The organism is Streptomyces sp. CNS606 (genome assembly GCF_000426325.1).
Window position 1 is genome coordinate 173,014 of record NZ_KE384522.1, and the last position, 54,577, is coordinate 227,590.

Consider the following 54,577-nt stretch of genomic DNA (forward strand, 5'->3'; position numbering starts at 1 on the left):
GACGGAGCTCCCCGCCCGTCCGCGCAGGGCCCGGGGCCCGGACGGGTTGCGCTGAGGGAACCGTCGTGCGACGGAGCCGTGCAGCTTCGGTGCGCCTCCCGGGCTCATGACAAATCACACGGGCGACGTCGGCGGATCTGCCCGTAGGATCGACGCATGATCGAGCTCGAAGGGCTGACCAAACGCTACGGCCGCAAGGTCGCCGTCGACCATCTCACGTTCAGCGTGCGCCCCGGCGTGGTCACCGGCTTCCTCGGCCCGAACGGCGCGGGAAAGTCCACCACCATGCGCATGATGCTGGGACTGGACGCGCCCACCAGCGGCGACGTCCGCATCGACGGCAAGCGGTACGACCGCCTGCAGGAGCCGCTGAACTACATCGGCGCGCTGCTGGAGGCCAAGTCCGTGCACGGCGGGCGCACGGCCTACAACCACCTGTTGTGCATGGCGCAGAGCAACGGCATCCCGCGCCGCCGGGTGTCCGAGGTGCTCGACCTGGTCGGTCTGTCCGCCGTCGCCAAGAAACGGCCGAAGGGCTTCTCCCTCGGCATGGGCCAGCGCCTCGGCATCGCGGCCGCGCTGCTCGGCGACCCGAAGATCCTGATGTTCGACGAGCCGGTCAACGGACTCGACCCCGAGGGCATCCACTGGATCCGCAACCTGATGCAGGAACTGGCCCGGCAGGGCCGCACCGTCTTCGTCTCCAGCCACCTGATGAGCGAGATGGCGCTGACGGCCGAGCACCTGGTCGTCATCGGCCAGGGCCGGCTGCTCGCGGACACCCCGATGTCCGACTTCATCGCCGAGCACTCGAGGACGTACGTGCGGCTGCGCACGCCGGAGCCCGAGAAGCTGCTCGACCTGCTGCACCGGGACGGCGTGACGCCGGTGACCGCCGCCGACGGATCGCTGGAGGCGGAGGGCGTCGAGGCGTCCCGCATCGGCGAACTCGCCGCGTCGGGAGGGATCGTGCTGCACGAGCTCAGCCCGCAGCAGGCGTCGCTGGAAGAAGCGTTCATGCGGCTGACCGCCGGGGCGGTGGAGTACCACGCGCACACGTCCACCGCCGACCCGGCGATGCAGCAGGCCGCCGCCACGGGCGCCGTGCCGGGCACGGTACCGGGCCAGGGCGCACCCGCCGGTGCACCGGGCGGGACGCCCGCCGCACCGCCGCCGCCCGGCGCCGCACAGGGCGAGCCGGTCCCGGCGCCGCAGCCGGGCACACCGCACACCGAGACGCCGCAGGACCGTCCCGCGTGGGGCGAGGGCTGGAAGAAGGGCCGCTGAACCATGGCACACGTATCCCGGGTCCTCCACTCCGAGTGGACCAAGGTCACCACCGTGCGTTCGACCTTCTGGACGCTGACCACCGCCTTCGTCGTCACTGTCGGTCTCGGCGCGCTGATCGCCGCGGTCACGGCCTCCACCTTCAACGACATGCCGCCCCAGCAGAGGGCCACCTTCGACCCCACGTTCGTCAGTTTCTCGGGCACCGCGCTCGGCCAGCTCGCGATGATCGCGTTCGGTGTGCTGGCCGTCTCCAGCGAGTACAGCACCGGCATGATCCGCAGCTCCCTCGGCGCCGTCCCGCAGCGCGGGATCTTCATGGCCTCGAAGATCGCGGTCTCGACGCTGCTGGTCCTCGTGGTCGGCATGGTGACGAGCTTCAGCGCGTTCTTCCTGGGCCAGGCCCTGCTCGGCGAGTACAGCACCTCGATCGGCGAGGAGAACGTGCTCCGCGCCATCATCGGCGGCGGCATCTACATGACGCTGATGGCGCTGTTCTCCATGGGCATCGCGTTCCTGCTGCGCAGCCCGCTGCTGGCGTTCGCGATCCTGATGCCGTTCTTCTTCCTGGTCTCCAACATCCTGGGCGCCGTCGAGGCCACGCGGGACGTGGGCATGTATCTGCCCGACCAGGCCGGATCGATGATCATGTCGGTCGTCGACGGCAGCATGGGCAGCGGCGACCGCCCGTACGGCCCCTGGGGCGGACTGCTGATCATGGCCGGCTGGGTCGTCGTCGCCCTGCTGGCGGGCTTCGTGACGGTCAAGAAGCGCGACGCGTAAGGCGGCACACCCCCCTGCAGCGCCCCCGGACCATACGGTCCGGGGGCGCCGTCATGTCCGCCGCACGGCGCGGAAACCCGATGGAGCCGGCCCCGGCGACGTGCTGGGATGGCGTGATGGGAGAGCGCACGACGACGTCCGTGGACCGCGGGCCGTACCCGGACGCGGTGACGCCCTGGGAGCAGGAGACCTGGCGCGACGCCGCCCTCGACTGGGCGCGGCGCGGGCTCGCGGCGCACGGCCTGCGGGAGACGGGGCGGCGGGCGGTGCGCCTGCGGCCCTGGTCCGTCCTGGTGCGCCTCTCCGTCGAAGGACCCGCCGGCGCCGTGTGGTTCAAGGCGAACCCGCCCGCGAGCGCCTTCGAGGGCGCGCTGACCGCGGCGCTGGCCGCGTGGACGCCGGAGCACGTCCTCGCTCCGCTGGCCGTGGACGCCGAACGCGGCTGGTTGCTGCTGCCGGACGGCGGTGCGCTCTTCCGCGACGTGCTCGACCGCGCCCCCGACGACCCGCGCGCCTGGGAGGAGCCGCTGCGGTCCTACGCGGAACTGCAACGGACCCTTCTGCCGCACCTGCCGGCCCTCGAACGGCTCGGCGTGCCCGGCGCGCGCACCACCGCGCTGCCCGGGGTCTTCGACCGGCTCGTGGACGACGACACGACGTCGGCACCCGGCGCTCGCGCGCGCCTGCTCGCGCTGCGGCCGCGCCTGGCCGACTGGTGCGCGGAACTCGCCGCCGTCGGCGTGCCGGACTCCCTCGATCACGCCGACCTGCACGCCGGCCAGGTCTTCGCCCCGCGGCCGGGCCGGTTCACCTTCTTCGACTGGGGCGACGCCGCCCTCTCGCACCCGTTCTGCTCGCTCCGGGTCCCCGTCCGCGTGGCGTGCGAGCGGTACGGGCCGGAGGTGGCGCCGCGCCTGCGGGACGCCTACCTGGAGCCGTGGACGGGCCGGGGCACGAGCGCGGCCGAGCTGCGGCGGGCGGCCTCCCTCGCGTGGCGGCCGGGTGCGCTCGGCAGGGCGGTGTCCTTCGGTCGGCTGTTCCCCGGAGCGTCCCGTGCCGCCGAACGCGCGTGCGCGGCGGCCTCGGCCGCCGCGCTGCGGGAGACGGCGGACGCGCCGCCGTACTGAGGCGACCCATCCCGCGCGCACGTGACCGACGTTCCGCGCGGACGTGACCGACAGGAGGGAACCGGAACGGCGGCCTGTACCCTCCTAGACCTTGACCGGGGGCGAGATGCGGGGCGGTGAACGCGCGACGCGGGCCCCGCACCACGTACAGGGGCGAGCATGATCGAGGCGTACGGCCTGACGAAGCGCTACGGCGCCAAGACGGCCGTGTACAACCTGTCCTTCCAGGTACGGCCCGGCGCCGTCACCGGCTTCCTGGGGCCCAACGGCTCCGGCAAGTCCACCACGATGCGGATGATCCTGGGCCTGGACCAGCCCACCTCGGGTCATGTCACGATCGGCGGGCAGCCGTACCGGAAGCTGCCGAACGCGCCGCGCCAGGTCGGCGCCCTGCTCGACGCCAAGGCCGTGCACGGCGGGCGCAGCGCGCGCAGCCACCTGCTGTGCCTCGCGCAGCTGTCCGGAATCCCCTCCCGCCGGGTCGACGAGGTGCTGGGCCTCGTCGGCCTCCAGGACGTGGGCGGCAAGCGGTCCAAGGGCTTCTCCCTCGGTATGGGCCAGCGCCTCGGCATCGCGGCGGCACTGCTCGGCGACCCGCAGGTGCTGCTCTTCGACGAACCGGTCAACGGGCTCGACCCGGAGGGCATCCTCTGGGTCCGCAACCTGATGAAGCGGCTCGCGGACGAAGGGCGGACGGTCTTCGTCTCCAGCCACCTGATGAGCGAGATGGCGCTCACCGCCGACCATCTCATCGTCATCGGGCGCGGCCAGTTGATGGCCGACATGCCGGTGAAGGACTTCATCACGCAGAACTCCGTGGGATACGCGCGCGTGCGCACCCCGGACGACGCTCCCGAGCAGCGGGAGAAGCTGAGTTCGGCGCTCGCGGAGGCCGGCGGCCAGGTCGAACCGGAGGCGGACGGCGCCCTGCGGGTGACCGGGGTGCCGCTCCCCCACATCAGCGACCTGGCGCACGAGGCGGACGTGCGGCTGTGGGAACTCTCCCCGCACCAGGCGTCGCTGGAGGAGGCGTACATGCGGCTCACCCAGGGCGCCGTGGACTACCGGTCGACCACGGACCTGGCCGCGGGCCTCGCGCCGACGGGCTTCGGGCCGGGCGCGCCCGGCATGCCGGTGCCGGGGACCGTGCCCGGCATGGCGATGCCGGGCCAGGTGCCGGGCGGGATGCCGGGCCAGGTGCCCGGACAGGTACCGGGCCAGGTGCCGGGCGGGATGCCCGGCGGTCCCGTCCCGGGCGGGTACGGCGCTCCCGGTGGCGCCCCGCCCGTACCGCCGCAGGCCGACCCCCGGGGCGCCTACGCGGCGGGCCCCTACCAGGGGGCCTCCGGCGCCGGTGACGGAGGCCGCGGATGACGCGGCCCACCTCCCCCGGCACCATCCCTCCCGCCACCGAGCCCCCCACCGAGGACGCCCGATGACCACGCCCCAGCCACCCGAGAACCCCGCCTCCGACCCCGCCCCGGGCACGCAGTCGCCCGAGGAGGCGCACGTCCCGCACGTCCCCGGACAGGCCCAGGACCCCGCGAAGTCGGCGCCCGAGGCGACGGAGGCGACGGAGAAAGCCGAGGAGACCGGGGAGGCCGAGGAGGCCGAGAGCACCGCGCCCGAGGCGGAGGCGACCGACCGGCGCCCCGAGCACACCATGATGCTCAACCCCGCCCGGGCCGCGGCCGGCGGCGGTCCGCCGCAGCGGACCCCGGCCCAGGGCACCATGATGCTGACGCCGCCGGCCCAGCCCGTCCAGCCGCCCGCGGCACCCGTCCCCGCGCCCCAGGGCCCGCCGCCCGGCCAGGCGCCGTACGCCACCGCTCCGGCCCCGGTCGCGGCCGCGCCGGTGCACCCCGCCGCACCGGCGGGCGGCCGGCCGCCGCAGGGCACCACCGGGCAGGCGGCGCTCCCCCGCACCCACCTCGGCCACGCCCTCGCCTCCGAGTGGACGAAGATCCGTACCGTGCGCTCGACGATGTGGACGCTCGGCGTGATGTTCGTGATCGTCGTGGGCATCGGCTTCCTGATGGCGCTCGCCTTCAGCGGCAGCAGCAACCGGTTCGTCACCACGCCGCTGCTCGGCGGCGGCCTGTTCGGCCTGATGCTCGGCCAGATCTGCGTCATCACGCTCGGCGTGCTGGTGATCACCTCCGAGTACGGCACCGGGATGATCCGCACGACGATGACGGCCTGCCCGGTCCGCGGGCGCGTACTGCTCGCCAAGGCGCTCGTCTTCTTCCTGGTCGCCTTCGTCATGACGACGCTCGCGGCCGGACTCACCGCGCTGATTCAGGCAGGGATGCTGGGCGGCGCCGAAGTGCCGCCGGACGCGATGGTGTCCGAGGGCCTGCGCGAGTCCGTCGTGAACGGCGAACTGACCGCCACCGGCGGCGAATGGCTCGGCGCCACCGTGGGCGCCGGCCTGTACGTCGCCCTGCTCGGTCTGCTCTCGCTCTCCGTCGGCGCGATGCTCCGCCACTCCGCCGGTGCCATCACCGCCATGCTGGGTGTGGTGCTGCTGCCGATGCTGGTCGCGATCTTCCTCCCGGCGAGCCTGAGCGACCTGCAGGACGGGCTGCTGGAGTACTCGCCGCTGAACGGCCTGGCGTCGATGTTCCAGATGCCGTTCCAGGGCGACGTGGGGACCACCGGCTGGCCGCTGCTGGGCCTGCTCGCGGTCGTCTCCGGCGCGGCCCTGGCCGGCGCCTACGCCGCCCTGGCCAACCGCGACGTCTGACCTGCCGCCTCCGTACGGGCCCGGGACCGCGCACCCGCGCGGTCCCGGGCCCGCGGCATGCGGGCCCCGTCCTCGGTCGCGCGACGCGTCTCCCGCCGCACTGCGCGCATTGGCATAGACCTGACACCCGCTCCTCGGCTACGCTCCCCGCAGCACGACATGAGAGCGCTCTCATACGCCTTCCGTACCACCCCTACCGGCACGACGAAAGGCAACGCCATGAGACGAAGAAAGGTCCTGCGCTCCGCCCTGACCACCGCGCTTCTCGCGGGCACCCTGGCGGGCGGACTCACCCAGGCGTCGGCGGCCGACGCCCCCGGCGGCACGGCGGAGAAGGCCGCCTCCCCCGGCCTGGTCGCCGCCCTGCAGCGCGACCTGGGCCTGAGCGAGAAGGAGGCCCTCGCCCGGCTCGAGGCGGAGACGAAGGCCCGCACCGTGGAGTCGGCCGCACGGCGCGCCGCCGGAGCCGCCTACGGCGGCTCCTGGTTCGACGCCGGACGCGGTCGGCTCACCGTCGCGCTCACCGGCGCCCGCGCCGACGAGGACCGGCGGCGGGCCGTCGAGGCGACCGGCGCCCGGGTCGTACCCGCCGCGCACACCCTGCGCAGACTCGAGACCACCATGCGGAGCGTCGACACGCTCGACGCCCCCGCCGGGGTCGCGAGCTGGCACGTCGACCCGCGCGCCGGCGCGGTCGTCGTCCGGGTCGTCGAGGGGCACCGGCACGACGACGCCGTCCGCGCCTTCGTCGCCGACGCGCGCGAGGCGGGCCCGGTCGCCGTACGGGAGACCCCGCAGGCGCCCCGCACCTTCGCGGCGGGCACCGTCGGCGGCGACCCGTACTACACGGGCAACGTCCGCTGCTCCATAGGCTTCTCCGTGCACGGCGGCTTCGTCACCGCCGGGCACTGCGGCGGCGCGGGTTCCGCCGTGCGCGGCTGGGACGGCAGCCACATCGGCACCTTCCAGGGGTCCTCCTTCCCCGGTGACGACTACGCCTGGGTGAACGTCGGGAGCGGGTGGTGGACGGTGCCGGTCGTCCTCGGCTGGGGCACCGTCCCCGACCGTCTCGTGCGCGGTTCGGCCGAGGCGCCGGTGGGCGCGTCCGTCTGCCGCTCCGGCTCGACGACGCACTGGCACTGCGGCACCGTGCTCGCGAAGAACGAGACGGTCAACTACAGCCAGGGCGCGGTGCACCAGATGACCAAGACCAGCGTGTGCGCCGAACCGGGCGACTCCGGCGGCTCGTTCATCAGCGGCGACCAGGCGCAGGGCGTCACGTCCGGCGGCTGGGGCAACTGCTCCGGCGGCGGCGAGACCTGGCACCAGCCGATCAACGAGATCCTCCAGCGCTACGGCCTCACCCTGCACACCGCCTGACGGCACACCCCCGGCCCACCGCGACGGCCGGCGCCGGAGCCCCCGCTCCGGTGCCGGCCGTCGCCACGTCTGCGAACAGGCTTCAGTACCGGGGGGCGTTGCGGGACCGCTGGAGCCGGGCGGAGCGGCGGTCCCGGGCGTTCCAGCACGCACGGTGCCAGTGGCGGCGGTCGTCCACGGGCCCGTGCTGCGCCCACGCGACGACGTGCGGGACGCCCGGCGGGATCTCCTGGTCGCAGCCCGGGCAGCGGTAGTGCTTCCCCGCGGCACCCCCGCCGACCTGCCGGACCACCCACTCCTCGCCCCGCCAGTCCTCCGTGCGCTCCACCCCGTACCGGTCGGCGCGCTCGGCACCCCCGGACGCGGACCTGCCGCCGCCACGCGGGCGGTTACGACGCGGGGACACGGTGCACCTCGGCGGTTCGGACGACGGCGGACGGCGGTCCGCGGACGAAGCCGCGGACGCGCGGACGGGCCCGGCGGGCTCGCGCCACCAGCGTACTGACCGCAGCCCCCCGCCCCGCCCACTCCGGGGCGCGCAGCGCCCGCTGCGCGCCGGGGACCGTGCCTTTGGCACGTGTCAGGCGTTGATGCCGGATGGGGGCGCAGGGGTGGGCGGCCTCAGGGAGGCGGAGAACATGGGTGAGGCACGGGTCGAGACCCTCGGAGCGTTCGTGCTGGCCGCGCAGTTCCCCGGGCAGGGCCCGGCGGAGGCACTGCACCGGGCGCTGTGCACGGCCGAGGAGGCGGAACGTGCGGGCCTGGCCGACGTGTGGCTGGCCGAGCACCACTTCGTGCCGTACGGCGTCTGCCCGTCGGCGGTGACGCTGGCCGCGCTGCTGCTCGGACGCACCCGGCGGATCGGCGTCGGCACGGCGGTCAGCGTGCTGCCGAACGCACACCCGGTCGCGCTCGGCGAGCAGACGGCGCTGCTGCACGTCACCTCCGGCGGCCGGTTCACTCTCGGCGTCGGACGAGGCGGGCCGTGGATCGACCTCGCGGTCTTCGGAGGCGGCCTGGAGGCGTACGAGCACGGCTTCCCGGAGTCGCTGGAGCTGCTGATGCGCTGGCTGCGCGAGCCGCGCGTCGGCGCGGACGGCGCGCGGTACGCGTTCCCGGAGGTCGACGTGGTGCCCCGACCGGACGACGCGGTGGCCGGCCTCGCCGACGCGCCGCCCGTCGTGGTGGCCTGCACCTCACCCGGGACCGTACGGCTCGCCGCCCGGCACGCGCTGCCGATGCTGCTCGGCATGCACTGCGGCGACGAGGAGAAGGCGGGCATGACCGCGTTGTGGCGGCGCGAGGCGCGCGCGGCGGGACACGGCGCGGAGACGGTCGAACGGGCCGCCGCGCACCACGTGTCCGCGGGTCTGGCGCAGGTCGCCGACACCCGCCGGGAGGCCGTCGGGGCCCTCGCCAAGACCATGCCCGCATGGATGCGCCACGGGCTCGCCGCACACCGCACCGTGGACGGCCGGGAACGGGCCATGCGGGACGCAGCCGCCTACACGGAGAAGCTCTGCGCACTGCACCCGGTGGGCCCGCCCGCGCTGTGCGCGGACCGGCTCGCCGCCACTGCGGAAACGACCGGAATCCGCCGTTTCGCCCTGCTGGTCGAGGGAACGGGTGATCTTGCTGCGACGCGGGACAACGTGGCCCGGCTGGGCGCCGACGTCCTGCCGCTGCTCCGCGACCGCTCGCCGCGACAGGCGGCGTCGGGCGGAGCCACGGCGGCGACGCCGGCACCCGGCACCGGGCCCGCCGGCGTCAGCAGTCGCGCAGCGTCGGCGACTGGTTGAGCAACTGCCCGCGCACGGACGTGAAACGGGCCAGCCGCTCGTCTCCCGACCCGTCGGTCGGGAAGACCGCCACCCGGTGGCAGTTCTGGAAGGCGAGCCGGACACCGAAGTGCCGCTCCAGCGCGCCGCGTATCGCGTCGCTCGCCAGTGCCCGCAGCAGCTGGCCGCGCGCCTGCTCGTCCGGCGGAGGCGTCTGGTTGTCGGCGAACTCACCGCCGTCCACCTTGAGCTGAGCGACCAGAGAGCTGACCATTTCCCACGCGTACGGCAAGGAGGTGCGGACGCAGTCGACGAAAGCCGCTTCGTCGACCTCGCCTCGCTCGGCCTGTGCGAGGAGGGCCGGTGAGACGTCGAGCGACATGAGTTCTCCTCTCGCGACCCCGCGCGCACGCGTGCGAGGTCATACGGACGTGACCGGGGGCCCGCGAACGCGGCGAGCCGAGCCCTCCGCACTGGTTCCGTACGGCGACGCCCCCGATGCGAAGCGTAAGCCTGTGCGTACGGACGCACCAGGCGAATGCGTACACAACAAGCCATGCCAGAACAGGCTCAATCACGGGCGAATCGCGAACGGGTGCCGGTGTCCGCTAGCGTGATCCACCATGCGTCTCGTCATCGCCCGCTGCTCCGTCGACTACGCAGGCCGGCTCACCGCGCACCTTCCCGCCGCACCGCGACTCGTGCTGGTCAAGGCCGACGGATCGGTGTCCGTCCATGCGGACGACCGTGCCTACAAGCCCCTCAACTGGATGTCCCCGCCATGCACCCTGAAGGAGGGTGAGGAGGACGGGGTCGCCGTGTGGACGGTCGTCAACAAGGCGGGCGAGAAGCTCATCCTCACGATGGAGGAGATCCTGCACGACTCCTCGCACGAACTGGGCGTGGACCCGGGTCTCATCAAGGACGGCGTGGAAGCGCACCTGCAGGAGTTGCTGGCCGACCGGATGGAGACCCTGGGTGAGGGCTGGTCCCTCATCCGGCGCGAATACCCCACGGCCATCGGGCCCGTGGACATCCTCTGCCGCGACGCCGACGGCACGACCGTCGCGGTCGAGATCAAGCGGCGCGGCGAGATCGACGGCGTCGAGCAGCTGACGCGCTACCTCGACCTGCTCAACCGCGACCCGCATCTGGCGCCCGTGAAGGGCGTGTTCGCCGCCCAGGAGATCAAGCCGCAGGCCCGCGTGCTCGCCACGGACCGCGCGATCTCCTGCGTCACCCTCGACTACGACGCGCTCCGCGGCATCGACGACGACAAGCTCCGCCTCTTCTGACCGCACGCGCGCCGGCGGGCGCCGTCGCCCGCCGGGACGTGTGCGGCCCGCCCTGCGCGTCCCCGCGTGGGGCCGTGGCGCGACCCCGCGTCGCGGGCCCGCGGCGTGGCACCTCCCACCTCCGGGCGGGCGCAGGCGGGGGGGGCGCCGGCGGTGATGTCAGTCGACCGGCGTCGCGCTGCTGCCCGCCGCCGGGGACGTTCCGCTCACCGTTGCGCTCGGCGGGGGCCCGTCCGCGGTCGGCGACGACGATCCCTCGCCCCCGCCCGACGACGACTCGGTCGGACTGGGTGTGGGATCGGGCGAATCCGAGGGGGTGGGCGATTCGGTCGGCGGCCGGGTCGTCTCGTCGTCGGTCGGGTCCGGGGACGGCGGGTCATCGTCGTCGTCCCCGCCACCGCCGTTGCCGCCGCTGTTCCCGCCGCTGCCGCCGCCGTTCGACGAGGAGTCGTCGTCGGTCGGGGACGGGTCGGCGGGTGGGCCGCCTCCGTCGGAGGGGGAGGGTGAGGGGGTGGCGGAACTGGAGGGGCCGGGGGTGCCGGGGCTGCGCGAGGTGTCGTCCCCACGGTCCGCGCCGCCGTCGCCGGACTCGGGATCGTCCGTCCAGTCGTCGGTGAACGTGTCCGACCGGTCCGGCTGGACCGTACCGCCACGCGGGGTGTCGGAGCTGTCGGACGCCGCGGTGAGGGCCACCGTGCCGAGGACGGCCGCCAGTACGGCGCCCGCGCCCGCCGCAAGAACGTTCTTGCGTGTGCTGCGCACCGCGAGACCTCGGCGGCCGCCCAGGCCGGAGAAGCCGCGCTCCTCGTCCGCGGCGGCGCGCAGGGCCGCGATGCTGTCGTCCATGGCCGCCGCCGTCGACAACGCGGCCGCGGTGATCTCCTCCTGGGACCTGGTCTTCCCGTCGCCGTAGGACGAGCGGGGCGTCGGGGAGGTGGGCGTCTCGTCCGGGCCGTGGGCCGGACGGACCGCTGAAGGGCCCGCCCCCGCGGTCTTGCCGAGCCCCACCCGGGCGCCTGTGGCACCCGCGGCGCCCGCCGCACCCGCAGTCCCCAGGGCGCCCGTCGCGCCACCGGTGCCCGCGACACTCCCGGTCTCCTGGGGCGACGCGGGGGAAGCCGTCGGCCCGCCGGCGAGTGTGGGGCCGTCGGGCGTGCCCGGGGTGACCCCCGCCGCGCCGCCGGCGGCGGCCGCGGCGAGGCGGTCGGTGACCAGCGCCAGTGCGCGGCGGCCGGCCACCGTGCCGTGCTGGTCGGCGAGCGCGGCACGCAGCGCGACGGAGGCGTCGAGTTCCGTGCGGGCCCGCTCCGGGTTGCCCTGGCAGAGCGCGAGTACGCCCAACTCGTGGTGGAAATAGCCCTGTTCGGCGACCTCACCGGCGCGCCGGGCGGCCTCCTGGCCGCTGCGCAGCACGCGTTCCCAGGCGCCCCAGCGCAGGGCGGCGGCAAGTACCGGCGCGGCGGACCGTGCCAGCAGCACGGCCGCGGCGGCCTTGCCGTCGCGCTGTGCCGCCTGGACCGCGGCGACCACGGCGTCCGCCTCGGCGCCGACGCGGGCCGCGCTGACCGACGGATGGGCGACCCACCAGGCGTAGTGCTGGGCCACGGTCTCGGCCCGCACGGCGTCCCCGTCTCCGTCGCCCCGGAACGGCCCTGCGGCGAGCTGACCCGCCACACCTCCGGCCAGGCGGTAGTGACCCCCGGCCTCGGTCACGAGACCGGCGTCGGCGAGCTCGTCCGGCGCATGGTCGGCGTGGTCCTCGCCGAGCAGCGCCGGCAGGTGCGTTCCGCGGGGGAGTTCGCCCCCGAGGACGACCGCGATGCGCAGCGCGTCGCGGGCGGTGCCCGAGAGACCGGAGGCGACGTCGGCCGCCAGGTCGGCTCCGCTGGGCAGGCGGCCGTCGGAGGCGTCCTCGGCGCCGTACAGGGCGACGGCGGCGCCGCCACCGCGCCGTCGCATCAGCGTGCCGGCCTGCACGAAGGAGAGCGGGTTGCCCTCGCTGAGGAACCACAGGTCGCCGGCCCAGTCGGACTCGTCGTCGGTGAGCGGACGGCCGAGACGGTGCTCGAGCAGTTCCAGCGAGGCGGTGCGGCTGAGCCCGGGGAGGAAGACCTCCTCGATGCGGGCCCCTTCGGAGGGTGCGGCGACGTCGGGGGTGGCCGCGACGAGGTAGGCGCACTCGGGGGTGGCGGTGAGCAGTTCGTCGAGCGCGGAGGCGCCGAACTCCAGGTCGTCGAGGACGACGACCGCGCCGACCGAGGAGAGCGCCTCGCGCAGGCGGCGCCGGTCGGGACGCAGGGCGGGAGCGTCGTGGACGGCGGAGAAGAGGTCCTGGAGGACGTCGGTGACCCCGCGGCGGTAGCCGCTGAGCCGGATCACGCCGTCCGGGGCCAGGGTCGCCGCGTCGGCGGCGACGGCTTCCAGGAGGGCGGTGCGGCCGGAGCCGCGGGGCCCGGTGAGGCGGACGGACCGGCCCCGGCCGAGCAGGCGGGTGAGGCGCTCGCGCTCCTCGTCCCGCTCCAGCAGGACGGGGCGCCTCCCGCCGACGCCGGCGGAGCCGCGTCCGGTGCCGGGCCGGCCGGCCTCGGGCCGCTCTCCCGCAGCGCGGCGCCGGGGGCGTCCGGGGCGCTGTCCGGGCGGGCAGGGCTCGATCTCGCTGCCGTCGACCGGGTTGACGGTCAGCAGGTAGTCGCCCGATATGAGTCTGACCGTGCGGGCGAGGGGACCACCACCCCGGTCGTCCGCATGCTCCTCACCGGACTGGTCACTCTCGTGCTGAACCATGGCCTCCGCCCCATCGCCGTGTCCGGCACAGTATCCACGAGGGGCCGTGCTCGTGTGGGGGCCGGGACGTCACGGCTTGGTGAGGATTCCGACCTGCGGGGCGGCGACGGCGTCCTCGATGGCCAGGATCCGGTGCAGCCGGGTCGCGACGAGCAGGCGCTGCATCTGGGGCGGTACGCGCCGCAGAACGAGTCGCCGGCCGCAGCGCCCCGCCCGGCGGTGCGCACCCATGATGACGCCCAGCCCGGTGGCGTCCCACGACTCGAGTTCGGCCAGGTCGAGAACGAGGTCGCCCTCGCCCGCGTCGACGGCGCCGTGAAGAGCCGTACGGGCGTCCGCTGCGCTGCGGACGTCGAGGCGCCCCCCGACGACCAGCTCTGCGTGGTCGCCCCTGATGTGCATAACCGCTCCCGGTATGGATCGTGTGGCTGCGTCCTGTGTCGTACGTGTGGTCCCGTCGTGCTCTCGCGCGATGCTCCGCGCCGCCGGAACCCGGCCGGGGCACGCCGCACGACGAAGGGCCGGAACCCCTCTTCAGGGGAGACGACCTGACGGTCCGTCGAGTTGCCGTTCGTGGTCCAACCGATACGCAATTCACCCTCACGGGTGAGAACGGCAGACCGGGACGCCCCCCTCCCGGGTGCTGCGGAGGACGCGCCCCGGACCGCCGCGCCGGGCCGGGGGAACGGCCGCCGCGCGGTCAGTACGTGTAGAAGCCCTTGCCGCTCTTGCGGCCCAGGTCGCCGGCGTCGACCATCCGCCGCATCTGCTCCGGCGGCGCGAACTTGCCGTCCTGCGACTCGGTGTAGATGTTCTCGCTGGCGTGCAGCAGGATGTCGACGCCGGTCAGGTCGGCGGTGGCGAGCGGGCCCATGGCGTGGCCGAAGCCGAGCTTGCAGGCGGTGTCGATGTCCTCGGCCGAGGCGACGCCGGACTCGTGGAGCTTGGCCGCCTCCACCACCAGGGCGGCGATGAGGCGGGTGGTGACGAAGCCGGCGACGTCGCGGTTGACCACGATGCAGGTCTTGCCGACCGACTCCGCGAACGCGCGGGCGGCGGCGAGCGCCTCGTCGCTGGTCTTGTGACCGCGCACCAGCTCGCACAGCCCCATCATCGGCACCGGCGAGAAGAAGTGGGTGCCGACGACGCGCTCGGGCCGGCGGGTGGCGGCCGCGATCTTGGTGATCGGAATGGCGGAGGTGTTGGAGGCGAGCACCGCCTCGTCCTTCACCAGCCCGTCGAGGGCGCGGAAGATCTCCTGCTTGACCTCGATCTTCTCGAAGACGGCCTCGACGACGACGTCGGCCTCGGCCGCGGCGTCCAGTTCGGTGGTGGTGGTGATCCGGCCGAGCGCCGCCTCGGCCGCGGCGGCCTCCATCTTGCCCTTGCCGACGAACTTGTCGAAGGACGCCTTGATCCCGTCCGTGCCACGGCGCAACGCCTCGTCGGTCACATCGCGGAGGACCACCTCCCAGCCCGCCTGGGCCGAGACCTGCGCGATGCCGGAACCCATCAGACCGGCACCGATGACGGCGAGCTTCTTCGCCACGACACGCTTCCTTCCCTGGAGCATCCGAGCTGTTGGCGGGACCCTAGCGCTTCGGACGGACCCTCAGGCGGCGAAGAGACACGCGTCACGTCTCACATGGCGGACGTCACACCGAGGGCGCCCGTTTCGCCGCGCTATGCCCGATCCCCCGGCGCCCCGGCGACCCGGCTTCGGAGGGCATCCGGCACCGGGTGCACGCCACCGGGGGAACCGGAGGACGCCGCGCGAGGGTGCCACTCGCACCGAGTGCGCGGACTTCACGGACAAGAGCGACATAATCCCCACATGTCGACGTGCCGCAACATGACGCTCAGCTATACCCGCCATTTAAGATTCATTGCCCGAACCGATACTGCAGGCAGGGAAATGCAGGCCGTTTCGCCCTGGACAGGCAAAGGTGAAGGTGCGCACCCTGCTGTGGGTCTGTGTCCGGCACATCGGTTCCTCCGCTGCCACCCGGGCTCCAGCAGGCCCGCACCGACGCACCGACAGCAGGAGGTGGCCGCTCCATGGCCGACGTGACCACGAACCCTTCGGCGGACGCACCGGGTGACGACCGGCGTCTGAAGAAGGACTACGGAACGATCGGGCTGCTGTTCACGGCGGTCGGGTCGATCATCGGTTCCGGCTGGCTCTTCGGGGCACTCTTCGCGTCACAGATGGCGGGGCCCGCGGCGATCCTCTCCTGGATCATCGGCGGCGTCATGTTCATCTTCATCGGGATGAGCTATTCGGAGCTGGGAACGATGTTCCCGCACTCCGGCGGCGTCGCCCGCTACCCGCACTACTCCTACGGCTCCTTCACCAGCTTCACGATGGGCTGGCTCACCTGGGTGGCCGCCGCGGCCGTGGCCCCGATCGAGGTGCTCGCCGTCGTGCAGTACTCGAACAACTGGCTTCCCTGGCTGCAGGACGTGAAGGACGGACAGCCCACGCTGACGGCCTGGGGCACCGTCGTCTCGGTCCTCCTGATGGGCCTCTTCGTCCTGGTCAACTTCTTCGGCGTGCGCTGGTTCCAGCGGCTGAACAACCTGCTGGTGTGGTGGAAGCTGCTGATGATCGTGCTGGTCATCGCGGTGTTCGTCGCCCTCGCGTTCAACACCGACCACTTCGCGGGCGACGAGTTCGGCGGCTTCGCCCCGTACGGCGCCAAGGGCGTCTTCTCCGCCGTCGCCAGCGCCGGCATCGCGTTCTCCTACTTCGGCTTCCGCCAGGGCGTGGAGCTCGCGGGCGAGACCGACAACCCGAAGAAGAACATCCCGCTGACGCTGATCGGCTCGGTCGTCATCTGCGGCATCCTCTACGTCGGTCTGCAGGTCGCCTTCATCGGATCCGTCCCGTCCGAGGCCATCACCGAGGGCGGCTGGGCCGAGGTCGGCGCCAACTTCACCGGCGAGACCGACGTGCTCGCGGTCTTCGGCCCGCTCGCCGCCATCGCGGGCATCCTGGGCGCGGTCTGGCTGGCGGGCCTGCTCTACGCCGACGCGATCATCTCCCCCGGGGACACGGGCATGATCTACGCCGGAGTCACCGCGCGCCTCTCCTACGCCATGGGCCGCAACCGCAACGCACCGGCGAATCTGGCCAAGGTCGACAGGAACGGCGTGCCGTGGGTCAGCCTGCTGCTGGCGTTCGTCGTCGGCTGCCTGTTCTTCCTGCCGTTCCCGGGCTGGGCACAGCTGGTCCCGTTCCTCACCAGCGCCACCGTGCTGTCCTTCGGATCGGGCCCGATCGTGCTGCTGGCCATGCGCAAGCAGCTCCCGGAGCAGCACCGCCCGTACCGGCTGGGCGACAGGACGGTCTGGGTCGTCGGGTTCCTCGCCCTGTGGTCGACGAACCTGATCGTCTACTGGACGGGCTGGGAGCAGAACTGGAAGCTGTTCCTCCTGCTGATCCTCGGCTGGATCCTCATGGCGGCGTTCCTGCGGTTCTCCCAGCAGGACCACCCGAAGCTGGACCTCGCGGCCGGTTCCTGGGTGTTCGTGTGGTTCGTGGGCCTGGCGGTGATCAGCTTCGCCGGCGGCTACCCGGCGGAGTCGGAGGAGGCCGGGAACCTCGGCTGGCTCGGCCTCGGCACCGGCGCGGTCGCCACGTTCGCCCTGGCCCTGCTGACCATCTGGGTGTCCCTGAAGACCGCCCTTCCGCGCCACCGTGTGGAGGAGATCCTCGCCGAGTCGCAGCAGGCGCACGCCGGGGGGCCGCCGGCGCACTGAGCCGGACGGCTCTGCTCGCAGGAACCACCCGGGGCATCCCGGCCGCGTCGTCGCGGACCCGGGGCCACCGAGGGGCCCGTGGCACCGCCACCGGCCCCTCGGCCTGCTCGTACGGCCTGCTCCGGCGCTACGCTGCACGCATGGTCAACCTGACGCGCATCTACACCCGCACCGGTGACGACGGTACGACGGCCCTGGGCGACATGAGCCGTACCGTGAAGACGGACACCCGGATCGACGCCTACGCCGACGCCAACGAGGCGAACGCCGCGATCGGTGTGGCCCTCGCTCTCGGCGGCCTCGCCGAGGAGGTGAAGGAGGTGCTGGTGCGTGTGCAGAACGACCTGTTCGACGTCGGCGCCGACCTGGCCACCCCGGTCGTGGAGAACCCCGAGTTCCCGCCGCTGCGCGTCGAGCAGTCCTACGTCGACAGGCTGGAGGAGGACTGCGACCGCTTCCTGGCCGGCCTGGAGAAGCTGCGCAGCTTCATCCTGCCGGGCGGCACGGCGGGCGCGGCGCTGCTGCACCAGGCGACCACCGTCGCCCGGCGCGCCGAGCGCTCCACCTGGGCCGCGCTGCAGGAGCACGCGGACACGATGAACCCGCTCACCGCGACCTACCTCAACCGGCTCTCCGACCTGCTGTTCATCCTCGCGCGCACCGCCAACAAGGACGTCGGCGACGTCCTCTGGGTGCCCGGCGAGAACCGCTGACGGCTCGGCTCGGGCGGGCCGGGGGCCCGGGCCGGGCGGTCAGGCGAGGACGTCGTCCAGCCAGTCGAAGACGCGCTGGTCGAAGCGGGAACGGTTCCAGCACTCGACGTGGTCGGCGGCGCCCTCCGCCTCGCTGAAGCGGACCAGGGTGCGCGGGCAGGTGAGCGCGTCGTACAGGGTCTCCGCGGCGGCGCCGACCGGGTCGTCCTCGGCCACGGCCACGAGCGTCGGGCAGGCGATCCGCGCTGCGACGTCGGAGAGGCGGTAGCGGCCGGTGTCGACGACGTACTCGCCCAGGTTCTTCACGCCGTGCACCCACATCGCGCGCTGCACCATCTTCCAGCAGTGCACCGGGTTCTCCACCAACGGCGTGAGGTGGGGTTCGAGTTCGCCGGGATCGACGTCCGGCAGGCGGTCGCGGAGTCCGCGCGGCAGCGGCAGCTGCGTACGGAACGCGTCGATCATGTCCCACTGACCCGGGTCGGCGACCAGCGCGGCGACGCGTGGTTCGCCGGCGGCGCCGCGCGGCGCCAGGTAGCCGCCCAGGCTCCAGCCCATCAGCACCAGCCGGTCGCCGTCGACACCGGGCAGGGTCAGGGCGTGATCGACCACCGGGCCGATCACGTGCTCCCAGTCCGGACGCAGGTGGAGGCCCTGCTCGATCAGGGCCCGGCCCTGGCCGGGCCCGTCCACCAGCAGGCAGTGGTAGCCGCGGCGCAGCGCGGGGACGGCGTGCGACCAGTACATCTCGGGCAGGGCGGAGTCGTAGCCGTTGACCGCGATCAGCAGCGGTCGCGGGGTGCCGCTCGCGTCGGCCGGGCAGAAGCAGCCGGGCAACGTGGTGCCCTCGTACGGGATCTCCTGCGGAAGCAGCCGCGGTTCGGCGAGCGCCGCGAACCGCTCGAAGCAGGCGGCGGAGCGGCCGAACGACATGACGAGCCGCGGGTCCACGGGCTCGCCGAAGAGCGGGTAGTACGCGATGCGATGGTAGGTGCAGGCACGCAGGAACGCCTCCCGCGCGCTGACCCGGTGGCCGCCACGCGCGGAGTCCTCGGCCCACCCCTCGACGATCCGGGCGGTGCGGGTCCACTCCTCGTGCCAGCTGTCGCGGTCGCCCTCACTGACGCGTTCCGCGGTGAGCCGCACCTCGCCCCACTCGGCACCGCCCCGGGTGGCGGTCATCGCGACGCGCTCGGCGAAGGTCTGGAAGAGCGGGTCCTCGAAGAGTTCCATGGCGTGTCCGTGGGTCCGGGGAGGCCGGGAGGGCCTGCGCCTGCCTCCATGCTGCGGTCGACGGGAGAGGGCCGCACCTCGGTGGCGGCCGCCGCGCGGTCGCGGCGCCCGCACGGGGGCCGCGACGGCAGGGACCCGCGCCCGCTGAGCCGCGCGTGCGGGGCTCACGTGGTCATGTCAGCCTTGAGTGGTGGCTTCGCGGACGGCCGGGTCCGGCCGGGCTCCGGCCCGCTACTCGTCCCGGGAGCGTGCGGTCATCGCCGCCGCAGCGCTGTCCATGTTCATCGTGCAGATGGACTGGTTCGCGCTGAATCTGACGCTCCCGGTCATCGCCCGTGACTTCGACACGTCGGTCACCGACCTCCAGTGGCTGGTCAGCGGCTACATGCTGGCGCTCGGTGCACTGATGATCGCCGGCGGCCGCCTCGCCGACCTGTGGGGGCGGCGCAAGGTCATCCTCGTCGGCCTGGCCGGGTTCGCCGGCATCTCGGTGGTCTGCGCCGCCGCGCAGAGCCCCGGGTGGCTGATCACCGCGCGCGTCGTGCAGGGTGCCGCGGCGGCCGTGGTCTTCCCGGTCGCCGTGCCGGTGGTGGCCTCCCGCTTCGACCAGGCGCGCCTCGCCCGGGCGGTCTCGACGGTGCTGGCGTTCAGCGCGGTGGGCACCGCCGTCGGCCCGTTCGTGGGTGGCGTGCTCGCGGAGCACGTGAGCTGGCGGGCGGTGTTCCTGGTCAACGTCCCGCTGTGCGCGGCGGCCATGGTCCTGGTGCTGCGGTTCGTCCGGGAGAGCCGGGACGCCACGGCGGTGCGCCAGGTGGACGTTCCCGGCGTGCTGACCGTGGCGGGCGGGCTGGTCTGCGTGATGCTGGCCTTCGACCGCGGCGAGGCGTGGGGCTGGGCATCGGCGCGGACCGTGCTGCTGATGGCCGCGGGGGCGGTGCTGCTGGCGCTGTTCGTGCTGCTGGAGGCGCGGGTGCGGAACCCGCTGATCGACCTGGCGCTGTTCCGCAACGGGCCGTTCGACGTGGTCACCCTGGCCGGTTCGCTGTCCAACGCCGTCTACGCACTGATCGCGGTACTCGTCGCCCTCTATCTCCAGCAGGTGCGGGGGCTGTCGCCGCTGGAGGCCGGGCTGGTCTTCCTCGCTCTGTCCGGCGGCTCCGGAGGGGCGAGCTACTGGGCCGGGCGGCTGGCCGAACGGTGGCGCGCCGAGGGCCCGATGGCGGCGGGGATGCTGACCAGCGGGGTGGCGCTGCTGGTGCTGACGTGGGTGCAGCCGCTGGGCTGGTACACCGTCGTCTTCGCGGTGTGCGGGGTGGGCGTCGGCCTGGGGTGGTCGCTGACCAACGTGGCGACGCAGTCGTACGTCCGGGAACGGGACCGCGCCGCGGCCTCGGGCATCGTGCTCACCTCCCTGGTGCTGCTCGGCGCCGTCGCGGTGGCGGTGGCGGCGTCGGTGCTGGAGGTCGTCAGCGGGGCGGCGTCCACGGCCGGGGCGGACGGGCCGGCCATCGAGGCGGTGCTGCGCGGGGCGTCCGTGCTGGCGTTCGCGGGCGCCGCCGGACTGCTGGTGCTGCTGCGCCGCGGCATCCACCACGGGCCTACCGGCCGGTAGCCCCTCCCACATTCCCGGTCACGGCCGACGACGCGAGCTGGTGCGACGCAGGGGGATTCCGGGCAATAACGGGCCCTGGGTTTGGGGGCGTTCTCCGCGAGCAGGATCGGGAGCGCTCTCACCCCACAGGAGAAGGGAAGCACGACGTGCCCGCACGCAGATCGATACCGACAGGAAAAGCGCGAGCGGCGGTGGCTTCGCTCGCCGCACTGGCCGCACTCGGCGGCACGACGAGCGCGGCGGCCGCTCCGGCGGCCGGGCCGGGGACCGACGCGCCGGGCGAACGGCACTGCGTCGTCGGGCCCGACGGCGGCGGCGAGCGCTGCTTCGCCACCTTCGGCGCCGCCGTGGAGGCGGCCACGAGCGGACGCGTCGACGACGTACCCGCCTCCGCACGCGCGGCGGCACGGGACGACGGCTTCCGCGCGTCCCTCGCCGGAGAGGTCATCCAGGGCACGTTCTTCGAACACGCCAACTACGGCGGATCGTCGCTGACCATCTACGGCCCGCAGCCCTGCGAGAAGGACGGCTGGGTCAACTGGCAGTACGACCTGGGCGACGGGTGGAAGGACAGCATCACGTCCGTCCAGCCCTGGGCGAACTGCTGGCTCTGGCTGTACCCGGAGCCCAACCTCGGCGGCGACCGGGACGGCCCGTTCAAGGAGAACACCCCCGACATCGGGTCCTTCATGAACGACCGGACGGAGTCGATCGGCTTCAGCTGACGCCGGTCCCCGACGCATCCGCAGGCACCACCCGACCACCACCCCCCACAGTTCGAGAGGTACCCCCATGCCCACCACACGCAGAAGGACCCGGATCGGCATCCTCGCCGCCGCGATGACCGCCGCGGCGGGCGCCGTCGTGGCCCCGACCGCCGCCCAGGCGGCCCCCGCCGAGGAGACCCCGACGGCCCGCCAGCTGCTGGAGAAGTGCAACAACGGCACCGACGTGTGCATCTTCCACCCCGGCGGCCCGCCGCAGCTGTCCATGGGCCCGTCCCACCAGGTCGGCCACTCCGCCTTCAACTGCACCCAGGACCCGCAGCGTTCGGGCGTCGGCTGGTCCGACACCACGGGCGAGAGCAACAGCGTCGGTGTCTCGATGAGCGCCGAGTACGGCTTCGGCGAGGTCTTCAAGGTGACGGTCGAGGCCAGCTACGAGCACACCTGGTCCAACTCGCACACCGAGTCCGCCACGACCTACATCGACGTCCGCCCGAACGAGGTCGGCTGGGTGACCCGCGAGACGCAGCTGCAGACCGTCAGCGGCCAGTACGAACTCCACTTCCCCGACCGCTACTACGGCCACTACTACTGGTACGTGCCGTTCACCGCCACCGGTCCGGTGCCGGACGCGCCGGACACCACGACGCAGCACACCCGGGCGATGACCGGCCAGGAGCACGCCGACCACTGCGGCTGACGGCCCCACGTCGCCCTCGCCCCCGGGCGGTGGGCGGTGCAGTGCGGCGTCAGCGGCGTACGGTCTCCCCCTCCGGCTGCCGCGCCTCGCCGGACGGCGCCCCGGCGGGCGCCTGCTTCGGCCAGAGGGTGTAGCTCAGCGCGATGACCAGGTTGATGCCGGCGAGGAGGCCCATCTTGGCCTGCCAGTCCCGGAGCGAGGCCGCCTGACCGGTGTCGCCGACGTACCAGATCGCCGCCTGGAGCAGCGCCGCCGCGATCGCCGCGGCGCCGATCCAGCGGGCGGCCGTCTTCCACTCGTGCACGAGGCGCGCGGTGCCGTACTTCGGCGCCCGGCGCGGGGGCGGGCCGCCGGAGAAGCGGTGGGCGAAGCGGGCGTCGGCCCACTTCACCAGGTGGTGGCCGTGGGTGACGGTGAAGCCGATGTAGACGGCGGCGAGGCCGTGCTTCCAGTCCGGCTCGGCACCGTTCCGCAGGTCGATCGCGGTGACGACCAGCAGCACCAGCTCCAGCAGCGGCTCGCACAGCAGCACCGCGGCGCCGGCGCGCGGCATCCGGGCGAGGTAGCGCAGCGAGAGGCCCAGGGCGAGCAGCACCCAGAACCCGATCTCGCAGGCGATGATCAAGGCGACCAGCACGGTGGGATCTCCTCTCGGCGACTCCCTCCAGCCTCCCGCCGCGCGCGGTCGTCCACGTCGTCACCGGCGACGATTCCGCGCTGCATCCTTCGATGTACCGGCCGGCTCCGCCCCTGCGCCGACGCCGACGGGGCGGCCGGCGTGCTGTGATGGGCGCATGCCCAGCCTGCCGCTCCCCCGCCGCCCGGCCCGGCCGCACCGCGACGACGTGCTGATCGGCGCGGCGGGCCTGGCCGGAGGGCTCGCGCTGTGGGGCGCAGGCATCCAGGGCGGCCCGGAGCTGCTCGGCGTGCCCTCCTGGGCGGCGCTGGTCGCCCTGGCCGTCATGGCGGGCACCGAGCTGCTGCGCCGCAGCGCCCCCGGCGTCGCGCTCTGCCTGGGCACCGCCGCGCTGGTCCTGGACACCCTGGCGGGCACGCTGGTCGCGCCCGTGGTGATGTTCACCGACCTGGTGTACGCCGCGGTGGTGTACGGCGGGCCGAAGCTGGCCCGCCGGCTGCCGCGGGCCACCGTGCCGCTCACCGTGCTGGCGACGGTGGTGCCGGTGTCCGTCTGGCGGAATCCCGAGCTGCTGCTGATCGGCATGGCCACCGGCCTGATCACGCTGGCCCCGTCGTTCACCGGCGTCGTGGTGCGCGGCCACCGGGAGGCCGCCGAGGCGGAACGGCTGCGCGCCGAGCAGACCCTGCTGCTGGCCGAGGCGGACCGGGTACAGGCCGTCAACGCCGAACGGGCCCGGATGGCACGCGAGCTGCACGACATCGTGGCCAACCACCTGTCGGCCATCGCCATCCACGCCACCGCTGCCCAGGCGCTCCAGCACGACCGGGACGCCACCCGGGACGCGCTCGGCGTCATCCGCGAGAACAGCGTGCAGGGCCTCACCGAGATGCGCCGTCTGATCGGCATCCTGCGGGACGCGGAGGGGCGTCCGGTGCCGGACGCGACACCCCGGCTGGACGGGCTGGACGCGCTGCTGGCGCGCGCCCGCGCCGCCGGCGGCGCAGACCTGGTGTTCTCGCTGCACGACACACGGCGGGCCGGGGACGGTCCGCCCGTGCCGGTGGAGATGGCCGCATACCGCGTCGTGCAGGAGGCGGTGACCAACGCGCTCAAGCACGCCTCCCCCGGGGAGGTCGCGGTGCGCCTGGCGGACGTCGGGGACGGCGGCGGGAGCGGAGCGGACGGGGACGGCGGCGGACTCGCCGTCACCGTGACCAGCCCGCTGGGCGGCGCGCGTCCGTCCGGTCCGCGCGCTCCCGGCTCGGGCGCCGGGCTCGTCGGCATGCGTGAACGGGTCGAGTTGCTGGGCGGCACACTGACGGCCGGGCCCGCGTACCCCGAGGGGGACGGGCGACGGGTGTGGCGGGTGCGGGCCGAACTGCCCGCCGAGGGGAGGAAGAAGAGGTGACCGGAGGTTCCGCGGTCCGGGTGCTCGTGGCCGAGGACCAGCAGGCCGTACGGGCGGGACTGGTGCTCATCCTGCGCAGCGCGGGGGACGTCGAGGTGGTCGGGGAGGCCGCCGACGGCGAGGAGGCCGTACGCCTGGCGCGGGAACTGCGCCCGGACGTGGTGCTGATGGACGTGCAGATGCCGCGGCTCGACGGCGTCTCGGCGACCCGGCAGGTGACGGACGAAGGACTCGCGGACGTGCTGGTGCTCACCACCTTCGACCTGGACGCGTACGTGTTCGGCGCGCTGCGGGCCGGGGCGGCGGGCTTCCTGCTGAAGGACAGCGAGGCGAGCGCGGTGATCGACGCGGTCCGCACGGTGGCGCGCGGGGAAGGGCTGATCGCTCCCGCGGTCACCCGGCGGCTGATCGCCGAGTTCGCGCGCCCGTCCGCCCCGGCGGGACGGGGCGGCGGCGAGGCGCATCCCGGGCTGGCCGCACTCACGCCACGCGAGCGCGAGGTGCTGGGCTGCCTCGGGCGCGGGCTCTCCAACGCGGAGATCGCGGACCGGCTGACGATGGCGGAGGCCACCGTGAAGACCCATGTCAGCCGGCTGCTGGGGAAGTTGGAGCTGCGCAGCCGCACCCAGGCTGCGGTGTTCGCCCGGGAGTGGGGCGTCACGACGGACTGACGACCCTTCTGGTCCAGACCTATTGACCAGTGGTCCAGACCTCTCTACGCTCCCCGTGACCGCGGCGAGCGCACCCACAGGCGCCCGCAGGCGGCGCGGTCCCCACCCGTACCCCCTCCGGACTCTCCACCGCACCGGACCGGACTCGAGGAGCACCCTTGAGATCAGGAACCGTACGACGCATCCGCGGCAGAGCCACGGCGTTCGCCGTGGCGCTGCTGCTCCCCATAGGCCTGCTGGTCGGACTGGCCACCCCCGCGCAGGCGGCCGAGTCGGCCACCGCGACGTTCATCAGGACCTCCCAGTGGGACACCGGCTTCGGCGGTCAGTGGACCGTCGAGAACACCGGCGACACCACCCTCACGGACTGGGAGCTGGAGTGGGACTTCCCCTCCGGCACCACCGTCGGCTCACACTGGAACGGCACCGTCACCCGTGACGGCGACCACTACACCGCCACCCCGGCGAGCTGGAACGCCGACCTCGCCCCCGGCCAGTCCGCGACCATCGGCTTCAACGGCACCGGCACCGGCGAGCCCACCGGCTGCACCGTCAACGGCGAGCCCTGCGACGGCTCCGGCGGCGGCGACCCCTCCGACGAGGCGCCCTCCGCACCGGGCGGCCTGACGGTCGGCTCCGCCACCGACACCTCGCTCACCCTGAACTGGTCCGCGGCCACCGACGACGACGGCGTCGCCCGCTACCACGTCTTCCGCAACGGCACCGAGGTCGCGGCCGTCACCGGCACCTCCTACCGCGACACCGGCCTCACCCCCGGCACCGAGTACGCCTACGCGGTCACCGCCGAGGACACCGCCGGCCAGGTCGGCCCGGCCGGCGCCACCGTCACCGCGTCCACCACCTCGGACGGCGGCGGCGACCCCGAGCCGCCCGCCGACGGGCACGTCAAGCTCGGCTACTTCACCGAGTGGGGCGTCTACGGCCGCGACTACGACGTCAAGGACATCGACACCAGCGGCTCCGCCGAGAAGATCACGCACATCAACTACTCCTTCGGCAACGTCACCGGCGGCAAGTGCACCATGGGCGACTCCTACGCCGCCATCGAGAAGGCCCACACCGCGGCCGAGAGCGTCGACGGCGTCGCCGACACCTGGGACCAGCCGCTGCGCGGCAACTTCAACCAGCTGCTGGAGCTGAAGGCGAAGCACCCGCACATCAAGGTGCTCTGGTCCTTCGGCGGCTGGACCTGGTCCGGCGGCTTCGGTGAGGCCATGCAGAACCCGGCCGCGTTCGCCGAGTCCTGCTACCAGCTCGTCAACGACCCGCGCTGGGAAGGTGTCTTCGACGGCGTCGACCTCGACTGGGAGTACCCCAACGCCTGCGGCCTCAGCTGCGACAGCAGCGGCTACTCCTCCATGCGCGACATGATGCAGGCGTTCCGCGCGAAGTTCGGCGACCAGCTCGTCACCGCGGCCATCACCGCGGACGCCTCCGACGGCGGCAAGATCGAGAAGGCCGACTACGCGGGCGCCGCCCAGTACACCGACTGGTACAACGTCATGACGTACGACTTCTTCGGCGCCTTCGACAAGGACGGTCCCACCGCCCCGCACTCGCCGCTGCGCGGCTACGACGGCATCCCGCAGGAGGGCTTCAACTCCGACGCGGCCATCCAGAAGCTCAAGGCCATCGGCGTGCCCGCCGACAAGCTGCTCCTCGGCATCGGCTTCTACGGCCGCGGCTGGACCGGCGTGACCCAGAGCGAGCCCGGCGGCTCGGCGACGGGCGCGGCCCCGGGCACCTACGAGGCGGGCATCGAGGACTACAAGGTCCTCAAGAACAGCTGCCCGACGACCGGGACCGTGGCCGGGACCGCCTACGCCCACTGCGGCAACAACTGGTGGAGCTACGACACGCCCGAGACCATCCACGGCAAGATGTCCTACGCCAAGGACCAGGGCCTCGGCGGCGCCTTCTTCTGGGAGTTCAGCGGCGACACGACGAACGGCGAACTCGTCACGGCCATCGACACCGGCCTGAGCTGACGTCTGCGGCCCGGTCGGGCCGTCACCCCGGAGCAGGGCCCGCGGCAACCGTGCTGCGGGCCCTGCTCGCGTCTTTCCGGGTACGACCCCCACCCCGCGCCGTCCCTGCGGCTCCGCGAGGGGCGCCGGTCAGAAGCCCGGCTCCCCCGCACCGCGCCAGACCGTCACATCCAGCGTCACGTACTGGCTCGGGTCGTCGACGTCCGACGCGCCCCGGAAGGTCACCAGCGCGATGTGACCGGCCTCCGTCGTCAGACAGAGCTCCGCCCCCTGGCCGAGCTTGTCCAGGTCGAGGCGTCCCTCGGTGTATCGGGTGACCTCGCGGCAGGTCTCGAGCGACCCCTTCTCCGCCGCGCGGAGCAGAACCAGCCGCTCGCCGTACGGGATGAGGTACCGGCCCGTGAAGTCCGCGATGTAGGACAGGTCGTCCACATTGCTCTCACGCGGCCTGAGCGGATCGTCCCCGAGGTCCAGGTGGTAGTTGCTCGGGAGATCGATCCCCTCATAGGTCACCGGCTCGGGGTCGCGGCTCTCGGCCCCGCCGCCCGGCGCCCCGCCCGCCCCCTGAGAGGCGCCGCCCCCCGACGCGTTCCCGTCGTCCGTACCGAAGAGACCGAAGAACGAGGCGCGAAGGCTGAGGGCCAACAGCGCCGCGAGACAGACGCCGCCCCACAGCAGGACGCGACGGGTGCCTCGGCGCCCCGCGTTCCCCGCCTGCGGCATGCGGTCCGCGGGCGCCCCTCGCCCATACGGTGACGGGTTCGGGTGCGGGTACGCATGCGGGTACGGCGCGTTCCGGTGTCCGGGCGCAAACGCCGGCGGCGGGGGCTGCGGACCAGTGGACCGGGCGGCCCGGGTGTGCTCCTGGTGGACGTCCGCGGGCCCCGCCCCCGAAGGACCGGGGTCGAGGACCGTCGCGGGGGCCTCGGCGGGGCGGTGCGCGAGATGCGCCTCGTGCCGGGTGATCTCCGTGGCCACGGCGCGGGGAAGCCAGTCACCCGAACGACGCAGTCGCCCGTCCGGCGCAGCGCTCCGGCACAGGCCGACCACCTCCTCGAGCGAGGGCCGCTCGCCGGCCTCCTTGGCCAGACAACGCCGCAGCAGGGGCAGCAGCTCCTCCGGGACGCCCGTCAGATCCGGCTCCTCGTGGACGATGCGGTAGAGCACCGAAGGGGACGGCCCCTCCCCGAACGCCGGAGACCCCTGTGCCGCATACGCGACCACCTGACCGAGCGCGAACACGTCCGTTGCCGCGCCCAGCTCGCGGCCGAGAGCCTGCTCGGGCGACATGAAGGCCGGAGTGCCGACGGCGACACCGGTGTCGGTGAGCCCGGTGACGTCGGTGGCCCGGGCGATCCCGAAATCGATGACGCGCGGCCCGTCCGCGGCCAGCAGCACGTTGGAGGGCTTCAGGTCACGATGCACCAGGCCGGCTGCGTGCACCGCCTGCAGTGCCTCGGCCACCCCTGCGCCCAGCAGCACCGTGCTGCTCACGGGCAGCGCTCCGTGCCCGGACACGGCCGCGGTCAGAGTCGGGCCCTCCACGAAGGCGGTGGCCAGCCAGGGCGCCGGGGCCTCGGTGTCGCTGTCGATCACCGGCGCCGTGTACAGCCCTTGCACACGCTGCGCGGCGGCCACCTCCAGATGGAAGCGCCGTCGGAACTCCGGATCGTCGGCGAGCTCCGGCCGGATCACCTTGATCGCCACGGGGCGGCCGGCAGGGGTGTAGGACAGGTACACCTTGCCCATGCCGCCCGCTCCCAGGCGGGCGACCACTTCGTAGTCCCCCGCGGACCTCGGATCGTCCGGCCCCAACGGCTGGAAGACCTCCGGCACGTTTCCGGCGCTGCCCATGATGCTCCGTCCCCCGTCGCGTCGTGGCGATCATCAACTGCCGGGGACTATAACGGCCGGGTACGTCAACCACGACGCCGCCCGGAGAAGGACCGGCGACCGGGACGCCCCCTCAGGCGACGTTGACGCGCTGGCCCGGGGGTGCGGCCTCCAGCCAGGCGAGGAAGCCGGTGAGGGCGTCGTCGGACATCGCGAGCTCGACGCGGGTGCCGTAGAGGGTGCAGCCCAGGACGACCTGGTCGGAGAGGAGCGCCAGCTCCTCCTCGCCGCTGGGCAGGCGGCGGGCGCGGACGTCGATGCCGGAACGCTCCAGCGTGCGCCGCGGCCGGGGCGCGTAGGAGAAGACGCGGAACCAGTCGACCTGGTCACCGTTGTAGCGGGCGACGCCGTAGACCCAGCCCTTGCCGCCGGACTCGCCGGTCTCCTCGGCCGGCACGTCCCAGCGCAGCGAGCAGTCGAACGTGCCGCCGGAGCGCTGGATCAGCCGCCGTCGCAGGCCGAAGACGAACAGCGCCAGCACCACCAGGAGCAGGGCCGTTCCGCACAGCACGAGTGCGAGGACCATCTTCACCGACCTCCTCGCATCGTCTCGACGTCCGGCTGCACGTCGACGGTTCCGGTATGGCTTCAGCCGCGGACCGCCCCGGAGATGCTCCGGTGCGGTCCGCGGCTGAGTGTCTGCTCCGCGGCGTCGGGCCTCAGTGGGCGCCCGTCACCGCGCGGAGGCGTACGTCGGCGCGCCGCTCGGCGGCGGCGTCGGCGTCCGCCTTGGCCCGCTCCAGCGCACGCTCGGCGCGCTGGACGTCGATCTCGTCGGACAGCTCGGCGATCTCCGCGAGCAGAGACAGCTTGTTGTCGGCGAACGAGATGAATCCGCCGTGCACGGCGGCGACGACGGTGCCCTCGCCGCTCTCACCGGTCGTGCGGATGTTGACCGGGCCGGACTCCAGGACACCGAGCAGCGGCTGGTGGCCGGGCATGACACCGATATCACCCGACGTGGTGCGCGCGACGACCAGGCCGGCCTCGCCCGACCAGACCTTGCGGTCCGCGGCGACCAGCTCGACGTGCAACTCAGCCACAGTGGCTCCTCGCTTACGTGGATGGTGAAAAGGATAAGGGGTGCCGGGGCGGGGCCGGGCCGGGGCCCGGACCCGCCGTCCGACTACCGCGTCAGGAGACGCCGAGCTCCTTGGCGTTCGCCTTCAGGTCCTCCAGGCCACCGCACATGAAGAACGCCTGCTCCGGGAAGTGGTCGAAGTCGCCGTCCGCGATCGCGTTGAACGCGGTGATCGACTCGTCCAGCGGAACGTCCGATCCGTCCAGGCCGGTGAACTGCTTCGCCGCGTGGGTGTTCTGCGACAGGAAGCGCTCGATACGGCGGGCACGGTGGACGACCAGCTTGTCCTCCTCGCCGAGCTCGTCGATACCGAGAATGGCGATGATGTCCTGGAGGTCCTTGTACTTCTGCAGGATGCCCTTGACGCGGGAGGCCGTGTCGTAGTGCTCCTGCGAGATGTAGCGCGGGTCCAGGATCCGGGAGGTGGAGTCCAGCGGGTCCACCGCCGGGTAGATGCCCTTCTCGGAGATCGGACGCGACAGAACGGTCGTGGCGTCCAGGTGCGCGAAGGTCGTCGCCGGGGCCGGGTCGGTGAGGTCGTCCGCGGGCACGTAGATCGCCTGCATCGAGGTGATCGAGTGGCCGCGGGTCGAGGTGATGCGCTCCTGGAGCACACCCATCTCGTCCGCCAGGTTCGGCTGGTAGCCCACCGCGGAGGGCATGCGGCCGAGCAGCGTGGAGACCTCGGAACCGGCCTGGGTGAAGCGGAAGATGTTGTCGATGAAGAACAGCACGTCCTGCTTCTGGACGTCGCGGAAGTACTCCGCCATCGTCAGACCGGCCAGCGCGACCCGGAGACGGGTGCCCGGCGGCTCGTCCATCTGGCCGAAGACCAGCGCGGTCTGCGGGAGAACGCCGGACTCGGCCATCTCGTCGATGAGGTCGTTGCCCTCACGGGTGCGCTCGCCGACGCCGGCGAACACGGAAACGCCCTCGTGCAGCTTCGCCACACGCATGATCATTTCCTGGATGAGGACGGTCTTGCCGACGCCCGCGCCGCCGAACAGGCCGATCTTGCCGCCCTTGACGTACGGGGTCAGCAGGTCGACGACCTTCAGGCCGGTCTCGAACATCTCGGTCTTGGACTCGAGCTGGTCGAAGGCCGGGGCCTTGCGGTGGATCGGCCAGCGCTCGGTGACCTCGGACTCGGCCTCCGGCTCGTTCAGGATCTTGCCCAGGGTGTTGAACACCCGGCCCTTGGTGACGTCGCCGACCGGCACGGTGATGCCGTTGCCGGTGTCGGTCACCGGGGCCTGACGGACGATGCCGTCGGTGGGCTCCATCGAGATGGCCTTGACCAGGCCCTCACCGAGGTGCTGGGCGACCTCGAGGGTCAGGGTCTTCTTCTTGCCGTTCTCGGCCGGGTCGGCGACCTCGACGGTCAGCGCGTTGTAGATCTCCGGCATCGCGTCGACGGGGAACTCCACGTCGACGACCGGGCCGATGACCCGCGCGACGCGACCGGTCGCGGTCGCGGTCTCAACAGTGGTGGTCATGATTAGCGGTCACTCCCCGCAGAAGCGTCGGCCAGGGCGCTCGCGCCACCGACGATCTCGCTGATTTCCTGGGTGATGTCGGCCTGGCGGGCCGCGTTGGCAAGCCGCGTGAGCGACTTGATGAGTTCCTCGGCGTTGTCGGTCGCCGACTTCATCGCACGGCGGCGGGCGGCGTGCTCGGAGGCGGCCGCCTGCAGCAGGGCGTTGTAGATCCGGCTCTCGACGTACCGCGGCAGCAGGGCGTCGAGCACGTCCTCGGAGGAGGGCTCGAAGTCGTACAGCGGAAGGATCTTGCCGTCCTTCGCCGCCGGCTTCGGCTCGTCACCCTTGGCAGCGTCTGCCTTCGAGACGGACACCGGTTCCGCGGCCGCGCCGGACTCGTCGGCGCCGTCGAGGGTGAGCGGCAGCATGCGCCGGTCGACCGGCGTCTGCGTCATCATCGACACGAACTCGGTGTAGACGATGTGCAGCTCGTCGACGGACCCTGAGGTGCCCTGCTCCGCGGTGATCGCCTCGATCAGCGGCTCGGCCGCCATCTTGGCGTGCGCGTAGGTCGGGCTGTCGGAGAAGCCTGTCCAGGACCCGGCGACCGCGCGCTTGCGGAAGCCGTAGTAGGACACGCCCTTGCGGCCGACGAGATAGGTGTCGACCTCCTTGCCCTCGCCCTCGAGCCGACGGGTCAGCTGCTCCGCGGCCTTGATGGCGTTGGAGGAGTAGCCGCCCGCCAGACCGCGGTCGCTGGTGATCAGCAGGACCGCGGCCCGGGTCGGGTTGTCCGCCTCGGTGGTCAGGGCGTGCTTGCTGCCGGAGCCCTGCGCCACCGCGGTCACCGCGCGGGTGAGCTCGGTCGCGTACGGCGTGGAGGCCGCGACCTGTCGCTGCGCCTTGATGATGCGCGAGGCGGCGATCATCTCCATCGCCTTGGTGATCTTCTTGGTCGCAGTGACGGACTTGATCCGCCGCTTGTAGACCCGGATCTGGGCACCCATGCTCAGCCCTCGCCCAGCAGCTTGCCGTCCGCGGTCTCGAACGTCTTCTTGAAGGAGTCCACGGCGTCGGAGACCGACTGAACGGTGTCGTCCGACATCTTGCCGCCCTCGACGATCGAGGTCATCAGGCCCTTGTGCTCGCGGTGCAGGTAGTCGAGCAGCTCGCGCTCGAACCGCCGGATGTCCGCGACCGGCACGTCGTCCATCTTGCCGTTGGAGCCGGCCCAGATGGAGACGACCTGGTCCTCGGTGGCGTACGGGGCGTACTGCGCCTGCTTCAGCAGCTCCACCATGCGCGAACCGCGCTCCAGCGACTGCTTCGAGGCGTCGTCCAGGTCGGAACCGAAGGCGGCGAACGCCTCCAGCTCACGGAACTGGGCGAGGTCCACGCGGAGACGACCGGAGACCTGCTTCATCGCCTTGTGCTGGGCGGAACCACCCACACGGGAGACCGAGATACCGACGTTCAGCGCCGGGCGCTGGCCCGCGTTGAACAGGTCGGACTCCAGGAAGCACTGGCCGTCGGTGATGGAGATGACGTTGGTCGGGATGAACGCCGACACGTCGTTCGCCTTCGTCTCGACGATCGGCAGACCGGTCATCGAGCCCTTGCCCATGTCGTCCGAGAGCTTCGCGCAGCGCTCGAGCAGCCGGGAGTGCAGGTAGAACACGTCGCCCGGGTAGGCCTCACGGCCCGGCGGGCGGCGCAGCAGCAGGGACACGGCGCGGTAGGCGTCGGCCTGCTTGGAGAGGTCGTCGAAGACGATCAGGACGTGCTTGCCCTGGTACATCCAGTGCTGGCCGATGGCCGAGCCGGTGTAGGGCGCCAGGTACTTGAAGCCCGCCGGGTCGGACGCCGGGGCGGCGACGATGGTGGTGTACTCCAGGGCGCCGGCCTCCTCCAGCGCGCCACGCACGGACGCGATGGTGGAGCCCTTCTGGCCGATGGCGACGTAGATGCAGCGGACCTGCTTGTCCGGGTCGCCCGAGCGCCAGTTGTCGCGCTGGTTGATGATCGTGTCGATGCCGAGCGCGGTCTTGCCCGTCTGGCGGTCGCCGATGATCAGCTGACGCTGGCCGCGGCCGATCGGGGTCATCGCGTCGACGGCCTTGTAGCCGGTCTCCATCGGCTCGTGCACCGACTTGCGGTCCATGACCGTGGGGGCCTGCAGCTCGAGGGCACGCACGCCGTCGGTCTCGATCTCGCCGAGACCGTCGATCGCCTTGCCCAGCGGGTCCACGACGCGGCCGAGGTAGCCCTCGCCGACAGGGACCGAGAGGACCTCTCCGGTGCGCTGCACCGGCTGGCCCTCCTCGATGCCGCTGAACTCGCCGAGGACAACGGCACCGATCTCGCGCTCCTCGAGGTTGAGGGCGAGGCCGAGGGTGCCGTCCTCGAACTTCAGCAGCTCGTTCGCCATGGCCGAGGGAAGACCCTCGACCTTCGCGATGCCGTCACCGGCAACGCTGACCGTCCCGACCTCTTCGCGCGAGGCCGCGTCCGGCGTGTACGACTGGACAAAGTTCTCCAGCGCGTCCCGGATCTCATCCGGCCGGATCGTGAGCTCCGCCATCTGGGTTCCCTGCTCTCCTTGTTGGGCCCGTAAGTCTTGTCTGTTACGGCCCAACTCGGGCCGCTAGTGATGCTTGTTGAGTTGGTGTGGCCAGGCCGTCCCGGTGGGAGCGGCCTCAGCCGGCCATCCGACGCTGCGCCTCTCCGAGGCGGTCCGCGATCGAACCGTTGATCTCCTCGTCACCGATGCGCACCGTGATCCCGCCGAGGACTTCGGGGTCCACGTCGAGGTTGAGGTGCACCTGGCGGCCGTAGAGGGACGCCAGCACGGCGGCGAGACGGTCCCGCTGCCCGTCGGACAGCGGCACCGCGGACGTGACGACCGCGACCGAACGGTCCCGGCGCTCCGCCGCGAGCTTGGAGAGGTGCTCCAGCCCGTTCTCCAGGCTACGTCCCCGCGGGTGCGTGACGAGACGCGTCACCAGACGCTCGGTCGCGGGCTTGGCCCGGCCGCCGAGCAGCGTGTGCAGCAGCTCGGTCTTGGCCGACACCCGCGCGGTGCGGCTGGTCAGCGCGGCGCGCAGCTCGGGCGAGGAGGCGACCGTCCGGCCGAACCGGAAGATCTCGTCCTCGACGTCCTCCAGGTCGCCGACCCGCTCGGCCGCGACGAGGTCGGCGCTGTCCGTCAGCTCCTCCGTCGCGTCGACCAGGTCGCGCGAGGAGGACCAGCGGGAGCGGACCATGCCGGACACCAGGTCGACGGTCTCCCCGCCGACCTGTCCGCCCAGCAGGCGTCCGACCAGCTCGGCCTTGGCCTCGCCGGACTGCGCCGGGTCGGTGAGGACCCGACGCAGCGACACCTCGCGGTCGAGCAGCGCGGTGACGGCGGCCAGCTCGTCGGCGAGCTTCGTCGCGTCGACCGACGTGCTGTCGGTCAGCGAGTTCAGGCTCTCGCGTGCGGCAGCCAGTGCCTCGCGGCTCGCTCCGTTCATCGTGCAGCCTCGGCCTTCTCCTCGAGCTGGTCGAGGAAGCGGTCGATGACGCGGCTCTGGCGGGCGTGGTCCTCGAGGGACTCGCCGACCAGCTTGCCGGCCAGGGTCGTGGCGAGCGTGCCCACGTCCTGACGCAGCGCCTGGGCCGCCTGCTTGCGGTCGGCCTCGATCTGCGCGTGACCGGCGGCGACGATCTCCTCGCGCTGACGCTGGCCCTCGGCCCGCATCTCCGCGATGAGCTCGGCGCCCCGCTGCTCGGCCTCGGACCGCATCCGCGCGGCCTCGTGCCGGGCCTCGGCGAGCTGGGCCTTGTACTGGTCGAGGGTCTGCTGCGCCTCGAGCTTGGCCGCGTCGGCCTTCTCGATGCCGCCCTCGATGGCCTCGCGCCGCTCGTCCAGAACCTTGTTGATGTTCGGGAGGAGCTTCTTGGCGAGGAAACCGAAGACGATGGCGAAGGCGATCAGGCCGATGACCAGCTCTGGCAGCGGCGGGACGAGGGGGTTCAGCTTCTCCCCCTCCTGCGCCAGGTGTTCCAGGGCGTTCACATCAGTGCCTTTCGTCGAAAGGGTCGGTCGCGCGCCGTCGTCAGGACGGGTAGACGAACGGCATGACCAGACCGATCAGGGCGAGCGCCTCACAGAAGGCGAAGCCGAGGATCTGGTTCTGGCGGATCAGGCCGGCGGCCTCGGGCTGGCGGGCCAGGGCCTGGGTGCCGTTACCGAAGACGATGCCGACGCCGACGCCGGGGCCGATCGCGGCGAGGCCGTAGCCGATCGAACCGATGTTGCCAGTGACAGCGGCGAGGTTCTCGAGAGCGGACATGCCGGTTCTTCCTTCTCTTTCACGATCCGATGGGGGTTGGCCATCGGAAGGACGGGTGGTCGGTGAGGGGGCTCAGTGGTGCTCGGCGAGCGCGCCCTGGATGTAGGCGCAGGCCAGGAGGACGAAGACGTACGCCTGGATGGCCTGGATGAAGAGTTCGAAGGCCGTCATGACGATGGTCATGACGAAGGAGACGCCCGCGTAGGCGATGCCCCAACCATTCAGCAGGTACCAGCTGGCGATGGTGAACAGGAGGAGCAGAACGTGTCCGGCAAACATGTTGGCGAAGAGCCGGACCGCGTGGGTGAAGGGCCGGACCAGCAGGTTCGAGAAAAACTCGATCAGCATGGCCAGGGGAAGCACCGGGCCGAGGGACTTGTCGTAGCCGGTGAAGTTCTTGAACGCGCCCGCGAAACCGTGCCGCTTGAAGGTCAGCGTGACCCAGGTCACGTAGACGATGAGCGCGAGACCGGCCGGGATCGAGATGATCGAGGTCACCGGGAACTGGGCGAGCGGAACGATCGACCAGAGGTTCATGATCCAGACGAAAAAGAAGAGCGCGACGATCAGCGGAACGTACTTCTCGCCCTCCTTCTTGCCGATCGTCTCGTAGACGACGCCGCGGCGGATGAAGTCGTAGCCCGCCTCGGCGACCATCTGCAGCTTGCCGGGCACCACCTTCGGCTTGCTGAACGCGGCCCAGAAGAAGCCGACGATGATCAGCGACCCCAGGAAGGCCAGCAGCATCACCTTGTTGAACTCGAAGCCGCCGACGGTGAAGATCGGCTCGAAGACAAAGCTGTGCAGGCCCGGCGAAACAGTGCTGAAGCCGCATCCATCGAAGATGTGGCAATCGGTCTCGAAGGCGAGCATCTGGTCAGCACTCACCGCGAGCTCCTTCTGCGTTGCGCATGGATACGGCTACCTCGGTGTGTCGGCGCGACGCGGGGTCGCGGAACGGCACTGGACTGGTCATACGAAATTGGGGGCGGCTCACAGACGCAGAGCCGGTCGTCCGACACAGCTGCATCGCCGCAGATGGCATCGGACCATAGCAGTTGCTCGAACGCGTGCTTATCCCGGCCCTACGCCTCACGTCCGGGCTCCGGTCTCCGGTCTCTTCGAAGGGGACGCGGCAGCCGAGGAGTCGGGCTCCACGTAGAGGATCTTCGCCTTCTTGTGGGCGACGGCCTGCGAGGTGACCCACACCAGGGTGGACCCGAGAAGAGTGAAGGCGAACGCCCTGCCGTCGAACAACGTCGTGCCCCTGAAGGCGATCAGGACGACGGCGAGCAGGAGGATCTGCGTGGTGTAGAGCAGCAGGCCCATGGCCTGGAAGAGGTGCGGATACGACTTCGCGGTCTTCTGCAGGCCCGCGAGGCCACCCCCCATGAAGAGGATCACGACCACCGCTCCGGCCACCGCGCCGATCGCACCCTTGCCGCCGGCCAGCAGGCCACTCACGACCGCGCCCACGGCACCGCCTGCGGCGGTCGGGACGGCGCAGTGCAGGAGCATGCGGGCGTCGTTGGGCATGGGGGTACTCCGGGGAGTCGGGGGCGTCTGTCGTCGTTGACGAGCGTATCCCCGGCTGAGTGGGCACAACGCCCACCGGAGGGCCGTCTCAGTGCGGCCCTTCGGTGTGTCACCGGGTTCTCGTGAACGGTATCACAAACTATTTGATGAGGTCTTTACCTACTTCGTGTGCTGCCGGTCACACAAGGGAGTTGACCAGTGTGCTCTCGTTGACGCCCCCATGGCACCGGTCAGCCGCGATCGTTGAGGACCTGGCGGCGGCCGCCGATGGCCGTGGCGCCGTGGAGGCCGGCGAGGGCGGGTTCGCGGCTCTCCTCTTCGGCGGCCCCCCGGGACGGCCCGGACTCCGGTTCCGGGCCGGAGGCCGAACCGGCGTCGGCGGGCCCCTCGTCGGCGTGCTCGGCGCCGGGGCGCCGGTACCGCGGCGGGACCAGCACCTGCGCCCAGGCGGGCACATGGGGCGTGAAGCGCGGCATGAGCAGGATCACCAGACCGACCGCGCAGAGTGCGACGACGACGAGCACGATCACCAGGGACGAGGCCTGCACGGAGAAGGCCACGGCGCCGAAGGCGATCAGCGCCGACCAGAAGTACATGATCAGCACGGCGCGGCTGTGCGAGTGGCCGATCTCCAGCAGCCGGTGGTGCAGGTGCCCCCGGTCGGCCGCGAACGGCGACTGGCCCTTCCAGGTGCGGCGGACGACCGCCAGCAGCAGGTCGGCCACCGGCACCGCGATGATGGTCAACGGCAGCAGCAGCGGCATGTACAGCGGCACCATGCCGCGGACGGCGGACTGCTCGGAACCCCCCTCGTTGTACACGATGAGGTCCGGGTCGATCTGGCCGGTGATGGAGACCGCGCCCGCGGCGAGCACCAGGCCGATCAGCATGGAGCCGGAGTCGCCCATGAAGATCCGCGCCGGATGCATGTTGTGCGGCAGGAAGCCCAGGCACATCCCCATCAGGATGGCGGCGAACAGCGTCGCCGGGGCCGCGCCCTCGATGCCGTAGCCGAACCAGACGCGGTAGGCGTGCATGAAGAACGCCGCAGCGGCGATGCAGACCATGCCCGCCGCGAGGCCGTCCAGGCCGTCGACGAAGTTGACCGCGTTGATGGTGATGACCACCAGCGCCACGGTGAGCAGCGTGCCCTGCATGGGGGTGACGGCGACGTTGCCGACGCCGGGGATCGGCAGCCAGAGGATCGTGAGGCCCTGGTAGACCATGACGCCGGCGGCGATCATCTGGCCGCCGAGCTTGATCAGGGCGTCGACGCCCCACTTGTCGTCCAGGACGCCGAGGAGCCAGATGATCGCGGCGCCGGACAGCAGCGCGCGTGGTTCGTCGGACATGGTGAAGACCTCACCGATGTTGGTGAGGGTCCCGGCGACCAGCAGGCCCGCGCAGAGGCCGCCGAACATCGCGATGCCGCCGAGGCGCGGGGTGGGCTCGCGGTGCACGTCGCGGGCGCGGATCTGCGGCATCGCGCCGGCCACGATGGCGAACTTCCGCACCGGTCCGGTCAGCAGGTAGGTGACCGCGGCCGTGACGCAGAGCGTCAGCAGATATTCACGCAACGTATCCCCAGGGTCTCGCGGTCTTGCGGTGGTTCCTCGCGGTACGGCTCACTCCGGCCTCCACACCTTACGACGGCTCGCGCCCGCCGGCGGTTTCGCGTGTCCGGGCGTGACGCTCCGCGTCCAGGCGGTGGCGCGCCCGGTCGCGCGTCCGGGTCATGTGGGTGCGGGTACCCCGGTGAGCGCCGTCACAACGGGGTCCAGGGCGTGGCTGATGTCGTCGCCGACGCTCCGGAAGTACGGGATGGGCGCGCCGTACGGGTCGTAGATCTCGTCCGCGTCGGCGCTGGGCGCCAGCAGCCAGCCGCGCAGCGCGGCGGCGGCCTGCACCAGGGCGCGGGCCCGTTCGGCGACTCCCGCGGCGCTGCCGGGGGGCGGCAGCGTCGCCGGGTCGATGGCCCGCACCAGGCGGGTGAACTCCTTGAGCGTGAACGTGCGCAGCCCCGCCGAATGCCCCATGGAGATCACCTGCGCCCGGTGGTCCCGGGTGGCGGTGAGCACCAGGTCGGCGCGGATGACGTGCTCGTCGAGCAGTTCACGCCCCAGGAAGCCGGTCGGGTCGGCTCCGTGCTCGGCCAGCACGGCCGCCGCGTGCTCCTCCATGGGCGCGCCCTCGTGTCCCCACGTTCCGGCGCTCTCCACGACGATGCCGTCGCTGAGACGGCCGCCGAGCCGGTCCGCGAGGGCATGCCGGGTCAGCCGCTCGGTGATCGGCGAGCGGCAGACGTTGCCGGTGGAGACGTGGAGGATGCGGAAGACCCCGGCCTCGCCGGGGCCCGCCTGGACCGGTATGCCACGCCCTTCGGGAGGAGGCGTCAACTGCCCACCTCGAGGTCCGGTGCCACCTTGCGCAGCTCCTCGGCGCTGAGTGCGCCGGCGCGGAGCAGCACCGGGACCTTGCCGGTGACGTCGACGATGGAGGACGGTTCGGGGTCGGGCGTGCGGCCGCCGTCGAGGTAGACGGAGACGGAGTCGCCCAGCATGTCCTGCGCGGCGTCGCAGTCCTGCGGGGCGGGTGCGCCGGTGAGGTTGGCGGAGGAGACGGCCATCGGCCCGAACTCGTTCAGCAGCTCCAGCGCGACCGGGTGGAGCGGCATGCGGACGGCGACGGTGCCGCGGGTCTCCCCCAGGTCCCAGGTCAGGGACGGCTGGTGGCGGGCGACGAGGGTGAGGGCGCCGGGCCAGAAGGCGTCGACGAGTTCCCAGGCGGTCTCGGAGAAGTCGGTGACCAGGCCGTGCAGGGTGTCGGGCGAGCCGATGAGGACGGGGGTGGGCATGTTGCGCCCGCGGCCCTTGGCCTCCAGGAGGTCGCCGACGGCCTCCGAGCTGAAGGCGTCGGCGCCGATGCCGTACACGGTGTCGGTGGGGAGCACGACGAGTTCGCGGCGGCGTACGGCGGCGGCCGCCTCACGCAGGCCGGTCTTGCGCTCGGTGGCGTCGGTGCAGTCGTAACGGCGTGCCATGTCTCAGGGCACCTCCCGGCGGGCAGTGGCGAATCGCGGACGGTTGTTGAGGTCGGGGTGGTCGGCGGCGTCCGCCCAGCCGCGGTCCTCCGCGAAGATCCACGGGACCTGGCCGCCCTGGGTGTCGGCGTGCTCGACCACCACGACGCCGCCGGGCCTGAGCAGGCGGTGCGCCGTGCGTTCCAGGCCGCGGATGACGTCGAGTCCGTCCTCCCCGGAGAACAACGCGAGAGAGGGGTCGTGGTCGCGGGCTTCCGGGGCCACATACTCCCACTCGGTGAGCGGGATGTAGGGCGGGTTGGAGATGACGAGGTCGACCTGCCCGTCGAGTTCGGGGAGCGCGCGGAGCGCGTCGCCGCGGTGCAGGGTGACGCGGCTGCCCTCGACGTTCTTCGCGGCCCAGCCGTGCGCGCCCTCGTCCAGCTCCACGGCGTGCACACGGGACCGCGGCACCTCCTGGGCGAGGGCGAGGGCGATGGCGCCGGAACCGGTGCACAGGTCGACGATCAGCGGCTCGGCGACGTCCATGGCGCGTACGGCGTCTATCGCCCAGCCGACGACGGACTCGGTCTCCGGGCGCGGCACGAACACCCCGGGGCCGACCTGGAGTTCGAGGTAGCGGAAGAAGGCGCGGCCGGTGATGTGCTGCAGCGGTTCGCGGGCCTCGCGGCGGGCGACCGCCTCCCAGTAGCGGGCGTCGAAGTCGGCGTCGGCGACGCGGTGCAGCTCGCCGCGCTTCACGCCGTGCACGTAGGCGGCGAGCTCCTCGGCGTCGAAGCGGGGGGAGGGCACGCCGGCGTCGGCGAGGCGCTGGGTGGCCTGCGCGACCTCGGCGAGCAGCACCGGACGGGAGCGGGGGCCGGCGCCCCCGGATGATGGCTGCACTTCCTTCGGTCCTCCACGCGGGGGCTGCTGGGTCGGCTCTCTGGGCTCGGTCAACTCTGCGAGGCTGCCAGCTTGGCAGCGGAGTCCGCGTCGGCGCAGGCCTGGATCACCGGGTCGAGTTCGCCGTCGAGTACCTGGTCGAGGTTGTAGGCCTTGAAACCGACACGGTGGTCGGAGATGCGGTTCTCCGGGAAGTTGTACGTGCGGATGCGTTCCGAGCGGTCCACGGTGCGGACCTGGCTGCGGCGTGCGTCCGACGCCTCCTTCTCGGCCTCCTCCTGCGCGGCGGCCAGCAGCCGGGCGCGCAGGATGCGCAGCGCCTGCTCCTTGTTCTGGAGCTGGCTCTTCTCGTTCTGGCAGGAGACGACGATGCCGGTCGGCTCGTGGGTGATGCGGACCGCGGAGTCGGTGGTGTTGACGGACTGGCCGCCTGGTCCGGAGGAGCGGTAGACGTCGATGCGCAGGTCGTTCGCGTTGATCTCGACGTCGACGTCCTCTGCCTCGGGGAGCACCAGCACGCCCGCGGCGGAGGTGTGGATGCGGCCCTGCGACTCGGTGGCCGGCACCCGCTGCACGCGGTGCACGCCGCCCTCGAACTTCAGCCGGGCCCACACGCCCTGTCCGGGTTCGGCGTTGCTCTTCGCCTTCACGGCGATCTGGACGTCCTTGTATCCGCCGAGGTCGGACTCGTTGGACTGGATCAGCTCGGTCTTCCAGCCGGTGCGCTCGGCGTAGCGCAGGTACATGCGCAGCAGGTCGCCGGCGAAGAGCGCGGACTCGTCGCCGCCCTCCCCGGCCTTGATCTCGAGGATGACGTCCTTGTCGTCGCTGGGGTCGCGCGGGACGAGCAGCAGGCGCAGCTTCTCGGTGAGGGCCTCGCGGCCGGCCTCCAGTTCCTTCACCTCGGCGGCGAAGTCGGGGTCGTCGGCGGCGAGTTCGCGCGCGGTGTCGATGTCCTCGGCGTTCTGCCGCCAGGCGCGGTAGACGTTGATGATCGGCGTGAGCTCTGCGTAGCGCTTGTTGAGCCTGCGGGCGCGTGCCTGGTCGGCGTGCACCGCCGGGTCGGCGAGCTGCTTCTCGAGGTCGGCGTGTTCGCCGATCAGTTCCTCGACCGCCTCGAACATCGGCTGTCGTCCTTGTCTGGAGTGGGCGCGGGTGGCGCCGCGGCGTCGCGGTCCCGTCGCTGCCGGACGGAGCCGGGGGCCGGGACGCGCCGCGTACGGCGGTGAAACGACGAAGCGCCGGTCCGGCCGCCTGCGCTGAGGCGGCCGGGGACCGGCGCTGTCGGGTCGCTACTTCTTCTTGCCGGACCCGGCGTTCTTGCCGAAGCGGGCCTCGAAGCGGGCCACGCGGCCACCGGTGTCGAGGATCTTCTGCTTGCCCGTGTAGAACGGGTGGCACTCGGAGCAGATGTCGGCGCGGATGCTGCCGCCGGACATGGTGCTACGGGTGGTGAACGAGGCCCCGCAGGTGCAGCTGACCTGGGTCTCGGTGTACTCCGGGTGGATGTCGCGCTTCAAGGTGTCTCCTAGGTTCGGGAGGGCGCCGGGTCGCGTCGCGGATTGCGCCGCGTGAACCGGGGCCGACGTACCAGTCTGCCACTACCGGCCGCACACGAACAAAACGGGGTGGAGGCGTCCGGTATTCCGGCCCGGACCGGGGCAGCCGGGTTCCGTGGCGCGGCGCGGGGGCGCGGTCAGCCGCGTTCCCGGCGTACGACGTCGGCGTCGCTGCGGGCGCCCGCGCTGCCCTCGGTGGCCGACTCGGGGACCGTCCGGTCCGCGCGCAGCGCGTCCCACACCTGGTCGGCCTTCCCCTTCAGGGGCAGGACGCGGTTGGGGTCGTCCGGGTCGTAGCGCACGGGCATGGTGAGCATGTCGATCTCGCCCGGCCCGACGTCCTTGAGCAGCTTGGCCATGCCGAGCAGGTCGGCGGCCGAGTCCAGCTCCGTGTCGGTGGTGACGGCCGAGGTCGCCGTGTCGGCGAGGTCGTAGAGCTGCGCCGGGTCGCTGAAGAGGCCGACGTCGTCGACCTTCCCGAGCAGGGCGCGCAGGAAGGCGTGCTGGAGCTGTATCCGGCCCAGGTCGCTGCCGTTCCCGACCGCGTGCCGGGTGCGCACCAGGGCGAGGGCCTGCTCGCCGTCCAGGGTGTGGCTGCCCGCCGCCAGGTCGAGGTGGCTGTCGGCGTCCTGCAGCGGTTCGCGCAGGGTGACCTCCACGCCACCGAGGGTGTCGACGAGCTCCTTGAAGCCGGTGAAGTCGACCTCCAGGTAGTGGTCCATGCGGATGTCGGTCATCGCCTCGACGGTCTTCACGGCGCAGGCGGGCCCGCCGACCCGGTAGGCCTCGTTGAACATCGACGGTGCGGCGCCGGGCGCCACGCTGCCGTCGGCCTTCCGGCACGGGGGCCGGGCTACCAGGGTGTCGCGGGGAATCGACACGATCGTGGCACGGTCGTGCGCCTCGTTGACGTGCACGATCATGGCGGTGTCGGAGCGGGCGGACCCGTCGTCGTCGCCGTACCGGGCGTTCTCGCCGGACCGCGAGTCGGAGCCGAGGACGAGGATGTCGACGGAGCCGTGCGGCATGTCCTCGGGGCGGTCGCCGCCGAGGCGGCCGTTGATGTCGACGCCGGCGATGTTGCCGTCCAGCCGGTAGTAGACGAATCCGAGGCCCGCGGCACCGAGGAGGAGGACCGCGGCGACCGTCCAGGCGGTGACGACGAGGGCGCGCCTCCGCCTGCGCCGGTGCCGCCCGCCCCGGGGCCACTCGTCCGGCTCGCCGTGCCCTGTCCTGCTGTCCTGCTCCGCCATCGCGCGAGGCGCTCCTCCCGTCCGGCGTCATGCGAACGGGGCGAGTACCCCACGCGTCCGGCGGCACGCCGACGAGTTTCCGCGCCCCGCCGTCCGGCCCGGTACGCCCGAAGTGCCCGTCCTGCCCGGTCGTGCCCCGGTGCACGCGGCCTGCGACCGGGGGCGACGCGGCGGGCCCGCCCCCACGCGGTGGGGGCGGGCCCGGTGCCGGTCCGAGGGTGCGGGCGGCGTCAGTCGCCGCCGTTCGGCGAGGGAGTCGTCTTCTGGATCTGGAGCAGGAACTCGGCGTTCGACTTCGTCTGCTTCATCTTGTCCAGGAGGAGTTCCACCGCCTGCTGCTGGTCCAGGGCGTGCAGCACCCGGCGCAGCTTCCAGACGACGGCGAGCTCGTCGCTGCCCATGAGGATCTCCTCCTTGCGGGTGCCGGACGCGTCGACGTCCACCGCGGGGAAGATCCGCTTGTCGGAGAGCTTGCGGTCGAGCTTGAGCTCCATGTTGCCGGTGCCCTTGAACTCCTCGAAGATCACCTCGTCCATGCGGGAGCCGGTCTCCACCATGGCCGTGGCGACGATCGTCAGGGAGCCGCCGTCCTCGATGTTGCGCGCGGCGCCGAAGAACTTCTTCGGCGGGTAGAGCGCGGTCGAGTCGACACCACCGGACAGGATGCGGCCCGACGCCGGCGCGGCGAGGTTGTACGCGCGCCCCAGGCGGGTGATCGAGTCCAGCAGCACGACGACGTCGTGGCCCAGCTCGACGAGCCGCTTGGCCCGCTCGATGGCCAGCTCGGCGACCGTGGTGTGGTCCTCGGCCGGGCGGTCGAAGGTCGAGGAGATGACCTCGCCCTTCACCGACCGCGTCATGTCGGTGACCTCCTCGGGCCGCTCGTCGACGAGGACGACCATGAGGTGGCACTCGGGGTTGTTGGTGGTGATCGCGTTGGCGATCGCCTGCATGATCATGGTCTTACCGGTCTTCGGCGGGGCCACGATCAGGCCGCGCTGGCCCTTGCCGATCGGGGAGACCATGTCGATGATCCGCGTGGTCAGTGCACCCGGGTCGGTCTCCAGGCGCAGCCGCTCCTGCGGGTAGAGCGGGGTGAGCTTGGTGAACTCGGGCCGGCCCTTGCCGCCGCCCCCGTCCGGCGCGACGCCGTTGACGGAGTCGAGACGGACCAGCGCGTTGAACTTCTCGCGCCGCTCGCCCTCGCGGGGCTGGCGCACCGCGCCGGTGACGTGGTCGCCCTTGCGCAGGCCGTTCTTGCGGACCTGGGCCAGCGAGACGTACACGTCGTTCGGGCCCGGCAGGTAGCCGGAGGTGCGGACGAACGCGTAGTTGTCGAGGATGTCGAGGATGCCGGCGACCGGGATCAGGACGTCGTCCTCGGAGATCTGCGGCTCGCCGCCCCCGAAGTCGTCGCGGCCCCGGCGTCCCCGGCGGTCGCGGTAACGGCCCCGGCGGCCTCTGCGGCCGCCACCGTCGTCGTCGAAACCGTCGTCACGGCGGTCGCGGTTGCCACCGCCGCCGCCCTGGCTCTGCTGGCCGCCCCCGTCGTTGCCCTTGTTGCCGCGCTGACGGTCACGCTGCCGCTCGCGCTTGGACGGACGGTCCTGCTGCTGGCGGTCCTGCTGCTGGCGGCCGCCCTTGCCGCCGCCCTGGTTCTGGCCGCCGTCGTTGCCCTGACCGGAGCCCTGGCCGGACTGGGCGTCCCGGCCCTGGTTGTCCCTGGCGTCCTGCTTCGGCGCGTCCTTCCGCGCGTCGGCGGTCTCCGCAGCGGTCTCCGCGGCGGCCTCGGCCCGGGTGCGGCGGCCCGGGCGCTCGTCCGCGCCCTGGACGGGGATGCCGACCTGCTGGTCGGCGGCCTTGTCGCCGTCGCCGCCCGTGTCACCGGTGCGTGCGCGGGAGGTGGCCCGGCGCTTCGGCTTCGTCTCACCGGCTTCGGCGGACGCGTCCGCCTTCCCGGCGTTCGCGCCGCCGGAGCCGCCCGCGGCCTGCTTCTCCTTGATGACGTCGATCAGCTGGCTCTTGCGCATGCGCGCGGTGCCCCTGATGCCGAGGCCGGAGGCAACCTGCTGGAGCTCGGCCAGGACCATGCCCTCGAGCCCGGTGCCCGAGCGCCGGCGCCTGGGGGCGGCAGGAGCGTCCGTGGCGGGCGCAGCGCCGTTGTCCGCGCTCGTCGCGCTGTCGGCGTTGGCGCCCATCAGATCGGTGGTGTCGCTCACGAAGGGTCCTTCCCTGGAGCGGGCGTCGGCCTGTCTGGCTCGGCGACCGGTCGTGCTGTCCGGCTGCGGTCCCTCGTCCTTCGGACCGGCCGGGGCGGTGGTCCCGCCTCTACCTGTACGTACGGCGGAAAGATCATTCAATGGTTCGGCGTGAAACGGTGACACATGTCCATCACGCCGGTTCCGGAGCGTGCACGGCACTGCTCGGCAGGATGCTCAAGCGGTGAGGAGGGCTCCCGGAAGAAGAGGTGGTCCCTGACAGGGACACCGTGCACCGCACTCTACGGGTCGTCGGCGCGACCCACGAGACTGCGAGTGCTGACTTGAGGTTAACACTACCGGCTCCAACAAACATTCCCCCTCTCCCGCACCGGCAATCCGATCTCACGAGGACGTGCCGCCCGTCTCCAGGGGCAGCACACCGGCCCCGGCGGCGTCGAGGCCCAGCCGGTTGGCCGTCCAGTGCTCTCCCGCCGAACGGGCGACCCGGTCCGCCGCGTCGCCCTCGGTGAGGGCCAGCACGGTCGGGCCCGCGCCGGAGATCACCGCGGGCACGCCGTCGGCACGCAGCCGCGCGACCAGCGCGGTGCTCTCCTCCATGGCCGGCGCGCGGTACTCCTGGTGCAGCCGGTCCTCGGTGGCGGGCAGCAGCAGGTCGGGGCGCCGCGTCAACGCCTCGACGAGGAGCGCGGACCGGCCGGCGTTCAGCGCGGCGTCGACGTGCGGGACGCTGCGCGGCAGCAGGCCGCGGGCGGTCTCCGTCAACAGCGGCTTCTCCGGCACGAAGACGACCGGAACGACCGTCTCCGCAGGGTCGAGGCGGACCGCGCGGGCGGCGCCACCCTCCGTCCAGGCGATGGTGAATCCGCCGAGCAGGCAGGCAGCGACGTTGTCGGGGTGGCCCTCGATCTCCGTGGCCAGTTCCAGCATCGCGGTGTCGTCCAGCCGGACCTCGCCGCCCGTGGTGACCGCGCGGGCGGCCATGATGCCGGCGCAGATGGCGGCGGAGGAGGAGCCGAGGCCGCGGCCGTGCGGGATGCGGTTGGCGCACACCACCTCCAGGCCGCGCGGCTGCCCGCCGAGCAGGTCGAAGGCCGTGCGGAGGGAGCGCACCAGCAGGTGGTCCTCGTCGCGCGGCAGGGTCGCGGCGCCCTCGCCCGCGATGTCGACGTGCAGGCCGGAGTCGGCGACCCGGACCACCACGTCGTCGTAGAGGCCGAGCGCCAGGCCCATCGAGTCGTAACCGGGGCCGAGGTTGGCGCTGGTGGCGGGGACGCGCACCCGTACGGCGGCTGCGCGGAACGCGGGACCGGCCATCTTCCGATGACTCTCCTCGTGTGGTTCTTCTTTCACGTGCGGGTCGTGCCGACGTGCGGTCGTGGTCGACGTGCGGGGGCGGCGGGGTGCGGCCGCGACGGATGTGCCGCACCGCACCCGTCACCTGCCACGGAGCCGCACATCGTTGCTTCCGTCGCACGTGCGTGGGAGGGGGTTGGCACCCAGCCTATCGAAGGAAGGTTCCCCGGCGACACAGGGCGCACGGGAGGCGCACGATGCGTGTCGGATCACCGTACGTGCTCCGCACCGCCGGTGAGCTGCGGCGCTCCGGACCGGGCGTGCTCCCGTGGGCCCCGCCGATGGCTGAAACCCGCCCCGCGGTCTTGACCGGCCGGCGGGCGGCGGGGCGCCGTCAGGCGCGCGGGACCGTCCCCGTCACGCCAGCCCGAGGCGTTCGGCGGCGGCGTCCGCGTCGACGGGCACCACGATCGGCTGCGGCGCTCCGGCCACAGCCCAGTCGGGGTCCTTCAGCCCGTTCCCGGTGACCGTGCAGACGATGCGCTGCCCCGGATCGACACGGTTCTGCTCCGCCGCCTGGAGCAGACCGGCCACCGAGGCGGCCGACGCGGGCTCCACGAAGACGCCCTCCTCGGCCGCCAACAGCCGGTAGGCGCGCAGGATCTGACGGTCGGTCACCGACTCGATGAACCCACCGGACTCGTCCCGTGCCTGCTCGGCGAGCGTCCAGGAGGCGGGGTTGCCGATCCGGATCGCGGTGGCGATGGTGCTGGGGTCCGTCACCGGCGCACCGTGCACGAGGGGCGCGGCGCCGGACGCCTGGAAGCCCCACATGCGGGGCGTACGGGTGGCGGGGCCGCCGGTCGCCGGGTCCGCGTACTCCCGGTAGCCCTTCCAGTAGGCGGTGATGTTGCCCGCGTTGCCCACCGGCAGCACGTGGATGTCGGGCGCGTCGCCGAGGGCGTCGACGACCTCGAACGCGGCCGTCTTCTGCCCCTCGATGCGGGACGGGTTGACCGAGTTGACCAGCGCGACCGGGTACTTCTCGGACAGTCCGCGCGCCAGGTTGAGGCAGTCGTCGAAGTTGCCGTCCACCTGGAGGATCTTGGAGCCGTGGACCAGCGCCTGCCCCATCTTCCCCAGGGCGATCTTGCCCTGGGGCACCAGCACGGCGCACACCATCCCGGCACGCACCGCGTACGCCGCGGCCGAGGCACTGGTGTTGCCCGTGGAGGCGCAGATGACGGCCTGCGCGCCCCGCGCCTTGGCGTGCGTGATGGCCATCGTCATGCCGCGGTCCTTGAAGGACCCGGTCGGATTCGCGCCCTCCACCTTCAGGTGCACGTCGCACCCGGTGGCGGCGGACAGCACACGGGCGGGGACGAGCGGCGTGCCGCCCTCCCGCAGGGTGACGACCTCGGTCTCCGCGTCGACGGGCAGCCGGTCGCGGTACTCCTCGATGACGCCGCGCCACTGGTGGGTGGTGGCGCCGGCGGGCATGCGTTCCATGATGGTCATTGTCCTCGTTGCTCCCCTTGAACCCCTTGTTCCCCTGGAACCCCTCTGCGGCCGCGTCGTCCCCGCGCCTCCTCGCGCGGGTGCGTCACGGCCGGCCGGCCGGGCGTAGCTCGCTACGCGCTACTCGCCCTCGACCCGCATGATGCTGGCCACGCCGCGCACGGTGTCGAGGCCGCGCAGCGCCTCCACCGTCGCGGTGAGGGCCGCGTCCGACGCCCGGTGCGTGACCACGACCAGCCACGCCTCGCCGTCCTTGCCCTGCTGGCGCACCGTGTCGATGGACACGCCGTGCTCCGCGAAGACGGTGGCGACCTGGGCCAGCACACCCGGCTTGTCGGCCACGTCCAGGCTGATGTGGTAGCGGGTGACGACCTCGCCCATGGGCGAGACCGGCAGCTGCGCGTACGCCGACTCGCCCGGCCCGCGCGCGCCGTTGACCTTGTTGCGGCAGGCCGCGACCAGGTCGCCCAGCACCGCCGAGGCGGTGGGCGCGCCGCCCGCGCCGGGACCGTAGAACATCAGCTGCCCGGCGGCGTCCGCCTCCACGAAGACCGCGTTGTACGCCTCGCGCACGGACGCCAGGGGATGGCTCAGCGGGATCATCGCCGGGTGCACCCGGGCGGAGACGCTGCGGCCGTCCGCCGCCCGCTCGCAGATGGCCAGCAGCTTGACCGTGCAGCCCATGCGCTGCGCCGAGGCGATGTCCGCGGAGGTGACGTCGGTGAGGCCCTCCCGGTGCACGTCGTCCAGCCGCACCCGCGTGTGGAAGGCGATACCGGCGAGGATGGCGGCCTTGGCCGCGGCGTCGAAGCCCTCGACGTCGGCCGTGGGGTCGGCCTCGGCGTAGCCGAGCGCGGTGGCCTCGTCCAGCGCCTCGCCGTAGCCGGTGCCGGCGGTGTCCATCCGGTCGAGGATGAAGTTGGTGGTGCCGTTGACGATGCCGAGGACGCGGTTGACCTTGTCGCCCGCCAGCGACTCGCGCAGCGGCCGCACCAGCGGGATCGCGGCGGCCGCGGCGGCCTCGTAGTAGAGGTCGGCGCCGTACTTCTCGGCCGTCTCGTGCAGGCTGGCGCCGTCCTCGGCGATCAGCGCCTTGTTGGCGGTGACGACGCTGGCGCCGTGCTCGAAGGCGGTGGTGATCAGGCCGCGTGCGGGTTCGATCCCGCCGATGACCTCGATCACCACGTCGATGTCCGCCCGCTGCACCAGACCGCTCGCGTCCGTGGTCACCAGCTCCGGGGCGATGCCCTCCCGCACCCGCCCCGGCCGGCGTACGGCGACCCCGGCCAGTTCGACCGGGGCGCCGATGCGCGCGGCGAGGTCGTGCGCGTGCGTCGTCATGATGCGTGCCACCTCGGAGCCGACGACCCCACAGCCCAGCAGCGCCACTTTCAGCGGACGCGTACGCATCATTCGACCTCGCTCACATCTGTTGTGGTTGTCCAAGTCTCACGCACGGGTCCGGTTCGTCCACGCCCCATCCAGCATGTGGAACGTACGTCTCACGCCGCGCGCTTCGGTGGTCGGGTGTGTCCCGTTGTTCCGGGAGCCCGACGTCCCGGCGGGCCCGCCGGGACGGGAGTCCGGCGGGTCCTCCGTCCCGTCAGCCGACGTCCAGCCGCGCCAGGTCCTCCTCCGTCTCCCGGCGCACGATGACCCGCGCCTCGCCGTTGCGCACCGCGACCACCGGAGGCCGCAGCGCGTGGTTGTAGTTGCTGGCCATCGAGCGGCAGTACGCCCCGGTCGCCGGCACGGCGAGCAGGTCGCCGGGCGCCAGATCGGCCGGCAGGAACGCGTCCTTGACGACGATGTCGCCGCTCTCGCAGTGCTTGCCCACCACGCGGGACAGCATCGGCTCCGCCTCGGAGGTGCGGGAGACCAGCGACACGCTGTACTCGGCGTCGTAGAGCGCGGTGCGGATGTTGTCCGACATGCCGCCGTCCACACTCACGTAGGTGCGCAGCCCCTCCAGCTCCTTCACGGTGCCGACCTCGTACAGCGTGAACGCCGTCGGCCCGACGATCGCGCGGCCCGGCTCCACCGACAGGCGCGGCACGGACAGCCCCGCCGCCCGGCACTCGCCGGTGACGATGTCGCCGAGCGCCTTGGCGATCTCGTGCGGCTCCCGCGGGTCGTCCTCGGAGGTGTAGGCGATGCCGAGGCCGCCACCCAGGTCGATCTCCGGCAGCTCGACGCCGTGCTCGTCCCGCACCTGCCGCAGCAGGCCGACGACGCGGTGCGCGGCGACCTCGAAGCCGGAGGTGTCGAAGATCTGCGAGCCGATGTGCGAGTGGATGCCGAGCAGTTCCAGGCTGTCCAGCTGGAGGACCCTGCGCACCGCCTCGGCGGCCTGCCCGTCGGCCAGCGCCAGGCCGAACTTCTGGTCCTCGTGCGCGGTGGCGATGAACTCGTGGGTGTGCGCCTCGACGCCGACGGTGACGCGAATCTGCACCTTCTGCACCGTGCCCAGCTCCCGTGCGAGGTGCGCGACGCGGGCGATCTCCTGGAAGGAGTCCAGCACGATCCGGCCGACTCCGGCCTCGACGGCCTCCCGGATCTCGGACGTCGACTTGTTGTTGCCGTGCAGGGCGATGCGGTCGGCGGGCATGCCGGCCGCCAGCGCGGTGTGCAGCTCGCCCGCGGAACAGACGTCCAGGTTGAGGCCCTCCTCGTGCAGCCAGCGCACCACGGCGCGGGAGAGGAACGCCTTGCCGGCGTAGAACACGTCGGCCTCCGAGCCGAACGCGTCCCGCCAGGCGCGGCAGCGCTCGCGGAAGTCGGACTCGTCCAGGAAGTACGCCGGGGTGCCGAACTCCTCGGCCAGGTCCCGGACGTCCAGCCCGCCGACCGTGACCGCGCCGGTGTCGGCGCGGACGACCGTACGGGCCCAGATCTGCGGATCGAGTGCGTTGAGGTCGGCGGGCGGCCCGGAGTAGTGCCCCTCGGGCAGTACGTCGGCGTGGCGGGGCCCGGCGGGGTGTGCGGATCTGCTCATGAGCGTGGCTGGTTTCCCTCTACAGGTGTGCGGGTGCGGTGACACCGAGCTGGGACAGGCCGCCGGCCAGCACCGTTCCGCAGGCTTCGGTGAGAGCCAGGCGGGCGCGATGGGCGGCCCCGGGTTTCTCGTCCCCCCGGGGCAGGGGCGGGCAGGCCTCGTGGAAGGCGTGGCAGGCGTCGGCGACGGCGGTGAGGTGGCGGGCGAGACGCCCGGCGTCCCCGGCCTCGACTATCCGGCGCTGGTCGGCGAGCAGCGCCAGCAGCCCCCGCTCGGCGGGAGCGCCGTACCCGTGCCCGCCGGCTCCGGCCTCGGGCCGCAGGCCCAGGTCGGTGGCGTTGCGCAGCAGCGCCCGCGTGCGGGCGTGGGCGTACTGCACGCGGAACAGGGAACTGCCGTCCGTGCGCGGGAGCGACGCCTCCGGCGCCTCCCCCGTCGCCGCTGCCCAGCGGCTGACGTCCTGCGCGGGCGCGTCGGGCGTGCTGTGGTCCGGCCCGGTCAGCGCGCGGACGAGGGCGGCCCTGCCGTCCGCGTCCAGCGTGACGTCGAGGAACCCCGGCCCCTGCACCTCGACCCCGGCGACGCCGCTCTCCCCGGCCAGGGTGTCGGCGACCGTGCCGGCGAGGCGCCGAGCGTCGTTCCCGCTCGCCCTGGCGGCCTGGAGCACCGCGCCCGTGGCATAGTCGCCGCTCCCCCGGCGCGGCGGTGACTCCACCACCACCCGCCCCGGCGCGGCATCGCCCACCGCACCGCGCAGAACGTGCTGCACGGTGCTCGAGAGCTGGGCCGGTGTCACGTGGCACAGCCTAGGAGAGAAGGGGTGGTATCGCGCCAACGGGTTCCGTCTGCTGGGACGGCGCGCCGCGCTTCCTCCCCCTGCTTCCGCACCGGGCCCGCGTGGGACCCGCGTCGGAACGGCAACTCCGCTGCCGCCCCCGCGCACCCGTCGACCGTCTCAGCCGTGCGGCACCGACGGGGCACCTTTCCCGCCCCGGCCACGCGCCGAGCGCGCCTGGCAGGCCAGCCGCCGCACCATCCCGACCAGCACCGAGGGCTCGAACGGCTTCGCCAGCACCGCGTCCACCCGTGCCGCCTCACGGTCCCCCAGGCCCCCCGCGCCACAGGCCGACACCAGCGCCAACGGGATCTCCCGCGTCCTCGGATCCGCACGCAGGCACGCCGCCGCCCGCAGCCCGTCCAGCCGCGGCATCACCACGTCCAGCGTGATCACATCGGGGCGCACCCCGTGCACGACCTCCAGGCAATCGGCACCGTCGTCCGCGGTCACGACCTCGAAGCCCTCCAGCTCCAGGTTGACCCTGATCAGCTGCCGGATCACCTCGTCGTCGTCCACGACGAGCACCCGGCCGGACGCGCCCTGCACACCCCGAGCGTATGCGTCCGATACGCCCCGCGTCCGCGTTTTGCCTGATTCCAACCGCCCCGGCCCACGCCCCAGCGCCCACGGGAAACCCGTTCCGACCCATCCCCTCCGGGCTGGTAGTGTTCTACCCGTCGGCACGCACAGCGCGCCACGCCCCCGTAGCTCAGGGGATAGAGCAACGGCCTCCGGAGCCGTGTGCGCAGGTTCGAATCCTGCCGGGGGTACTCCTTCTGAAGTGCCCAAAGACCCCGTGACCAGCGGAGACGCTGAGCGCGGGGTCTTCTTGCGTGCGCGGCCAGCACGTCGACGGCTTCGCGGAGGTAGCGGTAGGCGGTACTCAGGGTCGAACTCATGCCGACGCCACCGGATATGGGCGAGGCGGCGCAGTCGACGGGCCGCCGCAGATGGCCGCCCTCTCCTCACACGGTCGGACTTCACCCCACGACCTCACGCCCTGCCAGAACCACAGGTCGCACGGGGACCTGGATGTCCGGGGCCCGGTCGCATGGGACCGGACGCCGTTCACCGGGGCCCGGTGAGCCCGGGACTCCTCCCAAGGACTCAACTGATGAAGGACTTCCCACCCACCCGCCCTTCCCGGTGGAGCCACCCGTCAGGGTGAACCATGCACACAGGGTGGCGAAACGGGGTTACTGTCGGCGGAGACATCCAGACAAGTCGGCCCCCGGCCAGGATTGCCGTCCCGGACGCGAGGGCCTCACCAACAAGGAAGCTGAACCCTTCCCCATGGCTACTGCGCAGCTTAACGCGCCGGTATCCGGCGCCATCCATGTCCGGACACGCCTGTCCGGGAACTTCACCATCCTGGCCAACCGCCTCGCCCGGCGGCCCGGCAGCGCCGTCACCGTAGGCGTCGCCCTCTACATCAACTCCATGCCCGACGGCACCCCCGTCACCATCGAAGCCCTCCAGAAGCACTTCACCGAAGGCGAGACCGTCATCAGCCGCGCCCTGCGCGAACTGGAGGCCGACGGCTGGCTCGAACGCCGCGTCCTGCGCGGCCCCGGCGGACGCTTCGTCACCCGCACCTACGTCTACACCCTCCCCGAACTCGCCCACCCCGACGACACCCAAGCGCCCCCGACCCGCGCAGCCTCGGCGGAGCCGGCACCACCCTGCGTGGATGCGGCAACCTCGTTGCCACATCCACGCATGAAGCCCCCGGAACCCGAACGGGCGCGCACCCCGGCCGCATCCCCGGCCGAACCCACCCCACCGCACCCGCACCCCGAACCCGCCGGCGGCCCGGCCGACGGCCCCACCACCCGCCCGGCCAGCCCCGAAGCAGTCGCGCTCCTCACCGCACTCGGCACACGCGACCCCCGACTCACCCTCTCCCGCCGCGAGATCGACCGCCTCGCCCCCGGCGTCCACGCCTGGCTCGCCGCCGGAGTCCGCCCCGCCCGCATCACCAGCACCCTCACCAGCGACC

Annotated in this window: 49 protein-coding genes and 1 tRNA gene; 18 read left to right on the plus strand and 32 right to left on the minus strand. The window is 72.5% G+C overall.

Features of this window, described 5'->3' with window-relative positions:
* The first annotated feature begins 156 nt into the window (after positions 1-156).
* The 6 genes from K304_RS31305 (at position 157) to K304_RS0125420 (ending at position 7,323) form a co-directional block, all read left to right on the plus strand.
* Positions 157-1,287, plus strand: coding sequence for an ATP-binding cassette domain-containing protein (locus K304_RS31305; RefSeq protein ID WP_078529721.1), 1,131 nt, complete (start codon positions 157-159; stop codon positions 1,285-1,287).
* Positions 1,288-1,290: 3 nt separating this feature from the next.
* Complete coding sequence (locus K304_RS0125400) at positions 1,291-2,070, plus strand: ABC transporter permease subunit (protein WP_027766000.1); 780 nt, start codon at positions 1,291-1,293, stop codon at positions 2,068-2,070.
* Between the two features lie 116 nt (positions 2,071-2,186).
* Positions 2,187-3,197 carry a phosphotransferase gene (locus K304_RS0125405; protein ID WP_027766001.1) on the plus strand — a complete coding sequence of 337 codons (1,011 nt, stop codon included), beginning with the start codon at positions 2,187-2,189 and terminating at the stop codon, positions 3,195-3,197.
* Positions 3,198-3,356: 159 nt separating this feature from the next.
* Positions 3,357-4,571 (plus strand): ABC transporter ATP-binding protein, encoded by a 1,215-nt coding sequence (locus K304_RS31310; protein WP_078529723.1) that lies wholly within the window; start codon positions 3,357-3,359, stop codon positions 4,569-4,571.
* 61 nt (positions 4,572-4,632) lie between these two features.
* Positions 4,633-5,943, plus strand: a complete 1,311-nt coding sequence (locus K304_RS0125415) for an ABC transporter permease subunit (RefSeq protein WP_078529725.1) — start codon at positions 4,633-4,635, stop codon at positions 5,941-5,943.
* 219 nt (positions 5,944-6,162) lie between these two features.
* Positions 6,163-7,323: a trypsin-like serine protease gene (locus K304_RS0125420; RefSeq protein WP_027766003.1), complete on the plus strand. Its 1,161-nt coding sequence runs from the start codon at positions 6,163-6,165 to the stop codon at positions 7,321-7,323.
* 82 nt (positions 7,324-7,405) lie between these two features.
* On the opposite strand, the gene K304_RS0125425 is transcribed toward K304_RS0125420, so the two are convergent.
* Positions 7,406-7,729 carry a hypothetical protein gene (locus tag K304_RS0125425; protein WP_027766004.1) on the minus strand — a complete coding sequence of 108 codons (324 nt, stop codon included), beginning with the start codon at positions 7,727-7,729 and terminating at the stop codon, positions 7,406-7,408.
* A gap of 232 nt (positions 7,730-7,961) precedes the next feature.
* Here K304_RS0125425 and K304_RS31315 point away from each other — a divergent pair, with 232 nt between their 5' ends.
* Positions 7,962-9,122, plus strand: a complete 1,161-nt coding sequence (locus K304_RS31315; protein WP_106965677.1) for an LLM class flavin-dependent oxidoreductase — start codon at positions 7,962-7,964, stop codon at positions 9,120-9,122.
* On the opposite strand, the gene K304_RS0125435 is transcribed toward K304_RS31315, so the two are convergent.
* Positions 9,091-9,483, minus strand: a complete 393-nt coding sequence (locus K304_RS0125435; protein ID WP_027766005.1) for an SCO5389 family protein — start codon at positions 9,481-9,483, stop codon at positions 9,091-9,093. The genes K304_RS31315 and K304_RS0125435 overlap by 32 nt on opposite strands.
* Before the next feature lie 241 nt (positions 9,484-9,724).
* Between K304_RS0125435 and nucS the strand changes: the two genes are divergently transcribed.
* The gene (gene nucS, locus K304_RS0125440; RefSeq protein WP_027766006.1) at positions 9,725-10,396 is read left to right on the plus strand and encodes an endonuclease NucS; all 672 of its coding nucleotides are present in this window, start codon (positions 9,725-9,727) and stop codon (positions 10,394-10,396) included.
* Between the two features lie 159 nt (positions 10,397-10,555).
* Here the strand turns inward: nucS and K304_RS31320 are convergent, their stop codons facing one another.
* The 3 genes from K304_RS31320 to K304_RS0125455 form a co-directional block, all read right to left on the minus strand.
* Entirely contained in the window at positions 10,556-13,180 is a 2,625-nt protein-coding gene (locus tag K304_RS31320) for an ATP-binding protein (protein WP_037791999.1), read from the minus strand.
* A 69-nt stretch (positions 13,181-13,249) separates the two neighbouring features.
* Positions 13,250-13,582: an STAS domain-containing protein gene (locus K304_RS0125450; protein ID WP_027766007.1), complete on the minus strand. Its 333-nt coding sequence runs from the start codon at positions 13,580-13,582 to the stop codon at positions 13,250-13,252.
* A gap of 298 nt (positions 13,583-13,880) precedes the next feature.
* Positions 13,881-14,729: a 3-hydroxyacyl-CoA dehydrogenase family protein gene (locus K304_RS0125455; RefSeq protein ID WP_027766008.1), complete on the minus strand. Its 849-nt coding sequence runs from the start codon at positions 14,727-14,729 to the stop codon at positions 13,881-13,883.
* Positions 14,730-15,238: 509 nt separating this feature from the next.
* Between K304_RS0125455 and K304_RS0125460 the strand changes: the two genes are divergently transcribed.
* Both K304_RS0125460 and K304_RS0125465 read left to right on the plus strand, forming a co-directional pair.
* Positions 15,239-16,942: an APC family permease gene (locus K304_RS0125460; protein ID WP_027766009.1), complete on the plus strand. Its 1,704-nt coding sequence runs from the start codon at positions 15,239-15,241 to the stop codon at positions 16,940-16,942.
* Positions 16,943-17,082: 140 nt separating this feature from the next.
* Positions 17,083-17,655: a cob(I)yrinic acid a,c-diamide adenosyltransferase gene (locus tag K304_RS0125465; protein WP_027766010.1), complete on the plus strand. Its 573-nt coding sequence runs from the start codon at positions 17,083-17,085 to the stop codon at positions 17,653-17,655.
* 39 nt (positions 17,656-17,694) lie between these two features.
* Here K304_RS0125465 and K304_RS0125470 read toward each other — a convergent pair whose 3' ends face one another.
* Complete coding sequence (locus K304_RS0125470; protein WP_027766011.1) at positions 17,695-18,888, minus strand: alpha/beta fold hydrolase; 1,194 nt, start codon at positions 18,886-18,888, stop codon at positions 17,695-17,697.
* Positions 18,889-19,078: 190 nt separating this feature from the next.
* On the opposite strand from K304_RS0125470, the gene K304_RS31325 reads away from it, so the two are divergent.
* From K304_RS31325 to K304_RS0125485, 3 genes are all read left to right on the plus strand, one after another.
* Positions 19,079-20,500: an MFS transporter gene (locus K304_RS31325; protein WP_051308842.1), complete on the plus strand. Its 1,422-nt coding sequence runs from the start codon at positions 19,079-19,081 to the stop codon at positions 20,498-20,500.
* Positions 20,501-20,691: 191 nt separating this feature from the next.
* Complete coding sequence (locus tag K304_RS0125480; RefSeq protein WP_486591805.1) at positions 20,692-21,225, plus strand: hypothetical protein; 534 nt, start codon at positions 20,692-20,694, stop codon at positions 21,223-21,225.
* 67 nt (positions 21,226-21,292) lie between these two features.
* Complete coding sequence (locus tag K304_RS0125485; RefSeq protein ID WP_106965669.1) at positions 21,293-21,925, plus strand: hypothetical protein; 633 nt, start codon at positions 21,293-21,295, stop codon at positions 21,923-21,925.
* Positions 21,926-21,974: 49 nt separating this feature from the next.
* On the opposite strand, the gene K304_RS0125490 is transcribed toward K304_RS0125485, so the two are convergent.
* Positions 21,975-22,562, minus strand: coding sequence for a hypothetical protein (locus K304_RS0125490; RefSeq protein ID WP_027766014.1), 588 nt, complete (start codon positions 22,560-22,562; stop codon positions 21,975-21,977).
* A 157-nt stretch (positions 22,563-22,719) separates the two neighbouring features.
* On the opposite strand from K304_RS0125490, the gene K304_RS0125495 reads away from it, so the two are divergent.
* The 3 genes from K304_RS0125495 (at position 22,720) to K304_RS0125505 (ending at position 26,653) form a co-directional block, all read left to right on the plus strand.
* Positions 22,720-23,973, plus strand: coding sequence for a histidine kinase (locus K304_RS0125495; protein WP_027766015.1), 1,254 nt, complete (start codon positions 22,720-22,722; stop codon positions 23,971-23,973).
* Positions 23,970-24,644, plus strand: a complete 675-nt coding sequence (locus tag K304_RS0125500; RefSeq protein WP_027766016.1) for a response regulator transcription factor — start codon at positions 23,970-23,972, stop codon at positions 24,642-24,644. Before K304_RS0125495 ends, K304_RS0125500 begins: the two co-directional genes overlap by 4 nt.
* Positions 24,645-24,802: 158 nt before the next feature.
* Positions 24,803-26,653, plus strand: a complete 1,851-nt coding sequence (locus tag K304_RS0125505; RefSeq protein ID WP_037792002.1) for a glycoside hydrolase family 18 chitinase — start codon at positions 24,803-24,805, stop codon at positions 26,651-26,653.
* A gap of 129 nt (positions 26,654-26,782) precedes the next feature.
* Here K304_RS0125505 and K304_RS0125510 read toward each other — a convergent pair whose 3' ends face one another.
* From K304_RS0125510 to K304_RS0125630, 25 genes are all read right to left on the minus strand, one after another.
* Positions 26,783-28,507 carry a serine/threonine-protein kinase gene (locus tag K304_RS0125510; RefSeq protein WP_027766018.1) on the minus strand — a complete coding sequence of 575 codons (1,725 nt, stop codon included), beginning with the start codon at positions 28,505-28,507 and terminating at the stop codon, positions 26,783-26,785.
* A gap of 112 nt (positions 28,508-28,619) precedes the next feature.
* Entirely contained in the window at positions 28,620-29,072 is a 453-nt protein-coding gene (locus K304_RS0125515) for a DUF2550 domain-containing protein (protein WP_037792003.1), read from the minus strand.
* Between the two features lie 133 nt (positions 29,073-29,205).
* Positions 29,206-29,589 (minus strand): F0F1 ATP synthase subunit epsilon, encoded by a 384-nt coding sequence (locus K304_RS0125520; protein ID WP_027766020.1) that lies wholly within the window; start codon positions 29,587-29,589, stop codon positions 29,206-29,208.
* Positions 29,590-29,680: 91 nt separating this feature from the next.
* A complete protein-coding gene (atpD, locus tag K304_RS0125525; RefSeq protein ID WP_027766021.1) occupies positions 29,681-31,123 on the minus strand; it encodes a F0F1 ATP synthase subunit beta in 1,443 nt (480 codons plus the stop codon).
* Positions 31,124-31,125: 2 nt separating this feature from the next.
* Positions 31,126-32,112, minus strand: a complete 987-nt coding sequence (locus K304_RS0125530) for a F0F1 ATP synthase subunit gamma (protein WP_027766022.1) — start codon at positions 32,110-32,112, stop codon at positions 31,126-31,128.
* A gap of 2 nt (positions 32,113-32,114) precedes the next feature.
* Positions 32,115-33,686, minus strand: a complete 1,572-nt coding sequence (gene atpA, locus K304_RS0125535) for a F0F1 ATP synthase subunit alpha (protein WP_027766023.1) — start codon at positions 33,684-33,686, stop codon at positions 32,115-32,117.
* A 115-nt stretch (positions 33,687-33,801) separates the two neighbouring features.
* Positions 33,802-34,617 carry a F0F1 ATP synthase subunit delta gene (locus K304_RS0125540; protein WP_027766024.1) on the minus strand — a complete coding sequence of 272 codons (816 nt, stop codon included), beginning with the start codon at positions 34,615-34,617 and terminating at the stop codon, positions 33,802-33,804.
* Complete coding sequence (locus tag K304_RS0125545) at positions 34,614-35,162, minus strand: F0F1 ATP synthase subunit B (RefSeq protein WP_027766025.1); 549 nt, start codon at positions 35,160-35,162, stop codon at positions 34,614-34,616. The genes K304_RS0125540 and K304_RS0125545 overlap by 4 nt, the downstream gene beginning before the upstream one ends.
* Before the next feature lie 40 nt (positions 35,163-35,202).
* The gene (gene atpE, locus K304_RS0125550) at positions 35,203-35,439 is read right to left on the minus strand and encodes an ATP synthase F0 subunit C (RefSeq protein ID WP_027766026.1); all 237 of its coding nucleotides are present in this window, start codon (positions 35,437-35,439) and stop codon (positions 35,203-35,205) included.
* Between the two features lie 72 nt (positions 35,440-35,511).
* Positions 35,512-36,327 carry a F0F1 ATP synthase subunit A gene (gene atpB, locus K304_RS0125555; protein WP_027766027.1) on the minus strand — a complete coding sequence of 272 codons (816 nt, stop codon included), beginning with the start codon at positions 36,325-36,327 and terminating at the stop codon, positions 35,512-35,514.
* A 204-nt stretch (positions 36,328-36,531) separates the two neighbouring features.
* Positions 36,532-36,975, minus strand: coding sequence for a Cg1360 family ATP-synthase-associated protein (locus K304_RS0125560; protein ID WP_027766028.1), 444 nt, complete (start codon positions 36,973-36,975; stop codon positions 36,532-36,534).
* 230 nt (positions 36,976-37,205) lie between these two features.
* A complete protein-coding gene (locus tag K304_RS0125565) occupies positions 37,206-38,552 on the minus strand; it encodes an MraY family glycosyltransferase (RefSeq protein ID WP_027766029.1) in 1,347 nt (448 codons plus the stop codon).
* A gap of 156 nt (positions 38,553-38,708) precedes the next feature.
* Positions 38,709-39,371, minus strand: a complete 663-nt coding sequence (locus tag K304_RS0125570; RefSeq protein ID WP_027766030.1) for a low molecular weight phosphatase family protein — start codon at positions 39,369-39,371, stop codon at positions 38,709-38,711.
* Positions 39,368-40,015 carry an L-threonylcarbamoyladenylate synthase gene (locus K304_RS0125575; protein ID WP_027766031.1) on the minus strand — a complete coding sequence of 216 codons (648 nt, stop codon included), beginning with the start codon at positions 40,013-40,015 and terminating at the stop codon, positions 39,368-39,370. The genes K304_RS0125570 and K304_RS0125575 overlap by 4 nt, the downstream gene beginning before the upstream one ends.
* 3 nt (positions 40,016-40,018) lie before the next feature.
* The gene (gene prmC / locus K304_RS0125580; RefSeq protein ID WP_027766032.1) at positions 40,019-40,858 is read right to left on the minus strand and encodes a peptide chain release factor N(5)-glutamine methyltransferase; all 840 of its coding nucleotides are present in this window, start codon (positions 40,856-40,858) and stop codon (positions 40,019-40,021) included.
* 92 nt (positions 40,859-40,950) lie between these two features.
* Positions 40,951-42,024 (minus strand): peptide chain release factor 1, encoded by a 1,074-nt coding sequence (gene prfA / locus K304_RS0125585; RefSeq protein ID WP_027766033.1) that lies wholly within the window; start codon positions 42,022-42,024, stop codon positions 40,951-40,953.
* A 168-nt stretch (positions 42,025-42,192) separates the two neighbouring features.
* Positions 42,193-42,420 carry a 50S ribosomal protein L31 gene (rpmE, locus tag K304_RS0125590; protein WP_027766034.1) on the minus strand — a complete coding sequence of 76 codons (228 nt, stop codon included), beginning with the start codon at positions 42,418-42,420 and terminating at the stop codon, positions 42,193-42,195.
* 176 nt (positions 42,421-42,596) lie between these two features.
* Positions 42,597-43,712, minus strand: a complete 1,116-nt coding sequence (locus K304_RS31330) for an LCP family protein (protein ID WP_051308843.1) — start codon at positions 43,710-43,712, stop codon at positions 42,597-42,599.
* 230 nt (positions 43,713-43,942) lie between these two features.
* Entirely contained in the window at positions 43,943-45,931 is a 1,989-nt protein-coding gene (rho, locus tag K304_RS0125600; RefSeq protein WP_027766035.1) for a transcription termination factor Rho, read from the minus strand.
* 384 nt (positions 45,932-46,315) lie between these two features.
* Entirely contained in the window at positions 46,316-47,248 is a 933-nt protein-coding gene (gene thrB / locus K304_RS0125605) for a homoserine kinase (RefSeq protein WP_027766036.1), read from the minus strand.
* Between the two features lie 396 nt (positions 47,249-47,644).
* On the minus strand, positions 47,645-48,736 hold the full coding sequence (gene thrC, locus K304_RS0125610; RefSeq protein WP_027766037.1) for a threonine synthase: 1,092 nt from the start codon (positions 48,734-48,736) through the stop codon (positions 47,645-47,647).
* A 129-nt stretch (positions 48,737-48,865) separates the two neighbouring features.
* The gene (locus K304_RS0125615; RefSeq protein ID WP_027766038.1) at positions 48,866-50,158 is read right to left on the minus strand and encodes a homoserine dehydrogenase; all 1,293 of its coding nucleotides are present in this window, start codon (positions 50,156-50,158) and stop codon (positions 48,866-48,868) included.
* A 190-nt stretch (positions 50,159-50,348) separates the two neighbouring features.
* Positions 50,349-51,740 carry a diaminopimelate decarboxylase gene (gene lysA, locus K304_RS0125620; RefSeq protein ID WP_027766039.1) on the minus strand — a complete coding sequence of 464 codons (1,392 nt, stop codon included), beginning with the start codon at positions 51,738-51,740 and terminating at the stop codon, positions 50,349-50,351.
* A 19-nt stretch (positions 51,741-51,759) separates the two neighbouring features.
* Positions 51,760-52,536: a DALR anticodon-binding domain-containing protein gene (locus tag K304_RS0125625; protein ID WP_051308844.1), complete on the minus strand. Its 777-nt coding sequence runs from the start codon at positions 52,534-52,536 to the stop codon at positions 51,760-51,762.
* Positions 52,537-52,695: 159 nt separating this feature from the next.
* On the minus strand, positions 52,696-53,199 hold the full coding sequence (locus K304_RS0125630; protein WP_486591812.1) for a response regulator: 504 nt from the start codon (positions 53,197-53,199) through the stop codon (positions 52,696-52,698).
* 77 nt (positions 53,200-53,276) lie between these two features.
* Here K304_RS0125630 and K304_RS0125635 point away from each other — a divergent pair.
* Both K304_RS0125635 and K304_RS33805 read left to right on the plus strand, forming a co-directional pair.
* Positions 53,277-53,348 (plus strand) — tRNA-Arg (locus K304_RS0125635).
* A 523-nt stretch (positions 53,349-53,871) separates the two neighbouring features.
* A partial coding sequence (locus K304_RS33805; RefSeq protein WP_199779683.1) for a hypothetical protein occupies positions 53,872-54,577 on the plus strand: 706 nt, incomplete at its 3' end.

Coding starts and splice junctions, on each gene's coding strand:
- K304_RS31315 (WP_106965677.1), top strand. CDS start 7,962: ATGGGTGAGGCACGGGTCGAGACCCTCGGAGCGTTCGTGCTGGCCGCG.
- K304_RS0125485 (WP_106965669.1), top strand. CDS start 21,293: ATGCCCACCACACGCAGAAGGACCCGGATCGGCATCCTCGCCGCCGCG.
- K304_RS0125415 (WP_078529725.1), top strand. CDS start 4,633: ATGACCACGCCCCAGCCACCCGAGAACCCCGCCTCCGACCCCGCCCCG.
- thrC (WP_027766037.1), bottom strand. CDS start 48,736: ATGGAACGCATGCCCGCCGGCGCCACCACCCACCAGTGGCGCGGCGTC.
- nucS (WP_027766006.1), top strand. CDS start 9,725: ATGCGTCTCGTCATCGCCCGCTGCTCCGTCGACTACGCAGGCCGGCTC.
- K304_RS0125575 (WP_027766031.1), bottom strand. CDS start 40,015: ATGGCACGCCGTTACGACTGCACCGACGCCACCGAGCGCAAGACCGGC.
- K304_RS0125405 (WP_027766001.1), top strand. CDS start 2,187: ATGGGAGAGCGCACGACGACGTCCGTGGACCGCGGGCCGTACCCGGAC.
- lysA (WP_027766039.1), bottom strand. CDS start 51,740: ATGAGCAGATCCGCACACCCCGCCGGGCCCCGCCACGCCGACGTACTG.
- atpD (WP_027766021.1), bottom strand. CDS start 31,123: ATGACCACCACTGTTGAGACCGCGACCGCGACCGGTCGCGTCGCGCGG.
- K304_RS31305 (WP_078529721.1), top strand. CDS start 157: ATGATCGAGCTCGAAGGGCTGACCAAACGCTACGGCCGCAAGGTCGCC.
- K304_RS0125460 (WP_027766009.1), top strand. CDS start 15,239: ATGGCCGACGTGACCACGAACCCTTCGGCGGACGCACCGGGTGACGAC.
- thrB (WP_027766036.1), bottom strand. CDS start 47,248: ATGGCCGGTCCCGCGTTCCGCGCAGCCGCCGTACGGGTGCGCGTCCCC.
- K304_RS0125540 (WP_027766024.1), bottom strand. CDS start 34,617: ATGAACGGAGCGAGCCGCGAGGCACTGGCTGCCGCACGCGAGAGCCTG.
- K304_RS0125560 (WP_027766028.1), bottom strand. CDS start 36,975: ATGCCCAACGACGCCCGCATGCTCCTGCACTGCGCCGTCCCGACCGCC.
- K304_RS0125435 (WP_027766005.1), bottom strand. CDS start 9,483: ATGTCGCTCGACGTCTCACCGGCCCTCCTCGCACAGGCCGAGCGAGGC.
- K304_RS0125420 (WP_027766003.1), top strand. CDS start 6,163: ATGAGACGAAGAAAGGTCCTGCGCTCCGCCCTGACCACCGCGCTTCTC.
- prfA (WP_027766033.1), bottom strand. CDS start 42,024: ATGTTCGAGGCGGTCGAGGAACTGATCGGCGAACACGCCGACCTCGAG.
- K304_RS0125470 (WP_027766011.1), bottom strand. CDS start 18,888: ATGGAACTCTTCGAGGACCCGCTCTTCCAGACCTTCGCCGAGCGCGTC.
- K304_RS0125510 (WP_027766018.1), bottom strand. CDS start 28,507: ATGGGCAGCGCCGGAAACGTGCCGGAGGTCTTCCAGCCGTTGGGGCCG.
- K304_RS31320 (WP_037791999.1), bottom strand. CDS start 13,180: ATGGTTCAGCACGAGAGTGACCAGTCCGGTGAGGAGCATGCGGACGAC.
- K304_RS31310 (WP_078529723.1), top strand. CDS start 3,357: ATGATCGAGGCGTACGGCCTGACGAAGCGCTACGGCGCCAAGACGGCC.
- K304_RS0125515 (WP_037792003.1), bottom strand. CDS start 29,072: ATGGTCCTCGCACTCGTGCTGTGCGGAACGGCCCTGCTCCTGGTGGTG.
- K304_RS0125400 (WP_027766000.1), top strand. CDS start 1,291: ATGGCACACGTATCCCGGGTCCTCCACTCCGAGTGGACCAAGGTCACC.
- atpE (WP_027766026.1), bottom strand. CDS start 35,439: ATGTCCGCTCTCGAGAACCTCGCCGCTGTCACTGGCAACATCGGTTCG.
- K304_RS0125465 (WP_027766010.1), top strand. CDS start 17,083: ATGGTCAACCTGACGCGCATCTACACCCGCACCGGTGACGACGGTACG.
- K304_RS0125530 (WP_027766022.1), bottom strand. CDS start 32,112: ATGGGTGCCCAGATCCGGGTCTACAAGCGGCGGATCAAGTCCGTCACT.
- atpA (WP_027766023.1), bottom strand. CDS start 33,686: ATGGCGGAGCTCACGATCCGGCCGGATGAGATCCGGGACGCGCTGGAG.
- K304_RS0125615 (WP_027766038.1), bottom strand. CDS start 50,158: ATGATGCGTACGCGTCCGCTGAAAGTGGCGCTGCTGGGCTGTGGGGTC.
- K304_RS31330 (WP_051308843.1), bottom strand. CDS start 43,712: ATGGCGGAGCAGGACAGCAGGACAGGGCACGGCGAGCCGGACGAGTGG.
- K304_RS0125450 (WP_027766007.1), bottom strand. CDS start 13,582: ATGCACATCAGGGGCGACCACGCAGAGCTGGTCGTCGGGGGGCGCCTC.
- K304_RS0125495 (WP_027766015.1), top strand. CDS start 22,720: ATGCCCAGCCTGCCGCTCCCCCGCCGCCCGGCCCGGCCGCACCGCGAC.